General features: G+C 61.4%; 47 protein-coding genes (1 of these 47 running past the window's edge). 21 read left to right on the top strand and 26 right to left on the bottom strand.

All coding sequences use genetic code 11. The features are described 5' to 3' along the window. The 7 genes from gdhA to GT753_RS21490 all read left to right on the top strand — a co-directional run. Positions 1–195: the 3' portion of an NADP-specific glutamate dehydrogenase gene (gene gdhA / locus GT753_RS21520; RefSeq protein ID WP_015379364.1), read on the top strand. 1,149 nt of this gene lie to the left of the window's left edge; 195 of the gene's 1,344 nt are visible here — the last part of the coding sequence; its start codon lies beyond the left edge, outside the window; its stop codon occupies positions 193–195. 329 nt (positions 196–524) lie between these two features. Next, positions 525–1,511: an autoinducer 2 ABC transporter substrate-binding protein gene (locus GT753_RS21515; protein ID WP_031300309.1), complete on the top strand. Its 987-nt coding sequence runs from the start codon at positions 525–527 to the stop codon at positions 1,509–1,511. A gap of 105 nt (positions 1,512–1,616) precedes the next feature. Further along, the gene (locus GT753_RS21510; protein WP_015379366.1) at positions 1,617–3,116 is read left to right on the top strand and encodes a sugar ABC transporter ATP-binding protein; all 1,500 of its coding nucleotides are present in this window, start codon (positions 1,617–1,619) and stop codon (positions 3,114–3,116) included. Continuing rightward, complete coding sequence (locus GT753_RS21505) at positions 3,109–4,098, top strand: ABC transporter permease (protein ID WP_160125937.1); 990 nt, start codon at positions 3,109–3,111, stop codon at positions 4,096–4,098. The genes GT753_RS21510 and GT753_RS21505 overlap by 8 nt, the downstream gene beginning before the upstream one ends. Position 4,099: 1 nt before the next feature. Beyond that, complete coding sequence (locus tag GT753_RS21500; RefSeq protein ID WP_015379368.1) at positions 4,100–5,053, top strand: ABC transporter permease; 954 nt, start codon at positions 4,100–4,102, stop codon at positions 5,051–5,053. 13 nt (positions 5,054–5,066) lie between these two features. Beyond that, positions 5,067–6,704, top strand: a complete 1,638-nt coding sequence (locus GT753_RS21495) for an FGGY-family carbohydrate kinase (protein WP_004931001.1) — start codon at positions 5,067–5,069, stop codon at positions 6,702–6,704. After that, a complete protein-coding gene (locus GT753_RS21490; RefSeq protein ID WP_075685879.1) occupies positions 6,704–7,303 on the top strand; it encodes an SIS domain-containing protein in 600 nt (199 codons plus the stop codon). Before GT753_RS21495 ends, GT753_RS21490 begins: the two co-directional genes overlap by 1 nt. A 28-nt stretch (positions 7,304–7,331) precedes the next feature. On the opposite strand, the gene rsmJ is transcribed toward GT753_RS21490, so the two are convergent. The 4 genes from rsmJ to GT753_RS21470 all read right to left on the bottom strand — a co-directional run bounded on the left by rsmJ (position 7,332) and on the right by GT753_RS21470 (position 11,129). Further along, complete coding sequence (rsmJ, locus tag GT753_RS21485) at positions 7,332–8,078, bottom strand: 16S rRNA (guanine(1516)-N(2))-methyltransferase RsmJ (protein WP_015379370.1); 747 nt, start codon at positions 8,076–8,078, stop codon at positions 7,332–7,334. An 8-nt stretch (positions 8,079–8,086) separates the two neighbouring features. Next, on the bottom strand, positions 8,087–10,129 hold the full coding sequence (gene prlC / locus GT753_RS21480) for an oligopeptidase A (RefSeq protein WP_160125936.1): 2,043 nt from the start codon (positions 10,127–10,129) through the stop codon (positions 8,087–8,089). Positions 10,130–10,246: 117 nt separating this feature from the next. Then, positions 10,247–10,708 carry an HIT family protein gene (locus tag GT753_RS21475; protein ID WP_015379372.1) on the bottom strand — a complete coding sequence of 154 codons (462 nt, stop codon included), beginning with the start codon at positions 10,706–10,708 and terminating at the stop codon, positions 10,247–10,249. Between the two features lie 16 nt (positions 10,709–10,724). Continuing rightward, positions 10,725–11,129: an ASCH domain-containing protein gene (locus GT753_RS21470; protein ID WP_160125935.1), complete on the bottom strand. Its 405-nt coding sequence runs from the start codon at positions 11,127–11,129 to the stop codon at positions 10,725–10,727. Positions 11,130–11,264: 135 nt separating this feature from the next. On the opposite strand from GT753_RS21470, the gene GT753_RS21465 reads away from it, so the two are divergent. Together GT753_RS21465 and gorA are read left to right on the top strand one after the other, a co-directional pair. Continuing rightward, positions 11,265–12,107, top strand: coding sequence for a 23S rRNA (adenine(2030)-N(6))-methyltransferase RlmJ (locus GT753_RS21465; protein ID WP_004931012.1), 843 nt, complete (start codon positions 11,265–11,267; stop codon positions 12,105–12,107). Positions 12,108–12,237: 130 nt separating this feature from the next. After that, positions 12,238–13,590: a glutathione-disulfide reductase gene (gene gorA, locus GT753_RS21460; RefSeq protein WP_021505213.1), complete on the top strand. Its 1,353-nt coding sequence runs from the start codon at positions 12,238–12,240 to the stop codon at positions 13,588–13,590. Positions 13,591–13,667: 77 nt separating this feature from the next. On the opposite strand, the gene GT753_RS21455 is transcribed toward gorA, so the two are convergent. The 3 genes from GT753_RS21455 to GT753_RS21445 form a co-directional block, all read right to left on the bottom strand. Beyond that, positions 13,668–14,186 (bottom strand): DinB family protein, encoded by a 519-nt coding sequence (locus tag GT753_RS21455; protein WP_074469419.1) that lies wholly within the window; start codon positions 14,184–14,186, stop codon positions 13,668–13,670. 67 nt (positions 14,187–14,253) lie between these two features. Further along, positions 14,254–15,087, bottom strand: coding sequence for a PhzF family phenazine biosynthesis protein (locus tag GT753_RS21450; RefSeq protein ID WP_242141594.1), 834 nt, complete (start codon positions 15,085–15,087; stop codon positions 14,254–14,256). Positions 15,088–15,138: 51 nt separating this feature from the next. Next, on the bottom strand, positions 15,139–15,768 hold the full coding sequence (locus tag GT753_RS21445; RefSeq protein ID WP_044030069.1) for a LysE family translocator: 630 nt from the start codon (positions 15,766–15,768) through the stop codon (positions 15,139–15,141). A gap of 139 nt (positions 15,769–15,907) precedes the next feature. Between GT753_RS21445 and GT753_RS21440 the strand changes: the two genes are divergently transcribed. The 3 genes from GT753_RS21440 (at position 15,908) to GT753_RS21430 (ending at position 19,695) form a co-directional block, all read left to right on the top strand. Continuing rightward, positions 15,908–17,257, top strand: a complete 1,350-nt coding sequence (locus GT753_RS21440) for a PLP-dependent aminotransferase family protein (protein WP_160125934.1) — start codon at positions 15,908–15,910, stop codon at positions 17,255–17,257. A 162-nt stretch (positions 17,258–17,419) separates the two neighbouring features. Beyond that, positions 17,420–17,914, top strand: a complete 495-nt coding sequence (locus tag GT753_RS21435) for a molybdopterin-dependent oxidoreductase (RefSeq protein WP_004931017.1) — start codon at positions 17,420–17,422, stop codon at positions 17,912–17,914. Next, positions 17,911–19,695 carry an ATP-binding protein gene (locus GT753_RS21430; RefSeq protein ID WP_015379378.1) on the top strand — a complete coding sequence of 595 codons (1,785 nt, stop codon included), beginning with the start codon at positions 17,911–17,913 and terminating at the stop codon, positions 19,693–19,695. The genes GT753_RS21435 and GT753_RS21430 overlap by 4 nt, the downstream gene beginning before the upstream one ends. Here the strand turns inward: GT753_RS21430 and GT753_RS21425 are convergent. From GT753_RS21425 to GT753_RS21410, 4 genes are all read right to left on the bottom strand, one after another. Next, on the bottom strand, positions 19,685–20,536 hold the full coding sequence (locus GT753_RS21425) for a helix-turn-helix domain-containing protein (RefSeq protein ID WP_015379379.1): 852 nt from the start codon (positions 20,534–20,536) through the stop codon (positions 19,685–19,687). The two genes, GT753_RS21430 and GT753_RS21425, sit on opposite strands and share 11 nt — an antisense overlap. Before the next feature lie 454 nt (positions 20,537–20,990). Then, positions 20,991–24,095, bottom strand: coding sequence for an autotransporter outer membrane beta-barrel domain-containing protein (locus tag GT753_RS21420; RefSeq protein WP_371732197.1), 3,105 nt, complete (start codon positions 24,093–24,095; stop codon positions 20,991–20,993). Between the two features lie 118 nt (positions 24,096–24,213). Further along, positions 24,214–27,237 (bottom strand): autotransporter serine protease, encoded by a 3,024-nt coding sequence (locus GT753_RS21415; protein ID WP_160125933.1) that lies wholly within the window; start codon positions 27,235–27,237, stop codon positions 24,214–24,216. 478 nt (positions 27,238–27,715) lie between these two features. Next, positions 27,716–28,369, bottom strand: a complete 654-nt coding sequence (locus GT753_RS21410) for a TetR/AcrR family transcriptional regulator (protein WP_103086377.1) — start codon at positions 28,367–28,369, stop codon at positions 27,716–27,718. A 249-nt stretch (positions 28,370–28,618) separates the two neighbouring features. Between GT753_RS21410 and GT753_RS21405 the strand changes: the two genes are divergently transcribed. Continuing rightward, positions 28,619–29,836, top strand: coding sequence for a Tm-1-like ATP-binding domain-containing protein (locus tag GT753_RS21405; protein ID WP_075685507.1), 1,218 nt, complete (start codon positions 28,619–28,621; stop codon positions 29,834–29,836). Between the two features lie 92 nt (positions 29,837–29,928). On the opposite strand, the gene spy is transcribed toward GT753_RS21405, so the two are convergent. Next, positions 29,929–30,420, bottom strand: coding sequence for an ATP-independent periplasmic protein-refolding chaperone Spy (gene spy / locus GT753_RS21400; protein ID WP_031300317.1), 492 nt, complete (start codon positions 30,418–30,420; stop codon positions 29,929–29,931). A gap of 532 nt (positions 30,421–30,952) precedes the next feature. On the opposite strand from spy, the gene pdeR reads away from it, so the two are divergent. Next, positions 30,953–32,947, top strand: coding sequence for a cyclic di-GMP phosphodiesterase (gene pdeR, locus GT753_RS21395; protein ID WP_021505223.1), 1,995 nt, complete (start codon positions 30,953–30,955; stop codon positions 32,945–32,947). A 16-nt stretch (positions 32,948–32,963) separates the two neighbouring features. Here the strand turns inward: pdeR and GT753_RS21390 are convergent, their stop codons facing one another. Then, positions 32,964–33,830: a crotonase/enoyl-CoA hydratase family protein gene (locus GT753_RS21390; protein WP_004929989.1), complete on the bottom strand. Its 867-nt coding sequence runs from the start codon at positions 33,828–33,830 to the stop codon at positions 32,964–32,966. A gap of 341 nt (positions 33,831–34,171) precedes the next feature. On the opposite strand from GT753_RS21390, the gene yhjD reads away from it, so the two are divergent. The 3 genes from yhjD (at position 34,172) to GT753_RS21375 (ending at position 37,711) form a co-directional block, all read left to right on the top strand. Further along, positions 34,172–35,191: an inner membrane protein YhjD gene (yhjD, locus tag GT753_RS21385; protein WP_160125932.1), complete on the top strand. Its 1,020-nt coding sequence runs from the start codon at positions 34,172–34,174 to the stop codon at positions 35,189–35,191. 329 nt (positions 35,192–35,520) lie between these two features. Further along, positions 35,521–36,843 (top strand): MFS transporter, encoded by a 1,323-nt coding sequence (locus GT753_RS21380; protein WP_004929985.1) that lies wholly within the window; start codon positions 35,521–35,523, stop codon positions 36,841–36,843. Positions 36,844–36,943: 100 nt separating this feature from the next. Then, entirely contained in the window at positions 36,944–37,711 is a 768-nt protein-coding gene (locus tag GT753_RS21375; RefSeq protein ID WP_004929983.1) for a CDP-diacylglycerol diphosphatase, read from the top strand. Here the strand turns inward: GT753_RS21375 and GT753_RS21370 are convergent, their stop codons facing one another. Both GT753_RS21370 and pdeH read right to left on the bottom strand, forming a co-directional pair. After that, positions 37,712–39,751: an AsmA family protein gene (locus GT753_RS21370; RefSeq protein WP_160125931.1), complete on the bottom strand. Its 2,040-nt coding sequence runs from the start codon at positions 39,749–39,751 to the stop codon at positions 37,712–37,714. It abuts the gene before it with no gap. 91 nt (positions 39,752–39,842) lie between these two features. Then, positions 39,843–40,634, bottom strand: coding sequence for a cyclic-guanylate-specific phosphodiesterase (pdeH, locus tag GT753_RS21365; protein ID WP_021505226.1), 792 nt, complete (start codon positions 40,632–40,634; stop codon positions 39,843–39,845). Positions 40,635–40,872: 238 nt separating this feature from the next. On the opposite strand from pdeH, the gene GT753_RS21360 reads away from it, so the two are divergent. After that, complete coding sequence (locus GT753_RS21360; RefSeq protein WP_099982189.1) at positions 40,873–41,805, top strand: sugar kinase; 933 nt, start codon at positions 40,873–40,875, stop codon at positions 41,803–41,805. A 244-nt stretch (positions 41,806–42,049) separates the two neighbouring features. Then, positions 42,050–42,751 (top strand): LuxR family transcriptional regulator, encoded by a 702-nt coding sequence (locus GT753_RS21355; RefSeq protein ID WP_044030082.1) that lies wholly within the window; start codon positions 42,050–42,052, stop codon positions 42,749–42,751. 46 nt (positions 42,752–42,797) lie between these two features. Here the strand turns inward: GT753_RS21355 and ilvC are convergent, their stop codons facing one another. Beyond that, positions 42,798–44,273, bottom strand: coding sequence for a ketol-acid reductoisomerase (gene ilvC, locus GT753_RS21350; RefSeq protein ID WP_004929973.1), 1,476 nt, complete (start codon positions 44,271–44,273; stop codon positions 42,798–42,800). Between the two features lie 168 nt (positions 44,274–44,441). On the opposite strand from ilvC, the gene ilvY reads away from it, so the two are divergent. After that, on the top strand, positions 44,442–45,332 hold the full coding sequence (ilvY, locus tag GT753_RS21345) for an HTH-type transcriptional activator IlvY (protein WP_004929971.1): 891 nt from the start codon (positions 44,442–44,444) through the stop codon (positions 45,330–45,332). Between the two features lie 8 nt (positions 45,333–45,340). On the opposite strand, the gene GT753_RS21340 is transcribed toward ilvY, so the two are convergent. The 10 genes from GT753_RS21340 to GT753_RS21295 form a co-directional block, all read right to left on the bottom strand. Continuing rightward, complete coding sequence (locus GT753_RS21340; protein ID WP_004929969.1) at positions 45,341–46,042, bottom strand: DUF2461 domain-containing protein; 702 nt, start codon at positions 46,040–46,042, stop codon at positions 45,341–45,343. Between the two features lie 21 nt (positions 46,043–46,063). Then, the gene (locus tag GT753_RS21335; RefSeq protein ID WP_118892640.1) at positions 46,064–46,642 is read right to left on the bottom strand and encodes a hypothetical protein; all 579 of its coding nucleotides are present in this window, start codon (positions 46,640–46,642) and stop codon (positions 46,064–46,066) included. After that, positions 46,642–47,637 (bottom strand): hypothetical protein, encoded by a 996-nt coding sequence (locus GT753_RS21330; protein WP_025304642.1) that lies wholly within the window; start codon positions 47,635–47,637, stop codon positions 46,642–46,644. Before GT753_RS21330 ends, GT753_RS21335 begins: the two co-directional genes overlap by 1 nt. Positions 47,638–47,749: 112 nt before the next feature. After that, entirely contained in the window at positions 47,750–49,294 is a 1,545-nt protein-coding gene (gene ilvA / locus GT753_RS21325; protein ID WP_015379394.1) for a threonine ammonia-lyase, biosynthetic, read from the bottom strand. A 5-nt stretch (positions 49,295–49,299) separates the two neighbouring features. Beyond that, entirely contained in the window at positions 49,300–51,150 is a 1,851-nt protein-coding gene (gene ilvD, locus GT753_RS21320) for a dihydroxy-acid dehydratase (protein ID WP_160125930.1), read from the bottom strand. Positions 51,151–51,226: 76 nt separating this feature from the next. After that, on the bottom strand, positions 51,227–52,153 hold the full coding sequence (locus GT753_RS21315) for a branched-chain amino acid transaminase (RefSeq protein ID WP_004929958.1): 927 nt from the start codon (positions 52,151–52,153) through the stop codon (positions 51,227–51,229). 23 nt (positions 52,154–52,176) lie between these two features. Then, complete coding sequence (gene ilvM, locus GT753_RS21310; protein WP_004929955.1) at positions 52,177–52,434, bottom strand: acetolactate synthase 2 small subunit; 258 nt, start codon at positions 52,432–52,434, stop codon at positions 52,177–52,179. After that, positions 52,431–54,077, bottom strand: a complete 1,647-nt coding sequence (gene ilvG, locus GT753_RS21305; RefSeq protein WP_075685519.1) for an acetolactate synthase 2 catalytic subunit — start codon at positions 54,075–54,077, stop codon at positions 52,431–52,433. Before ilvG ends, ilvM begins: the two co-directional genes overlap by 4 nt. A gap of 142 nt (positions 54,078–54,219) precedes the next feature. Further along, the gene (gene ilvL / locus GT753_RS21300) at positions 54,220–54,318 is read right to left on the bottom strand and encodes an ilv operon leader peptide (protein WP_013814970.1); all 99 of its coding nucleotides are present in this window, start codon (positions 54,316–54,318) and stop codon (positions 54,220–54,222) included. A gap of 133 nt (positions 54,319–54,451) precedes the next feature. Then, positions 54,452–55,684: an MFS transporter gene (locus tag GT753_RS21295; RefSeq protein ID WP_004929950.1), complete on the bottom strand. Its 1,233-nt coding sequence runs from the start codon at positions 55,682–55,684 to the stop codon at positions 54,452–54,454. A 341-nt stretch (positions 55,685–56,025) separates the two neighbouring features. Between GT753_RS21295 and GT753_RS21290 the strand changes: the two genes are divergently transcribed. Continuing rightward, on the top strand, positions 56,026–57,549 hold the full coding sequence (locus GT753_RS21290; RefSeq protein WP_044030088.1) for a YifB family Mg chelatase-like AAA ATPase: 1,524 nt from the start codon (positions 56,026–56,028) through the stop codon (positions 57,547–57,549). Positions 57,550–57,671 lie beyond the last annotated feature (122 nt).

Here is a 57,671-nt window from a genome sequence, read left to right as displayed (position 1 = left end):
ATGGCGCAAAACGCCGCGCGCATCGGCTGGCGGGCGGAAAAAGTGGATGTACGTTTACAACATATCATGGCGGATATTCACCATGCCTGCGTGGAATACGGCGGCGAGGGCAAGCAAACCCACTATGTGCACGGCGCGAATATCGCCGGTTTCGTCAAGGTTGCAGAGGCGATGCTGGCCCAGGGCGTGCTGTAATCGGGCGCAAAGGTGATCTTGTTCACACATCGATTAAATGCTTCAATGCCGGCCTCTGCGCCGGCATTTTTTTCCGCGTCCAAGCCATCAAAATGATGCGCAAACGTTAATTAAAAGTTAATAAAAAGTTATTTACAGCCGTTTAGTTGGTAGTAAATTTACCACCGCCAAATAATTAAACATTTATTTAACACTAAATACGCCAATATTTTACTTAAATGTGCGCAGATCACATTTCGTTAACTTCGGCTACGCCCCCTCTTCCATTCCTTTGTAATCTGCAGCGGTGGAAAAACCGCCACCCCTACAGATAAAAAAAGGTACAGCTAATGAAATTTAACCTCGCATTATTAAATGCATGTGTGGTTTCTGCGTGCATGTTATCGACAACACCTGTGTTCGCCGCTGATAAATATGAGATTGCCGTGGTCGCCAAAGTGACCGGCATTCCGTGGTTCAACCGCATGGAAGTGGGCGTCAACGAAGCGGCGAAAAAACTCGACGTCAACGCCTACCAGACCGGCCCTTCTACGCCGGATCCGGCCGCGCAGGTCAAGGTGATTGAGGATCTGATCGCCAAGAACGTCAACGCCATCATCGTGGTGCCGAACGACGCCAAGGTGCTGGAGCCGGTGCTGAAAAAAGCGCGCGACAAAGGCATCGTGGTGCTGACCCATGAATCCCCGGACCAGCAGATCGGCCAGTGGGACATCGAGACCATCGACAGCGAGAAATACGCGCAGGCCAACGTCGATGAGCTGGCGAAAAACATGGGCGGCAAAGGCGGCTACGCGATCTACGTCGGCTCGCTGACCGTGCCGCTGCACAACGCCTGGGCCGATTCCGCCATCAAGTACCAGAAAGAAAAATACCCGGACATGTTTGAAGTCACCTCGCGCTTGCCGGTGGCGGAAAGCATCGACAAATCCTATGCCACCACGCTGGATCTGATGAAAACCTATCCGCAGATGAAGGGCATCATCGGCTTTGGTTCGCTCGGCCCGATCGGCGCCGGCCAGGCGGTGGCCAAGAAGCGCGCCAAGGACAAAATCGCGGTGGTGGGCATCGCCATGCCGGCGCAGGCCGCCCCTTACCTGATGCGCGGCGACATCAAGAAAGCGCTGCTGTGGGATCCGAAAGACGCCGGTTATGCGCTGGTGACGGTGGCCGATCAGCTGCTGCAGGGCAAGGACGTGAACAAAGACCTGTCGATCGAGGGGTTGGGTAAGGCCGACGTCGATATGGAGCACAAAGTGATTCGGTTTAATAAGATTTTGGAAGTGACCAAAGACAACGCCCAATCGCTCGGATTCTGATTTTTCGCGTAATTTCGCCACACCGGGAAAGTAGTTAAACCCTCGTAGGGGCGCAGCGTTGCTGCGCCCAGGGCTTCGGCCGCTACGCAAGCACAGGTTAACGTTATGACAGCCTCCCCCGCATTTATCACCCTGGAGAATATCAGCAAGCGATTCCCAGGCGTGCTGGCATTAGACCAGATCAACCTGACGCTGAATAAAGGCGAAGTGCACTGCCTGGCCGGGCAAAACGGCTGCGGCAAAAGCACCATTATTAAAATCATCTCCGGCGTCTATCAGCCGGAAAAAGGCGCCAATATTTCGCTGGAAGGCAAACTCTTCCACGCCCTGACGCCGCAGCTGTCCGGTTATTACGGCATACAGGTGATCTACCAGGACCTGTCGCTGTTCCCTAACCTGACGGTGGCGGAAAACATCGCCATCCACCGTTACCTGCCCGGCGGCCACTTCTGGGTGCGCAAGCGGGTGATGCGCCAGACGGCGCTGGACGCCATGGCGCGGGTCGGCGTACACATCGATCCCGATAAAAAAGTAGAAAAACTGTCGATCGCCGATCGGCAGCTGGTGGCGATTTGCCGCGCCATCGCCGCCGAAGCGCGGTTGGTTATCATGGACGAACCGACCGCCTCGCTGACCCGCCAGGAGGTCGACGGCCTGCTGCGGGTGGTCAACGAATTGAAAGCAGCCGGCATCTGCGTGGTGTTCGTCAGCCACCGATTGGATGAAGTGATGGAAGTCGCCGATCGCATCAGCGTGATGCGCGACGGCAAGCTGGTGGGCACCTGGCCGGCCAGCGAACTGGACAGCCATGAACTGGCGTTCCTGATGACCGGCCAACGCTTCCATTACAGCCCGCTGCCCCCGCTGCCGCCGGCCGAACAGGCACCGCTGCTCGAGGTGCGCAACCTCAGCCGCGGCGAAAAATACCGCAACGTCAATCTGGCGCTGCGCGGCGGCGAGATCGTCTCGATCGTCGGCCTGCTCGGCGCCGGCCGCACCGAACTGTGCCTCAGCCTGTTCGGCATGACGCGGCCGGACAGCGGCGAGATCCGCATCGAGGGCCAAGCGGTGCAGCTGCACAACAACCGCGAAGCGGTGCGCCACGGCATCGGTTATGTGTCGGAGGATCGTCTGACGCAGGGATTGATCATGGAGCAATCGATCTACGACAACACCATCGTCACCGTCTTCGATCGGCTGCATACCTCGCTTGGATTGCTGGATCACGCCAAGGCGACCGAGCTGGTCAACCGGCTGATCCGCGATCTGAACATCAAGGTGTCCGACAGCGCATTGCCGGTGAAGACCCTGTCCGGCGGCAACGCCCAGCGCATCGCCATCGCCAAATGGGTCGCAACCCAGCCGAAGATCCTGATCCTCGACTCACCCACCGTCGGCGTCGACATCGCCAACAAAGAGGGGATCTATCAGATCGCCCGCGATCTGGCGCAGCTGGGCATGGCGGTGCTGATGATCTGCGACGAGATCCCGGAAGCCTATTACAACAGCCATCGGGTGATGGTGATGCGCAAGGGCGAGCTGATCGCCGAATTCGCGCCGCACCAGAGTACCGAACAACAGATCGCCGAGGTGGTGAATGGATAAGTCATTATTGGCCCGCCTGGCCGGGCGGCACGAGTTTTATCTCGGCCTGCTGGTGCTGCTGCTGGCGATCGGCCTGAGCGCCGGCACCGATGAGTTTCTGACGCTCGGCAACCTGACCGACGTCGCCACCAGCTACGCCATTCTCGGCATCCTGGCCTGCGGGCTGTTCGTGGTGCTGATCGCCGGCGGCATCGACATTTCGTTCCCGGCGGTCACCGCCATCGCGCAGTATGTGATGGCCAGCTGGGTGATCCAGCACGGCGGCAGCTTCCCGCTGGCGTTCGCCCTGGCGATCGGCGTCGGCCTGCTGCTCGGGTTGGTGAACGGTTTCCTGGTGTATTGGCTCAAGGTGCCGGCGATCATCATCACCATCGCTACCCTTAACCTGTTCTACGGCCTGCTGGTGTACGCCACCAACGGTACCTGGCTGTACGGCTTCCCGGACTGGTTCATGAACGGCATCAACTGGTTCTCGTTCCAGGGCGCCGACGGCTACGACTACGGCCTGACGCTGCCGCTGCTGTGCCTGCTGGCGACCATCGTCGTCACCGGCGTGCTGATGAACCGCACCCGGCTGGGGCGCCAGATCTACGCCATGGGCGGCAATCGCGACGCGGCGTCGCGCCTGGGGTTGAATCTGCTGCGGCTGCATTTTTGCGTCTACGGCTATATGGGCATTCTGGCCGGCATCGCGGCGGTGGTGCAGGCGCAAATCACCCAGTCGGTGGCGCCCAACTCGCTGCTCGGCTTCGAGCTGACGGTATTGGCGGCGGTGGTGCTGGGCGGCACCAGCATGAGCGGCGGCCGCGGATCGTTGACCGGCACCCTGCTCGGCGTGGTGCTGCTGGCCTTCCTGCAAAACGGGCTGACGCTGCTCAGCGTCTCGGCCTATTGGCACCAGGTATTCAGCGGCGCGATCATTTTGATCAGCATCAGCACCACCGCCTGGAACGAAAAACGCAAGCTGCTCAAGGAGATCTGACATGACGCAGTTAACTCGGTTGATCCCAAACGATCGGATCATTCGCCTGCAGGGCGCGATCATCATCGCGGTGGCGCTGCTGTTCGCCGGGCTGCTCGGATCGCGCTTCTTCAGCCTCGGCAACTTCCAGTCGATCGCCTCGCAGCTGCCGATCCTCGGCCTGCTGGCGCTCGGCATGGGCATAACCATGCTGACCGGCGGCATCAACCTGTCGATCATCGCCGGCGCCAACGCCTGTTCGCTGGTGATGGCGGCGATCATCGTCAGCCATCCCGACCAGCCGCTGTTCCTGGCGCTGGCGCTGTTGGCCGGCCTGTTGGTGGCGGTGGCGATCGGCGCGCTGAACGGCGTGCTGGTAGCCTGGATCGGCGTTTCGCCGATCCTCGCCTCGCTCGGCACCATGACGCTGATCACCGGCCTGAATATTCTGCTGTCCAACGGCGCGGTGATCTCCGGCTTCCCGGCGGCGATTCAATTTCTCGGCAACGGCGCTGTGCTCGGCGTACCGGTGGCGCTGATCCTGTTCCTGCTGGTGGCGGTCGGTCTGTGGCTGCTGCTGGAGCACACCACGCTGGGCCGCAGCCTCTACCTGATCGGCTCCAACGAGCAGGCCACCCGCTTTAGCGGCGTGAACACCGCGCGGGTGCAGATCGCGGTGTATATCCTGTCGGCGCTGCTCGGCTGGGGCGCCGCGCTGCTGATGATGGCCAAGTTCAACTCGGCCAAGGCCGGCTACGGCGAATCTTATCTGCTGGTGACCATTCTGGCCTCGGTGCTGGGCGGCATCAACCCGGACGGCGGTTTCGGCCGCATTCTGGGGCTGGTGCTGGCGCTGATCGTGCTGCAAATGTTGGAAAGCGGCCTCAATTTGCTGGGGGTCAGCAGCTACCTGACCATGGCCCTGTGGGGCGGCGTGCTGATCCTGTTTATCGCGTTACAGAATCGAAAAGCTTAGGAGAAAACAGATAATGGCGAGCTATTTTATTGGCGTAGATGTGGGCACCGGAAGCGCGCGCGCAGGCGTATTCGATCTCAATGGGCGCATGGTCGGCCAGGCCAGCCGGGCCATCGATCTGTACCGGCCAAAGGCGGATTTCGTCGAGCAGTCGTCGGATAACATCTGGCAGGCGGTGTGCAATGCGGTGCGCGACGCGGTCAACCAGGCCGACATCAACCCGATCCAGGTCAAGGGGTTGGGCTTCGACGCCACCTGTTCGCTGGTGGTGCTGGATAAAGAGGGCAAACCGCTGACCGTCAGCCCCTCCGGCCGTACCGAGCAGAACATCATCGTGTGGATGGATCACCGGGCGATCGCCCAGGCCGAGCGCATCAACGCCACCAAACATCGGGTGCTGGACTTCGTTGGCGGCATCATTTCGCCGGAGATGCAGACGCCGAAACTGCTGTGGCTGAAGCAACACATGCCCACCACCTGGGCCAACGCCGGTTACCTGTTCGATCTGCCGGACTTCCTCACCTGGCGCGCTACCCAGGACGCCACCCGCTCGCTGTGTTCAACGGTGTGCAAGTGGACCTATCTCGGCCACGAGCAGCGTTGGGACAAGAGCTACTTCCAGCAGATCGGGCTGGAAGACGTGCTGGAACATGACGCGGCCAAGATCGGCAGCGACGTTAAAATGATGGGCGAGCCGCTGGGCCACGGCCTGACTCAGCGCGCCGCCAGCGAGATGGGGCTGATCGCCGGCACGGCAGTGAGCGTATCGATCATCGACGCCCACGCCGGCACCCTTGGCACGCTGGGCGCCACCGGCGTCTCCGGCGAGGTGGCCGACTTCAACCGCCGCGTCGCGCTGATCGGCGGCACCTCCACCGGCCATATGGCGATGTCGCGCACCGCGCGCTTTATCGGCGGCGTCTGGGGGCCGTATTATTCGGCGATCCTGCCGGAATACTGGCTGAACGAAGGCGGCCAGTCCGCCACCGGCGCGCTGATCGACCACGTCATCCAGTCGCACCCGTGCTATCAGGAGCTGCTGGCGCAGGCGAAAACTCAGGGCCAGACCATCTATGAGGTGCTGAACGCCATTCTGCGCCGCATGGCCGGCGAGCCGGAGAACATCGCTTTCCTGACGCAGGACATTCACATGCTGCCGTACTTCCACGGCAACCGCTCGCCGCGCGCCAACCCGACGCTGACCGGCATCCTGACCGGACTGAAGCTGTCGCGCACGCCGGAAGACATGGCGCTGCACTACCTGGCCACCATTCAGGCCATCGCGCTCGGCACCCGCCACATCATCGAAACCATGAACCACAGCGGCTACAGCATCGACACCATCATGGCCAGCGGCGGCGGCACCAAGAATCCGATCTTCGTGCAGGAGCACGCCAACGCCACCGGTTGCGCCATGCTGCTGCCGGAGGAGAGCGAAGCGATGCTGCTGGGCGGCGCGATGATGGGCACCGTGGCGGCCGGCGTGTTCGACACCTTGCCGGAGGCGATGAGCGCCATGAGCCGCATCGGCAAGACGGTGACGCCGCAGACCAACCAGATAAAAAGCTATTACGACCGTAAATACCGGGTGTTCCACGAGCTGTACAACGACCACATGAAATACCGCCGGTTGATGCAGGAGGAGGCGTGATGCAGCAGGAGTGGCGGCAGGCCGTACAGGGCTGGCAAACCTACAGCCAGGAGCTGGCGCAGCTGGGCGAACGCCTCGACGCGCACACCTGGCAGCGGCTGCTGGCGCTGCTGGCCGACTGCCGCGGTAAAATCGCCGTCACCGGCGTCGGCACCTCGGGGATTGCGGCGCGCAAGATAGCCCATATGCTGGCCTGCGTGGAGCGGCCGGCGGTCTATCTCGACGCCACCGGCGCGGCGCACGGCGATCTGGGCTTCCTGCGCGCAGACGATCTGCTGATCCTGATCTCGCGCGGCGGCAATTCCGACGAGCTGACCCGCCTGCTGCCGACGCTGCAGGCCAAGGGAGTGACGCTGATCGCGGTGACGGAAAACCCGCATTCCGCCATCGCACAGGCGGCGCAGCTGACGATCGCTACCGGGGTGCAGAAGGAGATAGATCCGCTGAACATGCTGGCCACCACCTCAATTGTGTTGGTGTTGGCGATCTTCGACGCCGCCTGCGCCTGCCTGATGGCGCGCAGCGGTTACGACAAGAGCGCCTTGCTGGCGGTGCATCCGGCCGGCGGCGTGGGGAAAAGTTTGCGGGAGGGAAACTGAGGGCCCGACACGGCGGGCCCGGCTGACATTACAGCGGCATGTAGATATCGAAACGGTGGCTTTTGGTCAGCGTGGCGGCGTGCGCCGGCACGTCGGCCAGCGGCGGCGCGTAGTCCGGGCGTTTCACCACCACGCGCTTGGTCGCCAAACGGCGCGCCGGTTCCAGCAGGCCGTCGGCGTCATCGTCGCTGCCCACCAGCGATTGGAACACCCGCATCTCTTTCTTCACCAGCGCGCTTTTCTGCTTGTGCGGGAACATCGGATCGAGATACACCACCTCCGGGCGCGGGCTGAGATCCGCCAGCGCCGTCAGGCTGGAGGCGTGCAGCAGCGTCAGGCGCTCGCGCAGCCACGGGCCGATTTCCGCATCCTGATAGCCGCGCTGCAGGCCGTCGTCCAGCAATGCCGCCACCACCGGATTGCGCTCCAGCATCCGCACCCGGCAGCCCAACGCCGCCAGCACGAAGGCGTCGCGCCCCAGCCCGGCGGTGGCGTCCACCACGTCCGGCAGGTAGCTGCCCTTGATGCCGACCGCCTTGGCCACCGCCTCGCCGCGGCCGCCGCCGAAGCGGCGCCGGTGCGCCATGGCGCCGGAGACGAAATCGACGTAGATCCCGCCGAGCTTCGGCTCGTCGCGCTTGCGCAGCTCCAGCCGTTCTGGGGTCAGTACCAGCGCCATCGGCGCGTCATCGTCGGACGTCAGCCGCCAGCGCTGCGCCAAAACAGACAAGGCGCCGGGATCGGCGCCTGCTTCACACAATAAACACACGCTCACGTGTCGGGTTATCCTTTAATGCCGTAATGGCGCAGCATAGCATCCAGCTGCGGCTCGCGGCCACGGAAGCGTTTGAACAGCGCCATCGGCTCTTCCGAACCGCCGCGCGACAGGATGTTGTCGAGGAAGGATTTGCCGGTCTCGGCGTTGAATATCCCCTCTTCTTCGAAGCGCGAGTAGGCGTCGGCCGACAGCACTTCCGCCCACAGGTAGCTGTAGTAACCCGCCGCGTAGCCGCCGGCAAAGATGTGGCTGAAGGTGTGCGGGAAGCGGCCCCAGCTCGGTGAAGGCACCACCGCCACCATTTTCTTCACTTCCGCCAGCGTCGGCAGGATCTGCGCCCCTTTTTCCGGGCTGTATTCGAAGTGCATGCGGAAATCGAACAGGCCGAACTCCAGCTGGCGCAGGATAAACAGCGCCGCCTGGTAATTCTTGGCCGCCAGCAGCTTGTCGAGCATTTCCTTCGGCAGCGGCTCGCCGCTCTGGTAGTGGCCGGAGATAAACGCCAGCGCTTCCGGCTCCCAGCACCAGTTTTCCATAAACTGGCTCGGCAGCTCGACCGCATCCCACGGCACCCCGTTGATGCCGGAGACGCCGGCGGTATCGATCTGCGTCAGCATGTGATGCAGACCGTGGCCGAATTCGTGGAACAGCGTGGTCACTTCGTTATGGGTGAACAGCGCCGGCTGGTCGCCCAACGGGCGGTTGAAGTTGCAAGTCAGGTAAGCGACCGGTTTTTGCAACGTGCCGTCGGCCTTGCGCAGGCTGCCGACACAGTCGTCCATCCAGGCGCCGCCGCGTTTGTTTTCGCGGGCGTACAGATCGAGGTAGAAACTGCCGCGCAGCTCGCCGTCGGCGGCGAACAGATCGAAGAAGCGCACGTCCGGATGCCAGGTTTCCACGTCTTTACGTTCTTTGGCGGTGATGCCGTAGATGCGTTTCACCACTTCGAACAGCCCTTCCACCACCCGCTGCTCCGGGAAGTACGGGCGCAGCTGCTCGTCGCTGATGGAGAACAGGTGCTGTTTCTGTTTTTCGCCGTAATAGGTGATGTCCCAGGCTTCGAGCTCGTCCACGCCATAGTGCTGTTTGGCGAAGGCGCGCAGCTGCGCCAGCTCTTGCTCGGCCTGCGGGCGGGCGCGCTTGGCCAGATCGCTCAGGAAGCCGATCACCTGCTCCGGGCTCTCCGCCATTTTGGTCGCCAGCGACTTGTCGGCGTAGGTATCGAAGCCCAGCAGCTGAGCCAGCTCGTGGCGCAGCGCCAGCGTTTCCGCCATCACTTCGCTGTTGTCCCATTTGCCGGCGTTCGGCCCCTGATCGGAGGCGCGGGTAGCGAAGGCGCGGTACATCTCTTCGCGCAGCGCGCGGTTGTCGGCGTAGGTCAGCACCGGCAGGTAGCTCGGCATGTCCAGCGTCAGCAACCAGCCGTCTTGCTCTTTGGCCTGCGCCATCGCCTGCGCCTGCGCCAGAGCGCTTTCCGGCAGGCCGCTCAGCTCGGCTTCGTCGGTAATCAGTTTGCTCCAGCCCATGGTGGCGTCGAGCACGTTATTGCTGTAGGTGGAACCCAGTTCGGACAGGCGCGCGACGATCTCGCCGTAGCGCTGCTGTTTGTCCGCCGACAGGCCGATGCCCGACAGTTCGAAATCGCGCAGCGCGTTATCCACCGCCTTGCGCTGCGGCACGCTCAACGCCTCGAACGCCGCGCCCTCTTTCAGGCTGCGGTAGGCCTGGTACAGCCCTTCGTGCTGGCCGACCCAGGTGCCGTACTCGGACAGCAGCGGCAGCGCCTGCTCATAGGCGGCGCGCAGCTCCGGGCTGTTTTTCACCGAGTTCAGGTGCCCGATCGGCGACCAGATGCGCGACAGGCGATCGTCCGACTCCGCCAACGGCTGACACAGATTGTCCCAGGTGAACGGGCCCGGCTGCGCGACCACGCGCTCTACCGCAGCGCGGCAGTCCGCCAGCGCGGATTGCACCGCTGGCACGATATCTTCAGGGCGGATCGCCGAGAAAGGCGGCAGGGAAAACGGGGTCAGCAACGGATTTGTCATAGGGCAGTCCTGATTAGCGTTGGGCCCGCCGCACGGGCGAGCCTTAAAATGCGTATGAATCTCTAACATGGAGCCAGACAACAGGAAAATCAATGCCCGGCGTTGATCGTTCGTGCCTTAAACGGCGCTTTGGCGGATGCGGGCGGCCAGCGCCGCCAGCTGTTCGTCGTCGGCGCGCGCGGCGTCGTGGGAGGAGATATAGCCCTCATAACGTTCGAAAAACTTCGGCGAGGTCGATTCGATCGGCCGCCACTGTTCCAGCGATGCGGTGCCGTGCAGCGGGATCAGTTTGGCGTGCACGTGGTCGACGCCGTAGCCCTCGAACACCATGCCGCAGCGGCCGACGTCGTCGAACGCGCGATCCAGCTGCTTCGCCACCCGCTTGGTCGCCAGCATCAACGCGCTCAGCACCTCGTCCGGCAGATCAAACGCGTAGCTCGGGTGGTGCGCCTTGGGGATCACCACGCTGAAACCGTCGGTATTGGGAAAGATGGACAGGAACGCCAGATGGTCGTCGTCTTCCCAGATTTTATGGCACGGCGCCTTGCCCGCCACGATGTCGCAAAAAATGCAGCTCATCCTTTCTCCTTGTGATTCACAGCGTTTCAACCCATTCGAACTCTTCGAACACCAGCCACATGTCCGGCGCAAAAGTGCCCTCGCGGGTAAAGAACTCTTGATGCCCCTGGCGCCAAAACGCCAGGCTTTTGTCGCCTTCACCCTCTTTGGCCGCCATCTCGGCGGTCACCCGATCGTAGCGCACCAGGCACAGCGCCAGGGTTCTGATCACGCAGGCCGGTTCGCCGCGGCCATCGAGAACGATGCTGTAATCGCCGATCCGCGGGGTTTGTTCCCGACGATAGCTCGCATAGGAACTGCAGGTGGCGGTTTTATCCCCGCTCAGCACCAATCCCAGCAGTTCGTCGGCTAACGCGGGGCCGTCGCCGAATGCCCAGCGCGCCGCGTCGGGGTAATTCGCCAAAATCGCCTGTTTGCTCATCGTCCTGTCCCTTTCTGTTAACGTCTGCGGCAACGGAGTCCGGTTTTTCCCGGCCAGACAGTTTATACTGTGCAGATTATAAGCCTTATTGCATTGAATGCTCCGCCTGCGGAGCACAAGGAACCGCCACCCGTCATGTTAAGTTATCGCCACAGTTTCCACGCCGGCAACCACGCCGACGTGCTCAAGCACACCGTTCAGAGCCTGATCATCGAGTCGCTGAAGGAAAAAGAGAAGCCGTTCCTGTATCTGGATACCCACTCGGGCGCGGGCCGTTATCAGCTCAGCGGCGAACACGCCGAGCGCACCGGCGAATACCTGGAAGGCATCGGTTTGCTGTGGCAACGCGACGATCTGCCGGAAGAGCTGGCGGCCTACATGAGCGTGGTGCACAACTTCAACCGTTCCGGCACGCTGCGCTATTATCCCGGCTCGCCGCTGATCGCCCGCCAGCTGCTGCGCCCGCAGGACAAAATCCACCTGACCGAGCTGCACCCGAGCGACTACCCGCTGCTGCGCAGCGAATTCCAGAAAGACGAGCGCGCCAAAGTGCAGCGCGCCGACGGCTATCAGCAGCTGAAATCCCAGCTGCCGCCCCTGTCGCGCCGCGGCCTGATCCTGATGGATCCGCCGTATGAAATGAAGACCGATTACCAGGACGTGGTCAAAGGCATTCAGGAAGGCTACAAGCGTTTCGCCACCGGCACCTACGCGCTGTGGTACCCGGTGGTCATGCGCCAGCAGATCAAACGCATGCTGCGCGATCTGGAAGCCACCGGCATTCGCCGCATCCTGCAGATCGAGCTGGCGGTGAAACCCGACAGCGATCAGCGCGGCATGACCGCCTCCGGCATGATCGTCATCAACCCGCCGTGGAAGCTGGAACAGCAGATGAAGAACGTGCTGCCGTGGCTGCACAAGGTGCTGGTGCCGTCGGGCATCGGTCACCATCTGGTGAACTGGGTGGTACCGGAATAAACCCCATCAGGGCGCGGTTTGCCGCGCCCTGCGTCCACCTATCGCAGCCATCGACGCAATCTTTGCGACAAACCCCGGTCAGGCGTTAAACTCTTACCCTCTTCAAATTCACAACTCATGGAAATCCCAGATGACGAAACATTACGATTATCTAGCAATTGGCGGCGGCAGCGGCGGTATCGCATCGATCAACCGGGCAGCCATGTACGGCCAAAAGTGTGCGCTGATTGAAGCCAAAGAGCTGGGCGGCACCTGTGTAAACGTGGGTTGTGTACCGAAAAAAGTCATGTGGCACGCGGCGCAAATCGCCGAGGCTATCCATCAGTACGGCCCGGACTACGGCTTCGACACCACCGTCAACGCCTTCGACTGGAAAAAGTTGGTCGCCAACCGCACCGCCTATATCGATCGCATCCACAACTCCTACGATAACGTGCTGGGCAAGAACAAGGTCGACGTGATCAAAGGCTTCGCGCGCTTCGTGGATGCGCACACCGTGGAAGTGAACGGCGAGACCATCACCGCCGATCACATCCTGATCGCCACCGGCGGCCGCCCGAGCCATCCGGCTATTCCGGGCGCCGAATACGGCATCGACTCCGACGGCTTCTTTGAGTTGGACGCCATGCCGAAACGCGTCGCCGTGGTGGGCGCCGGCTATATCGCCGTGGAAATCGCCGGCGTGCTGAACGCGCTGGGCGCGGAAACGCACCTGTTCGTGCGCAAGCACGCGCCGCTGCGCAGCTTCGATCCGATGATCGTCGAAACCCTGGTGGAAGTGATGAACACCGAAGGGCCGAGCCTGCACACCGAATCGGTGCCGAAAGCGATCGTCAAGAACGCCGACGGCAGCCTGACGCTGCAGCTGGAAAACGGCAAAGCATTCACCGTCGACTGCCTGATCTGGGCCATCGGCCGCGAACCGGCGACCGACAACCTGAACCTCGGCGTTACCGGGGTGAAAACCAATGAGAAAGGCTACATCGACGTCGATAAGTTCCAGAACACCAACGTCAAAGGCATCTACGCGGTGGGTGACAACACCGGCGCGGTAGAGCTGACCCCGGTCGCCGTGGCCGCCGGCCGCCGTCTGTCCGAGCGCCTGTTCAACAACAAGCCGGACGAACACCTGGACTACAGCAACATCGCCACCGTGGTGTTCAGCCACCCGCCGATCGGCACCGTCGGCCTGACCGAGCCGGAAGCCATCGAGAAGTTCGGCGCGGACAACGTGAAGGTGTACAAATCCTCCTTCACCGCCATGTACAGCGCCGTGACGCAGCACCGCCAGCCGTGCCGCATGAAGCTGGTGTGCGCGGGTAAAGAAGAGAAAATCGTCGGCCTGCACGGCATCGGCTTCGGCATGGACGAGATCCTGCAGGGCTTCGCGGTGGCGGTGAAGATGGGCGCCACCAAGAAGGACTTCGACAACACCGTGGCGATCCACCCGACTGCGGCGGAAGAGTTCGTCACCATGCGCTGAGGCGCAACTTCGCCGGGTTCCGGCGCGTAACAGGCCAGGCGCGAAAGTGTCTGGCTTTTTTATTTATCCCGCTCGCCTCACGGCGCCCGGCGGTAATGATCGCGAAGAAACACCGGCAAATCGTTCGCCGGTGCAGCAAAGGGCACCTGATAGAGCATATCGCCGACAAAACCGCGATGATAGGTCGCGTGGTTGACGACATGCAGCACGATTTCCTGGCGCGTCATGCGGCCTTCCCCCCCGCCGACGAACTCGAAATGCACCACCTGCGCCAGCGCCTCGGGCGACCAGTTGTCCACCTGTTCGATATACCAGCGGTCCATTTCCTCCACCGCACACCGCAGAGAGTCAAGCGCAGGAGTTTGCTCGGTGTTGCGCGCGAGGTAGCCATGCTTGCGGCCTTGCAGATGGTGCCTGAAGATATCGTCCACCACGTACACGTGATTCAAGGTATGCACCATATTGCCGAAACGGGTCGGGCGCGGCCGCAGCGCTTCGCCCTCCGGCAAGGCCGCCACGCAGTCAAAGGTCAAGGCATTCGCCCAGGCTTTGTAACGCACCAACATTTTCAAGGTATCGATGGCCGTTGCAGACATACTGTTCACTCCTTATCGGATGAAAATCGATATTCCGTTCAGCCGCACGCGGGTGCAGCGGCGTGTTCTACGCCGTGCCAATCCCATGCAGCCGACCTTCGACCTGAGTGCGCGTATTGCCCCCCACCCAAATCCGGCCGCTCTCGTCGCGGGTGACATGCACGCGCCCGTTGCGCCCACGGCAGCGGCCCTGAGCGGCGATATAGCCGCCGCTGACCACGCCGCTTGCAAACAGCCACTGAGCCAGCGAGGCATTGAGGCTGCCGGTGACCGGATCTTCGACGATAGCGCCAAGGTGATCGCTCAAAAAAGCGCGCACCTCGAAGGCTGCGTCACCATCGGCATGTGGGCCGACGACGCCAATGTCCACTCTGCGCGGCCAGCTTCTCGCCGGCGTCAGGGAAAGCACCCGCTCGGCGCTGGCCAGCCGGATCCCCAGCCACCCCGGACCGTTATCGATCCAGGCGGCATCGAGCGCCTCCTCAGGCGCGATCCCCAAAAACCGCAGCGCGTCGGCCAACGCCGCTTCTGACGGCGCCCCGGAGCGAATCAACGGCGGCGCGGCAAAACACAGCCGTCCGCCCTCGCGGCGAATGCTCACCAAGCCCGCCCCGCACTCCTGGATGATCTCCGCGTCATTACGCGGCGTACCGCCCGCAGTGAGCCAGGCATGGCAACTGCCGAGCGTCGGGTGCCCGGCAAACGGCATTTCACGATCCAGCGTGAATATTCGCACCCGGTAATCCGCCTGTGAGTGCATAGGCGGCAGTAAAAAGGCCGTTTCCGACAGGTTGAACCAACGCGTCAAGCGCTGCATGTCCTCCGTAGACAACGCTCCGGCGCCCGTAATCACCGCCAACGGATTGCCGGCGAGTGGCCCGGCGCCAAAGACATCCACCATCTGCATGCCAAAAACCATCGCTTCTCTCCTCAGGTTAACGCCGGGCGTTCATTACCCCCGCGATATCAACAGCTCCAGGCCCGCCAAAGCGAACAGCAGCGCAAGCGTTCCTTCAATCCAGCGCCTCACCCGGGTGTAAAACGCGATCATCGGCGACGTTGAGAACAGCAGGGCATACCCCCCGAAAATCGTCACGCCGAGCAGCGCGCAACCGCCAATAATTGCCGGTAAAACCTGCTCAGGCGCGCCTTGCCGCAATCCCAGCGACATGATCGCCATCCAGGACATGATGGCCTTGGGATTGCCGAGATGCATCAGCACGCCCTGCCGATACAACCTCTGATAAGATCGCGCGCTATCCCCTGCCGCTATGCCTGTCGTAACGGGAGACGCCCGTAATGCGGATCGGCCGGCGCGCAGCGCCAGATACAGCATATACACGCCGCCAACGATCTTGATGGTCCACAGCGCCTGCGCATACGTGGCCAACACGGCGGAAAGGCCGGTCGCGGCCAACATCGCCCAGCACAGCGATCCGGTCACCACCCCAGCGGCCAGCACCAACGCGGGCCTGCGGCCGTCACGCATCGCCACGCCCATGATCGCCATGTTGCTGGGGCCGGGGCTGGCAGTTGCGAGGAGATAGGCGCCGTAAACCAACGCAAGCTGACTGACCATCATGGAAAAACTCCGCTGACCCGCCTTACGGCCGAGCCGTAGTTGAAAACGCCGGGACTCCTCACCAACATAGTATGTGTTACACTTTTCGCCTATTTAAATAGTGTCACGTGACACTATATTCTTTCTCCGGAGAGCGAATATGCGGCTTCAATCCCCCTGGCAGCCCCGCCTGGCCAATGTGGAAGCCACTACCGTCGAACGGCTGGTGTTGGCGTTGGCTGACGACATTATCGAGGGCAAGCTGCAAGGGGGCGATCGTTTGCCGGCCCACCGTACGCTCGCCTGGCAATTGGCGATCGGTCTGGGCACGGTGACCAAAGCCTATGCCATCCTGGAGCGGCGTGGGTTGGTGCGCAGCGTGAAAGGCCGCGGGATGTTCGTGGCGATCCGCCGCGCCCGTGAAAAACGCGAAATCGATCTTTCATCCAATGCGCCGCCGGCGATGCTTACCGATCGTTTGCTGGCGCGCACGCTGGCCGGCATTGCGCGGAAAATGGATGTGGACCATCTGAACTTCTATTCCCCTCCGACCGGGCATCTGGAGCACCGGCGTTTGTTGGCCCGCTGGCTGGAAAACGCCGGCGTCACGATCGATCCGTCGCACCTGGCGCTGACCAGCAATGCCCGTCAGGCGATTTCGCTGGCGTTTGACCTGGCCTGCGGGCCACGCGGCACGATACTGACCGAGAGACTCACCTACCCCGGCGCGATCGCGCTGGCCCGACGTAAAGGCCATCGCCTGATCGGCGTGGAGATCGATGCGCAAGGCATAGTGCCGCAGGCGCTGGCGAGCGCGCTCGAGCGAGTCTCCTCCGGCCATACCGCGGTCTATCTGACGCCGACACTGCATAATCCGACAACCGCCACCATGAGCGCCGAGCGCAGGCAGGCTATCGTCGAGATATGCCGGCGGGCGAATGTCTGGATCATCGAGGATGGCGTGTATGCGCTGGGGCATTCAGCGGCGCCTGCGCTCGCGGCTCTGGCGCCCGAGCGGGTGTTCCATGTCAATGGCCTGTCGAAAACGCTCGGCCCGGGATTGCGGATCGGCATGCTGACTCTGCCGCCCGGCATGCAAGCTGCGGCGGAAGAAGCCTTGCAAGATCTTCCTTTCGCACCTTCGCCACTGTCTTGCGCTGTGGTGGAGGAGTGGCTGGCCAGCAGCGCGATCGAGACGATACCGCAAGCGTTGCGCCATGAGGCTCAGCGAAGAGTACATCTGGCCACCTCGATATTCGATGCCGACGAATGCGTATCGCATCCCGACGCTTATCATGTCTGGCTGCCGATGCCGCGCGAAACCGCCGAGTCTGTGGCCGCCGCCGCCGCATTGGCCAACGTAAAGGTGACGCCGCCGGACACCGTGATGGTAGACCGCGACGAACGTGCGACGGGCATTCGCCTGTGCCTGGGTTCCCCCTCGCCGAACGAGCTAACGGCAGGCCTGACGCAGCTGGCGCAGCTGTTGAAAGCGCATCGAAACGGCTGACAAACGGAAGAGAAAGGTTACGCGTACAGGCCGACCGGCCCAGGACTGTTCTTTTTGTGCGGTTTACTATTCCCTTCGCACCCGCCTGCTTTTTCTGCCATTATTCTGCCTGATAAATTAGCGGGACTGATACAAACCTCCCCGCGCCTCTGGAGAACGCCGATGCTGTTCAAACTATGCAAAACCCTTGCGATGGCCTGCGTGGCCCTGATTATCGCCCAGAGCAGCGCGCTCAGCTTTACCCTGGAAGTGGCGGGCAAGATCGACAACGTGACCGACCCGGTCAAAAAAAGCTATCTGTTCACCGATAAGCAGCTGTTGGCGATGCCGGTGCGCAGCATCACCACCTCCACCTCCTGGACGCCGCAGAGAAAATTTGAAGGGATTTCGGTGGCCGATATCCTGGAGCGCGTCGGCGCCAAGGGCGAGACGCTGACTTTCTACGCGCTGAACGATTATTACATCGACGTGCCGCTGTCCGACGTCAAGAAGTACAACATGATCCTGGCCTACAGGATGGACGGGGAAATGCTGAAGCTCAGAAACTTCGGCCCGCTGTTCCTGGTTTACCCGCGCGACGCCGCCGGGCCTGAACTGAACTCGCCGTTGTACAACTCGCGCTTTATCTGGCAAGTCGACAGGATCGTGATCAAATGAAGCTGACGACCTTTAAGAACGGCAGCAGGCTGGCGATCCCGGCCATCTTTGCCGCGCTGTTTTTAGTGGCTTCGACCGTCACGCTCTATTACTACAGCGCCACCCTGTCGAAGAAAGGGCTGTATGCCATCGCCGGCACGCAGGAGAACTACTCCTGGTCGATCGCCAAGTTCTCCATCAAGCTGGCGGAGTTCGACACGTTCGTCGAGCAGCAAAGCCATGCCGCGCAGGTGGACAGCGACAACCTGCGGCTGCGGTTCGAAATTCTCTATTCGCGCTTTTACGTGCTGGAAACCGTCTCCGAATCCACGCAACCGCTGTACGCCGAGCCGGGCTACCCGGAAGTGGTCAAGCAGATGCGCCTGCAGATGGATCGCATCGATAAACTGCTGGATAACCCGAAAATCGACTTCAGCCAGGTTTTCGCGGCCATGAAGGCCATCAAGCCTTACGCCATCGAAATGGCCAACCTGACCGACCACGCCGAGGTGAAGCAGCGCACCGCCGCCTATGAGGACTACATCGAGAAACGGCACATCATTTTCTATGGGCTGGTGATCGTCATGTTCTCGGTGATCGCGCTGATCGCCATCACCCTGATCGTGTTCCGCCAGCAGCGGCTGACCATTCGCCAGCAGGCCAAGGCCATTGAGGCGGAGAAAGCGACACGCACCAAAAACGCCTTCCTCGGCGCCATCGGCCACGAGCTGCGCACCTCATTGCAGAGCGTGATGTCGGCCATCGACGTGCTGGTGAACACCCGGGTGTCGGCGGAGCATGCGGACACTTTCCAGCGGCTGGAGACCGCCGCGCAGCAAATCGAAAGCCAGATGAAGGATCTGACCGACTACGCGCACCTCGACAGCGGCATGATGGAATTGCGCATCGTGCCGTTCGACGCGCAGAAGCTGATCGCGGAAACCGCCAATGAAATCGCCACCCTGACCCGCAAAGAGCAGGTCAAACTGAGCTGCGAAGTGGAGTGCAGCCACCTGTTGGTGCACTCCGATCCGCTGCGCATCCGGCAGATTATCGTTAACCTGCTGACCAACGCCTACAAATACACCGAAAGCGGCAGCATTACGCTGCACAGCTGCCTGCGCCGTCAACCCGGCGGCAGTTCGCTGATTATCGAAGTGACCGACACCGGCATCGGTATCGAAAAAGACCAGCTCGATCAGATCTTCAAACCCTTTACCCAGTTGGATCAGTCGCATACCAAGCAATATGCCGGCGTGGGGATGGGGTTGGCGATCGTACACGGCCTGGTGACGCTGCTCAACGGCACCATCACGGTGTACAGCGAAATCAAGAAGGGCAGCACCTTTATCGTCAGCATTCCGGTGCAGATCAGTGAAGAAGAGCGCGCCGACGAGCCCGCCGCCGCCAATGCCCCCCTGCAGCAAAAGCCGCAGCAGGTGCTGGTGGTGGATGACAACAAGTCGGTGGGTGACGCCTTTGCGGCGTTGCTGGACAAACTGGGTTACCAGCACGAACTGTGCGACTCGCCGGAGCGCGCGTTGCAGAAGCTGCTCAGACGCCCTTACGACGCGCTGTTGCTGGATCTGCAGATGCCGGGCATCGACGGCGCCGCCCTGGCCAGGCAGCTGCGCAATCGTCGCGGCCCCAACCGCCATGTGCCAATCATCGGCATCAGCGCCTATACGCCGGAGCAGCTGACGGCGGATCAGCGCGCCCTGTTCGATAACTACCTGATGAAACCGGTTCGGCTGGATGCGCTGTCGAGCGCACTGGCCGAGGTGTTCCCCGCTAAAGATTAAAACAGCGTTGCAGTGCGGCTTCGATCACATGGAGCCGCACCGGTTTTTCATAAGGACCGAGCACATCGTACTCGCGCATCGCCTGAGCGATCTCCGACTCGCGTCGGTCGGTGCCCAGTTCGCCGGTCAGCACCAGTACCGGCGCGTCCGGGTTGTCGGAGGCGCGGATGGTGGCGATACAGCGATCCGCCGTTTCCTCACCGATCAGCCAGTCCACCACGTAACCGTCGAACAGGCTTTGCTGCAACGCTTGGCAGAAGCTGTCGACATCGTAAAACGCCACTGCGTTGAAACCGCAGCCGCCGAGGTACTTGGCCAGCTCATCGGCCGCCTGATGCGAATCGTCCAATACCGCGATGCTCAACCGCTCGTCATCGCCGTAGCCGGGCCGGATTTCTATCAGTTCGACGCCGTAACGCAGACCTGCCGGCGCCTCTTCGGCGCGATAGATATGCCATTGCCCCTCCACACGCAGCGCCACAAACTCCGCCGGCCGCCCGGCAGAAAGTTCATCGCCAATGTGCCCGACGCAAGGGATCGCCACCCCCGCCACGAAAAAGATGGCATCACGCGCCATGTTTGGCTCGGTCGTCTCGTGTTCGGCGCTCAAATCGGCGATCGCCGCCGGCGTTTCTCCCAACGCGGCCGCGACGCTGTTGATCTGTTCCAGCGTCCAGGGGCTTTGCCCTTTCAATTTGCGGTGCGCATGTGAAAAACTCAGATCCAAGATGCGGCTGAGTTCGCGGGCATGCTGACGTTTTCCAATCCCGTAATGTAAAAACAGCTCCCTGACCCGATTGGCAATCGACTGTGAATCGAATTTTTGATGATTGTTATCCATTTGTTCCTTCGATTTTTTTTACTGATTTATCAGTCGTTTTGATTATTTCTGCTGAAAAAGCCACACCTAAAACTAGCATCCCATGCAATTATGCGTTAAAAACGTTGCTTGACATACCATGTTGTATCGTCAAACATGGTATCAAAAGAGACATACAGCAATACACTATAAAAAATAACACCAGCACGATTTTTAATAATAACCATAGTAACACCAGGGAAAATTTGTTCCGTTGCCGCTACTGAGACGATGCTCACATCGCTTGGACTGCATAAGCAAAACGGGGCTTGAGCCTTTAGCGCTAATCTGTTTTACCCACTTTTAAGCCGGGATCCGTCAGGGTCCCGGTTTTTTATTGCCCTGGAGCCGGCCATCATACGTTCTCACCCCACAGCCGCAAATAAAAACGGAGCCGGCATGCCGGCTCCGTTGACCCTTGTAATGACCGCTTGGCTTAGAAGCGCCAGGTGAAACCGGCGTTGACGCTGTTGTCCTGATGGTTCTGCGACAGCAGCCCGCCGTAGCCCAGCGACAGCGAGGCGTTCTCGTTCACCGCCACTTCCGCCCCCGCCTTCAGCACCATGCCGTCGCGCGACACCGGCACGCTGTCCACCACGAACGGCGCGTTGCCGCCGTTGAACCGCAGCCCGGTGCCGCGCTCCAGCCCGCCGTACTGGTGTTGCCACCCCAGCTCGCTGCGCAGCGCCACCGTCGTGCCCGGGCTCACCTGCCACGCGGTGTCCGCGCGCAGCCCCAGCGTCGACACCGTCGCGTCGGTATGCTGCTTGTCGCCGCGCAGCGCCGCTGCGCCGCCGCTTTCCGCGATGCCGTTGTTTTCAAAGTTCACGTACGCCAGGTTGACGAACGGCTCCAGGTTCAGCCACTCACCCTCCACGCTGTAACCCGCTTCCGCGAACAGCTGCTCGGTGCGCGCGCTGTACTTCGCCGTGTCGCGGTCCGACTGCATCCCGTAGTTCACCGACCGTTTGGTGTCGATACGGTGCCAGGTGTAGCCCGCCCCGCCGCGCAGCGCCAGCGCCCCGAACTGCTTGTCGCCGTACGCCGCCAGGTGGTAGTTGTCGCTGTCCGCCTTCGACCCGTACCCGCCGTGCAGCGAGGTGCGGGTGTAGCCGGTCGCCACCCCCAGCCGCCAGTCGGCCGCCGCCGCCGAGTCCAGCCCCACCAGCACCCCGTAGGTCGAGGCCTGATACCCCGTGGCGTTGGCGTCGCCCGACGCATGGTCCCACGCCCCCAGCAGCTGCGCCCAGGCGCCGTCCTCGTCCGCCTTGATGGCCGACGAGCTCGCCAGCCCTTCCGCCTGACGCAGACGCCCGTTCAGCGCCTCACGCAGGTAGCGGCTGTCGTTCACCAGCGCCGACGCGATGTCCGCATGGATTTGCCCCGACAGCTGGCGGAACGCCTGCCGCGCCTCGCCCGCCGAGCCGCTGTTGAGCAGGCTCTCGTACACCGGGTTGCCCGCCGCCAGCGCATCCGCCGCCGCCGCCACCGCCCGCTCGTTCGGCGTCTGCGCCACGCTGGCGAAGCTCGTGCCGTTACGCCCGACGCTCAGCGTCACCCCGGTCGGCTGGTAGCTCAGCCCGGTGCCGAGGAACAGGTAGTTCGGCGCCACCGCGTCAAACTGCCCGCTCACCCCCTGCTGCGCACTCAGGATGGTGTACTGCTGGCCCAGCAGGCTGCGCACCTCGCTTTGCGTCAGCAGGTTGCTGCTGTTCTCCAGCGTCACCGCCACCTCGCCGCCGCCGATCGTCGCCGCTCCGCTGCTCTGGATCCGATCGCTCTGGCCGTTCGGCCCCACTTCCACCGCGTAGCGCGAACCCGGCTCGAAGCTGACGTTGCCGGCCACGTTCAGGGTGCCGATCGAGTTGCCCGGTGCCACGGTGCCGCCACGGCGGGCGGTCAGCGAACCGACCGTGCCGCTGCCGCCGACGATGCCGCCGTTCTGCACGCTGACGGCCGAGGTGACCGAGCCGTTGATCGCCAGCCGCCCCTGATTGACCAGCGTCGGGCCGGCATAGGTGTTGGCGCCGGTCATGACCAGCGTGCCCATCCCTTCTTTGGTCAGGCCGCCATGGCCGGAGATGTTGTTGGAGTAGACTTCCAGCTCGCAACTGATGTCGTCACACTTTCTGGCGTGCAGCGTGCCGGCATCCACCTCGGCGCCCAGACCCGGAATATTGGCGACAAACTGGGTCGGGCCGTAGGCCACGCCCGTCGGATCCGGAATGCGGAACTCCGCAGGAATATCTTCAACGGTATAGAACATGCCCGGGCCGTTGATGGCCTTGCCCAGGTTGATCATCCCCCAGCCGTAGAGCGCGTCGATGCCCGGCGCGCCCATGTCGGTGGCGGTGGTTTTCAGCACGTCGGCAATCTGCGCCGAGCTCATGTACGGGAAGCGCTGCAGCAACACCGCCACCGCGCCGGTGACGTGCGGCGTCGCCATCGAGGTGCCATTTTTATTGCCGTAGTCCGACACCAGGTTGGCCGGATCGGAACCGTTGGCCACGGTGCTGTAGATTTTGCTGCCCGGCGACGAGACGCAGAAGCTGGCGGTATAGCCGCAACGGGAAGAGAAGCTGCTGATGGTGTAAGGCACGCTGTTGGTCGATGTCGCATCCTGCGCCACGCTGGCGACCGACAGCCAGTTGGGTGCGATGTCCGGCACGAAATAGGCCAGCCCGCTGATCACATCCGGCTGGTTGTAGTTGCCGTCGTTACCAGCGGCGAACAGCACCAGAATATTCTTGCGCGCCGCGTCGATGGCGCCCTGATAGCCTGCGCCGGCCAGGCTGCCGAGCAGCGGTTTGACCTGATCGAACTGTTCCTGCGCATCCTTCAGCTCAAAGTGCAGCGCGTTGGGATCGCGGCCGCCGTCGGACAGGAAATCGGGAATACTGACGCCCCAGCTGTTGTTGATCACCCGCACGCCGCTCTTGATCATCGCCTGCCAGCCGGCATTGGTGACGGCGCCGTCCAGGCCGAGGAATTCGCCGTAGGCCGGGCCGTCGTTGTCGTTATCGACGCTGATCACCTGCGAATCGAAGGCCACGCCGTGCATGCCGACGCCGTCGCGGTTCGCCGCGCTGATGCCCGCGACGTGCACCCCGTGATTGCTCAGCATGCCCTGTGAACCGCTGTAGAAGTGGAAGGTGCCGTCGAAGTAAAAGCGATCGCCGGCGTTAATCCCCGGCCGGTGCGGATCGGTATAGGCGCGATAGCCTTCGGTGACGACGTTGATCAGTTTGCCGTCGCCGGCGAACTCGGGATGGCGGTTAACCGGGGTGTCGAAAATGCCCACCTTTTGCCCTTTGCCGGTGTAGCCGGCGGCGTAGGCCTCATCGGCGTGGATCGCCCCCAGCCCCCAGTTGGCGTTGAATTCGGCGCTGCGCCAGCTGGCCGGATCGCCGGCTTGGCCATTCACCTCGTGCGGCGCCGCCTGCGCATACCCCGCCAGCGCCATGCAGCAGACCAGCGCGTTCAGCCGCCACGGCGAGCGACGAGCGTTTCCTTTGCTGTCAAAACCCATTGTTGTTGTCATTTCCTTACCTTTTGCTTGTTATTGGCCGACGCCCCAGGTGCGCCGGGTTCTCATTAGCAGGATGTGAAAAAGGAACCGCCCGCAGACGGTTCCCGTACAAGGATTGAGTCGATGTTGCTTAGAAGCGCCAGGTGAAACCGGCGTTGACGCTGTTGTCTTGGTGGTTCTGCGACAGCAGCCCGCCGTAGCCCAGCGACAGCGAGGCGTTCTCGTTCACCGCCACTTCCGCCCCCGCCTTCAGCACCATGCCGTCGCGCGACACCGGCACGCTGTCCACCACGAACGGCGCGTTGCCGCCGTTGAACCGCAGCCCGGTGCCACGCTCCAGCCCGCCGTACTGGTGTTGCCACCCCAGCTCGCTGCGCAGCGCCACCGTCGTGCCCGGGCTCACCTGCCACGCGGTGTCCGCGCGCAGTCCCAGCGTCGACACCGTCGCGTCAGTATGCTGCTTGTCGCCGCGCAGCGCCGCTGCGCCGCCGCTTTCCGCGATGCCGTTGTTTTCAAAGTTCACGTACGCCAGGTTGACGAACGGCTCCAGGTTCAGCCACTCACCCTTCACGCTGTAACCCGCTTCCGCGAACAGCTGCTCGGTGCGCGCGCTGTACTTCGCCGTGTCGCGGTCCGACTGCATCCCGTAGTTCACCGACCGTTTGGTGTCGATGCGGTGCCAGGTGTAGCCCGCCCCGCCACGCAGCGCCAGCGCCCCGAACTGCTTGTCGCCGTACGCCGCCAGGTGGTAGTTGTCGCTGTCCGCCTTCGACCCGTACCCGCCGTGCAGCGAGGTGCGGGTGTAGCCGGTCGCCACCCCCAGCCGCCAGTCGGCCGCCGCCGCCGAGTCCAGCCCCACCAGCACCCCGTAGGTCGAGGCCTGATACCCCGTGGCGTTGGCGTCGCCCGACGCATGGTCCCACGCCCCCAGCAGCTGCGCCCAGGCGCCGTCCTCGTCCGCCTTGATGGCCGACGAGCTCGCCAGCCCTTCCGCCTGACGCAGGCGCCCGTTCAGCGCCTCACGCAGGTAGCGGCTGTCGTTCACCAGCGCCGACGCGATGTCCGCATGGATTTGCCCCGACAGCTGGCGGAACGCCTGCCGCGCCTCACCCGCCGTGCCGCTGTTGAGAATGCTCTCGTAGACCGGGTTGCCCGCCGCCAGCGCATCCGCCGCCGCCGCTACCGCCCGCTCGTTCGCCGTCTGCGCCACGCTGGCGAAGCTTGTGCCGTTGCGCCCGACGCTCAGCGTCACCCCATTCGGCTGGTAGCTCAGCCCGGTGCCGAGGAACAGGTAGTTCGGCGCCACCGCGTCAAACTGCCCGCTCACCCCCTGCTGCGCCGTCAGGATGTTGTACTGCTGGCCCAGCAGGCTGCGCACCTCGCTTTGCGTCAGCAGGTTGCTGCTGTTTTCCAGCGTGACCGCCACCTCGCCGCCGCCGATCGTCGCCGAGCCGCTGCTCTGGATCCGATCGCTCTGGCCGTTCGGCCCCACTTCCACCGCGTAGCGCGAACCCGGCTCGAAGCTGACGTTGCTGGCCACGTTCAGGGTGCCGATCGAGTTGCCCGGCGCCACGGTGCCGCCGCGGCGGGCGGTCAGCGAACCGACCGTGCCGCTGCCGCCGACGATGCCGCCGTTCTGCACGCTGACATCCGAGGTGACCGAGCCGTTGATCGCCAGCCGCCCCTGATTAACCAGCGTCGGGCCGGCATAGGTGTTGTTACCGGTCAGTACCAACGTGCCGATACCCTGTTTGGTCAGGCCGCCATGGCCGGAGATGTCGTTGCTCCAGAAATCCAGGCCGCACAGCACATCGCTGCAGACGCGCTCGGTCGGTTTACCCTTGTCCAGCACCGCGCCAACGCCCGGCAGATCCACCACAAACTGGGTCGGGCCGTAGGCCACGCCTGTCGGATCCGGAATACGGAACTCCGCAGGAATATCTTCGGCAGTCACCAACATGCCCGGGCCGTTGATGGCTTTGCCCAGGTTGATCATCCCCCAGCCGTAGAGCGCGTCGATGCCCGGCGCGCCCATATCGGTGGCAGTGGTTTTCAGCACTTCCGCCACCTGCGCACCACTCAGATACGGGAAACGCTCCATCAGCACCGCGACGCTGCCGGCCACGTGCGGCGCCGCCATCGAGGTGCCGCTGTATTTGGCGTAGCCGGTTGTCAGATTCTCTAGGCTGGTGCCTTCGATTACCGAGCTGTATACCCGGGTGCCCGGCGCCGAGACGCAGAAGCTGGCGGTATAACCGCAGCGAGAGGAGAAGGTGCTGATGCTGTAATCGCCGGTATTGGTCGGATCCTGCAAGCTGGCGACCGACAGCCAGTTCGGTGCAATCTCCGGCACGAAATAGGCCAGGCCGGCCATGGCGTCCGGGTTGTTGAGGTTGTAATCGTTACCGGCAGCGAAGATGGTGACCACGCCGCTGCGCGCCGCGTCGATCGCGCCCTGATAGGCGCCGCCGGGCTTGGTGCCCAGGATCTGTTTGATCTGATCGAACTGCTTTTGCGCATCGTCGACGGTGAAATGAGGGTAAGCGGGATTCTTGCCCCCCTTGGCGAATTTATCGGTAATGCCGATACCCCAGCTGTTGTTGATGATGCGCGCGCCGCTGGCCACCAGCGCATCCCAGCCGGCCTGGTACACTGCGCCGTCGTTGCCGAGGATGATGCCGTCCTCCGGGCCGGGATCGCCGTTTTCGGCGCTGATGATCTGCGCGTTGAACGCCACGCCGTGCATGGCGCCGCCGTCGCGGCTGCCGGCGGCGATGCCGCCCACGTGGGTGCCGTGCGAACCGAGCGTGCCATCGGAATCCACGCTCGGCGTGCCGTCATAGCGGAAATCATCACCTTTTTTCACCGGAATATAGGGATCGGTGTATTCACGGATGCCTTTGGTAACCAGATTGATCACCTTATTCTCACCGGCGAACTCCGGGTGCTTGGCGTAAACCGGCTGATCGAAAATGCCAAGTTTGATGCCTTTTCCGGTATAACCGGCGGCGTAGGCCTGGTCAGCGTGGATCGCCCCCAGCCCCCATTCTGCATTGAACTCACTGCTGCGCCAGCTGGCCGGATCGCCCGCCTGGCCGTTCTCTATATAGCTGGAGGCCTGCGCCCCGCCAATCGCCGTCAGGCAGATCAGCATCGCGCTCCATTGTGCGCGATGAACTCCGATTTCAGGCCAGCCGAAGGCCGCCCGAGCGGATTTGACTCCTCTACGTTTCTTCTCCATCCCAGATACCGTCCGTTGTTGTTTGCAAATGTTTTATAAGATTTTTTGTGTAACAGTTTGGTAACACCAAATAAATAAAGCACAACAATCTCAAGTGCGCTTAATGTGTCATCCGGCAGTTCGACGGGAGGAGAGAATGTTTCAGGGGTGAATCAGGCCAGTGCCGATAAGAAATGACAATGACGTTTACCGGTATCGAAACGGCGATAATAAGTGAAGGGATAAATTATAATTTACTGATAAATAAAAATATAATTCAGGGAGACATGAAGAGTGCGGCCATCTGAAAAGTGCTTAACAGGCGTCTTTTATCACTTTTAATTATAAATTTTGCCAATATTCACTCAGTGAATTATGCTGGTTTTTCACTCGGCCATCGGCAAAAATTGGATTATCCTGCTGATGTTTTTTTGCAGTTCGTCGCGTCCTCTTCCGCCTGACGCAGAATGGCTTTGGCCATCCATTGCGTGACGTCCTGAATGCTCTCAAGCTCCAGCCCCCAGATATCTTTCAGCACCAGAAACACCTCCGAGCCGTAAATCAGCGAGAAAGCATGAATCACTCTCTGCAGAGAGTCCGGCGGCAGTTTGCCCTGTAGCGGTTCCACCGCCAGCGCCAACAGGCGCTTGCGGTTGCCGCGCACGAATTTCTCGCCCGGCGTCGCGTGCGCCCACTGTTGCAAAGAGAGCTGCAGCGCCGCGCGCAATGCTCCCTCGTGCCGCTCCATCTGAGGATAGGCGAAAGTCAGCAACTGCTGGATGCGTTTCAGGGCGTCATCGTCTTGCGGGCGCCATTCCAGAATAGGCCCCAGGCTTTCCGCCACCACGGCGCTAATCAGCGCACTCTGGGTCGGAAAATAGCGGTAGGCCGTCGCACGCGATACCTGCGCATGCGCCGCCAGTTCGGTGATCGAAGGAAACGCCCCTTCGTCATACAGCGTCATCGCGCTGGCCAGCAACAAACGGTAGGTTTTTGCCCGGGTGGAAGTCAGTAAAGGATCAAACGGGGTGGGAAAGGCATCTATCGGCACATAAACCTCATGCATCTGCACACGCTTGCGCAACAGAGGATGCGCCTCTGTCGACTGGCTGCCGGCAAAGCGCCGGCCACGTTGAAAAGCTCAAAAATGAGACAGGAGTCCCATTTTGCACTGAGCTGCCCTTGCAAAAATGATACTGCCGTCTCATTATATAAATACATTAATCAATTTAATTTAAACGCCAACACCAGGGCACCCTAAAAAATATAACAAAATGATTTTTAAATAAAAATTAGAAACACCCCAGGAAGATACATGAAAGACACTTCAAATTTTGTCTATATTGCTACCACAGCAGATACGAAAGGACAAGAGCTGGAGTATGTACGCCGGCTGATCGCTGCCCTGAATTTACCCACGCGAACCGTCGATCTTTCCACTCGTCGCTTGCCGTTTGACTCCCCGGCCGATATCGGTCCAGAGGACGTCGCACGCCACCATCCGGCGGGCGCCGACGCGGTCTTCTGCGCCAGTCGCGGCCAGGCGATCGCCGCCATGGCGACCGCTTTCGAACGTTTTATCCTGACGCGCCGCGATATCGCCGCCTTGCTTGGCCTGGGCGGCTCCGGCGGCACCGCCATCATCACGCCGGCCATGCAGCAGCTGCCGATCGGCCTGCCGAAAGTGATGGTCTCGAGCATGGCGGCGGGAGACGTTTCCGCCTATGTCGGCGCCAGCGATATCAACATGCTGTATTCGGTCACCGATCTCGCCGGCCTGAACCGCATCTCGCGACGGGTGCTGAGCAACGCAGCGCGCCAGATAGCCGGCGCAGTGCACTTCGCCGCCGTCGACTATCACGATAACAAACCCGCGATCGGCCTGACGACGTTTGGCGTCACCACGCCCTGCGTTCAGGCATTGGTTGCCGAACTGGGAACACAATGGGATTGTCTGACGTTTCATGCGACCGGCAGCGGCGGCAGATCGTTGGAAAAACTGATCGATAACCGCCAACTGCACGGCGCCATCGATTTAACCACTACCGAAGTGGCCGATTACCTGTTTGGCGGTGTGCTGCCCTGCAATACGGATCGTTTCGGTGCCATTGCGCGTACCGGCATCCCGTGCGTGCTCTCCTGCGGCGCGATAGACATGATCAACTTCGGCGCGCCGAATACGGTGCCGGCTCGCTATGCCAACCGTCTGCGTCACCATCACAACCCGCAAGTGACGCTGGTACGCACCAACGCGCGGGAGAATGCGTTAATGGGGCGTTGGATGGGCGAAAAGATCAACGCCTGCGCGGGCGAAGTGCGTTTCGTTATCCCGGCGGGCGGCGTATCGGCTTTGGATGCGCCCGGTCAACCGTTCTGGGATCCGGCGGCGCTGGCCGCCTTTACGCAAGCGCTGGAGGAGACGGTATACGCCACCGACAAACGCCGGCTGATAAAAACGCCTTATCATATTAACGACCCGCGCTTTGCACAGGCCGTTGCCGAACAGTTCCGGCGCATTGTCGGCGGGGAATGATTATCACTCACTGCAGAACCTGCCGGTGATAACGCCAAATAAAAAGGGCCAGACAAATAGTCTGGCCCTTTATTATTCACCGCGAGCGGATATTACTGACCGGAGGGCATCTGCTCCTTCATTTTATTCATGTGGTCCATCATCTTTTGCTCGCGTTTCTGATAATTCTCATTGTATTGTTTTTTCTGCTCAGGCGTCAGCAGGTTATACATTTTATTTTCCGCTTTGGCGCGTGCCAGCATGCGTTCGGATTGCGCTTTGCCGATCGCGTCAATTTGCGCCTTCGCCTTCGCTTCGTCAAAGCTGTCGGAAGCGACCAGATTGTGCAACGCCTGGCGCTCCTCTTTCATGCCCGGCCCGCGCTTCTGGTGCGACTCTTTCATGATATCGCGCATCTGCTGGCGCTGCTGCTCGGTCAGGTTCAGCCCGGCGAACGGGCCGCCTTTGCCTTCACCCTTGTGATGCATCATTTTCATCGGCGCCGCATCCGCCGCCGGGGCCGTCGCCGTATCGGCGGCGAACGCCACGGAAGCAGAACCCAGAGCCAGCGTGGAAGCAATAAATAAAGCCGTCAATTTACGCATAATCATTTCCTTAAAAATTTTCTTCATCAGGAGCGCTGTACGTTAACAGGCTCATTCGTTGTCGGAGATAATAATAGGCTGATAAATTTCAAGTAATGCGAGGGTGTGTAAACTTTTTAAAACCCGTCTCGGATTTATTCACCAATTATGAGAAAACTATGAAGATGGCGTTTATTTGATGGAAATTTTAATTTCTCGGCAAAAATCCCCCCGGTGGAGTTATTTTTCCGCTTTCCCCTCACCGCTATAATTTACTCACCTGCACGGCAACCTTGTATCAACCGTTTTCCGATAGCAGGGAAAATCACTAAGCATCACACGATCCGATGTTCTCCTACACTTTAAGGCAAGCGGCCGCCGGGCGACGTTTACACCGCAAAACTAATCATTGCTTATATAATAGTTTCCATCACCCGCCCCGCCTGTGAAAACCTGTTATATGATGCACAGATGCGTACGGCGATCGCTTTCGGGCCAACAGGCTGCCCGGCGCTGTGCCGGCCGCCCGCCCGTGCTCTTTTGAGGAATCGTCATGCCCGCAGACCAAGGCCCTGAGCTTCTTAGCGCTCACTTCGGCACCCAAAGCCCCCACTGGCGGCTGGCGTTTGACAGCAATGCCCTGGAGCTGTCCGCTATTAAGGGCAAAGCTCATGTCGCGGTGGCGCTCAGCGCTATGGAAGCGGCGAAAATCCGCCGTCTGACCGGCGTGACCGCCAGCCTTGAGCTGACCATTACGCTAGCCGGTGAACCGCTGCATCTGCATCTGGTCGGGCGCCGCGTCAACAACCTCGAATGGGCGGGCACCGCTTCCGCCTTCAGCGACACCCAATCCGTGGCGCGCGACCTGGTGCACGGCCTCTCCTTCGCCGAACAGGTGGTGTCCGAAGCCAACTCGGTGATCGTGATCGTCGATCAGCACGGCCGCATCCAGCGCTTCAACCGGCTGAGCGAGGAGTACACCGGGCTGCACGAACACGAGGTGATCGGCAAAAACGTTTTCCAACTGTTTATGAGCCCGGAAGAAGCCGCCGCTTCGCGGCGCAACATCGCCGGCTTCTTCCGCAACGGTTCGTCCTATGAGGTGGAACGCTGGGTAAAGACGGTCAAGGGTGAACGGCTGTTCCTGTTTCGCAACAAATTCGTGCACAGCGGCAGCGGAAAAAACGAAGTCTTTCTGATCTGCTCCGGTACCGACATCACCGAAGAACGCCGCGCGCAAGAGCGGCTACGGGTGCTGGCCAACACCGATCTCATCACCGGCCTGCCGAACCGTAACGCCATACAGGACAAGATCAATCACGCCATCGCCACGCGCGGTGAAGAGAGTTTCGGCCTGGTGTACCTCGATCTCGACAACTTCAAAAAGGTCAACGACGCCTACGGCCATATGTTCGGCGATCGGCTCCTGGTCGAGGTCGCTCTGGCGATCCTCGGCTGCCTGAGCCCGGATCAAGTGCTCGCCCGCCTCGGCGGCGACGAATTCTTGGTGCTGGCGCCACAAAGCGATCGCGAGCGCCTGCAAACGCTGGCGCAGCGCATTATCGACAGGCTGAAGACCCCTTTTCGCATCGGCCTGATTGAGGTGTATACCGGCTGTTCGATCGGCATCGCACTCTGCCCTGAGCACGGCAACGATCTCGACAGCCTGATCCGCAGCGCCGATACCGCCATGTACGTCGCCAAGGAGCACGGAAAACGCACCTATACCGTCTTCTCGCCGGAGATGAACAAACGCGTCGCCGAGTACATGTGGCTGGACACCAATCTGCGCAAAGGGTTGGAGCAAAATCAGCTGGTGCTGTATTACCAGCCTAAAATCGACGCGCACAGCGGTGAAGTGCACAGCGTGGAAGCGTTGGTGCGCTGGGATTCGCCGGAGCGCGGCCTGATCCCGCCGCTGCAGTTCATCTCCTACGCCGAGGAGTCCGGTCTGATCGGCCCGTTGGGCCAATGGGTGCTGCAAACCGCCGCCGGGCAGGCGGCGCAGTGGCAAGAGCGGGGATTGAATCTGCGGGTGGCGGTCAACCTCTCTGCCCGTCAGCTGGCCGATGACAGCATCGTCAACGACCTGCTCGGGGTGCTGCACCGTCACCGCATGGCCCCCTGTCTGCTGGACTTCGAGTTGACCGAAAGCAGCCTGATTGAAGACGAGAATCGCGCGCGCGCGCTGATCACCCGGCTGCGCGAACTGGGCGCGCAGGTGCATCTTGACGACTTTGGCACCGGCTATTCGTCGTTGGCGCAGCTGGCACGCATTCCTCTGGACGCCATCAAGCTGGATAAAAGCTTCGTGCGCGGGGTGAATTTCAATCCGGTATCGCAATCGCTGGTACGCGCGATCGTCGCGGCGGCGGAGGCGTTGGCCTTCCGCGTGATCGCCGAAGGGGTGGAGACCGAGAGCGAAAACCACTTCCTCGACGAAGTCGGCGTGGACGAAAAACAGGGCTTTCTGTTCGCGCGGCCAATGCTCCCGGAACAGCTGGAGCATTGGCTGCAGTCCTATCGCCCGCGCTCACCCTCCGCATGAGGCGGGCGCGTTAACGTTAGCCGGCACGACGCAGGTTCAGGGTATGGCGATCCTGCAACATCACCAGTCGCTCGATGTAGGCACGGTCTTTTTCCTCAATGGTAAAGGCCGAGTGCACCCAATCTTCGGTAATGTCCATCAGCTCGGAACGCGTCAGCTGCAACACGCGCTGACGCGCCCGCAGCATGGCGCGCATGCCGTTGAGCTTCGGCCGGATGGTATCGATAAAGGTGCGCGTCGCCAGGTAAGCGTCGCCGGGCTGGAACAGCTGGTCTACCAGCCCGCGGCTCTCGAACCACTCTGCGGTGTGCGACTCGCCGCCCCAAATCAGCTCCTCAGCCAAGCGCATGCCCGCCTTGCGCGCCACCAGCGAGTACCCCCCCATGCCGGGAAACAGGTTGAACGCAATCTCCGGGAACCCCATGCGCGCATTGTTTTGCGCCAATACGAAATGGTGCGCCAGCGCCGCTTCAAAACCGCCCCCCAGCGCACTGCCTTCAACCATCGCAATGCTGACCGCGCCGGTGTCGAAACCGCGCGCCGCCGCATGCACGCAGTCGATGCAGGCGCGCGCGTAGGCCATCATCGCCTCGCGCTTGCGGTTTTTGATCGCTTCGGCGAAGAACTGCAGATCGCCGCCGACGTTGAACATGTTCGGCACCAGCGAGCCGGTGACCCAGAAGTCGAACCGCAGCGAAGACTCCTTCGCCGCCTGCGCCAGCGTCATGATGTCTTCAATCAATGCCTGGTTGAAGCAGGGGCGTGGCGCAGCGCGCAGCAGCATCCACATGATGTGCCGCCCCTCTTCATAGTAGGCGGAGATCTGCGACAGATTGCCCGCTTCGGTAAACGGACGACAGGTGGGGTGATTAAGCAATTTCATAAGACCTTCCAGTTTTTCTGTTGATGACGGATGAGACCGTTCCAGCCCCTACGGCTGCAGCGGAGCGGCGAGCGGCAAAGCGCGACGCCACATCATGAGTAAACGCTTTCTCGCCGACGAAACAGATAAAAATTGGAGGTAGAGAAGTGAAAAAAACCGAGGCGCCACGGGGTTTTCATAGGAATTTTACCTATCGCGCCATCCCCGGCATTTCATGCCGGGCGCTAACGCGTTAAGCTCGGGAATTGACCGTTTGCCGCCCCGGCGCTCAAAACGCCGCAGGGCTTTGGCTATAATCAACGCTGATACATGCCGTTTAACGTTAAGGAAATCGTGAAGTAATGCCTACAGGACCAGACCAGGAACGCCGCCAGCCCGCACAAGACACGCCGCCGAAGCCGCTTATCGCCATCAAGACCGGCCATGAGACGCTCGACCGCCGCATTAGCGGTTTTTCACGTCTGATTGAACGCATCAAAGCCTGGCCGAGCGTGGCGCACCTGCTGCGCGCCGCCGAACGCTTTAACGATCGGCTGGGCAGCCAGTTCGGCGCCGCCATCACCTATTTTTCATTCCTCTCGCTGATCCCGATCCTGATGGTGTCGTTCGCCGCCGCCGGTTTCGTGCTGGCTTCCAACCCGGATCTGCTGGCCCGCTTGATCAACCGGATCGTCGGCAGCATCAGCGATCCGACGCTGGCCAGCACGCTGAAGAACACCGTCAATACCGCCATTCAGCAGCGCACCACCGTGGGGTTGACCGGCCTGGCGCTGGCGCTCTATTCCGGCATCAGTTGGATGGGCAACCTGCGCGAAGCGATCCGCGCGCAGTCGCGTGACGTCTGGGAGCGCAATCCGCAGGATCAGGAGAAAATCTATTTCAAGTACACCCGCGACTTCATCTCGCTGACCGGCCTGGTGGTCGCGCTGATCATCACGCTGTCGCTGACCTCGGTCGCCGGCTCGGCGCAGGCGGCGATCGTCAACGCGCTGGGGCTGGACGGCATCGAATGGCTGCGGCCGGCGCTGACGACGATCGCACTGTCGATCTCGATCTTCGCCAACTATCTGCTGTTCCTGTGGATTTTCTGGATGCTGCCGCGCCACAAACCGAAGAAAAAAGCGCTGCTGCGCGGCACCTTGCTTGCGGCTATCGGCTTTGAGGTGATCAAGTTCGTGATGACGATGACGCTGCCGCAGGTGGCGAAATCGCCTTCCGGCGCGGCCTTCGGCTCGGTGATCGGGCTGATGGCGTTCTTCTACTTCTTCGCCCGCCTGACGCTGTTTTGCGCCGCCTGGATCGCCACCGCCGACTACCAAGGCGACAAAGCCGTGCCGGAACGCGAGCCGCCGGCGCGCTGAAGCCATGCGATCGTGCCGGTGTTATCGCACACACCGGCACTTTCCTCTGGATATCAGCCAGAAAACCAGTCAATACATCTAAATAACGCGGCACGCGATCCGAAAAACCAGCATAACAGACTACCCAATCACTTTTCTTTGCCGCTTTTACAGCCATTCCCTCTGTACGAAAGCCCTTTCTCAACGTTTAACGCTGCAGAAAACAAGCCAGATAAAACATTAGTCTTTTTAACCGGTTAGCGGGGTCATTGCCCAAAGTTCCCGCGTTGAAAAGGCCGAATGCTGTCACTAAGATGGATTTTTACCCCCTCCAACAATAAGAAATAGATATGCAAGCCACCATCGCACCCCCACTCGACGCCGACGACGCGTCCACACCGGTGAACTCCCGCGGGAAAGTCATCGTCGCCTCGCTGGTCGGCACCGCCATCGAGTTTTTCGACTTCTACATCTACGCCACCGCCGCGGTGATCGTGTTCCCGCACATCTTCTTCCCGCAGGGCGACCCGACCACCGCGACGCTGCAGTCGCTGGCCACCTTCGCCGTCGCCTTTGTCGCGCGCCCTATCGGCTCTGCGCTGTTCGGCCACTTCGGCGATCGCGTGGGGCGCAAGGTGACGCTGGTCGCCTCGCTGCTGACCATGGGGATTTCCACCGTGCTGATCGGCCTGCTGCCGAGCTATGAAACCATCGGCATCTTCGCCCCGATCCTGCTGGCGCTGGCGCGCTTTGGGCAGGGGCTGGGGCTGGGCGGCGAATGGGGCGGCGCAGCCCTGCTGGCGACGGAGAACGCGCCGGCCAAAAAGCGCGCGCTGTACGGCTCCTTCCCCCAGTTAGGGGCGCCTATCGGTTTCTTCTTCGCCAACGGCACCTTCCTGCTGCTCTCATGGCTGCTGAGCGACCAGCAGTTTATGGAATGGGGCTGGCGCGTGCCGTTCATCCTCTCCGCGGCGCTGGTGCTGATTGGCCTGTACGTGCGGGTATCGCTGCATGAAACGCCGGTGTTCGCCAAAGTGGCCAAGGCCGGCAAACAGGTGAAAGTGCCGCTCGGCACGCTGCTGAGCAAGCATCTGAAAGCCACCATCCTCGGCACCTTCATCATGCTGGCGACCTACACGCTGTTTTATCTGATGACGGTGTATTCGATGACCTACGGCACCGCGCCGCAGCCGCTCGGGCTCGGTTACTCCCGCAACAGCTTCCTGTGGATGCTGATGGTGGCGGTGATCGGTTTCGGCGTGATGGTGCCGATCGCCGGTCTGCTGGCGGACGCGTTCGGCCGCCGCAAGACCATGATCGCCATTACCCTGCTGATGATCGGCTTCGCGTTCCTGTTCCCGACCCTGCTGGGTTCCGGCAACCAGGCGCTGGTGATGGGCTTCCTGCTGTGCGGCCTGAGCATCATGGGGCTGACCTTTGGCCCGATGGGCGCGCTGCTGCCGGAGCTGTTCCCTACCGAAGTGCGCTATACCGGCGCATCGTTCTCCTACAACGTCGCGTCGATCCTCGGCGCGTCCGTGGCGCCTTATATCGCCACCTGGCTGGCGGCCCACTACGGACTGTTCTACGTCGGCATGTACCTGGCGGCGATGGCCGGGCTGACGCTGCTGGCCCTGCTGCTGATGAAAGAAACCCGCCATCAGTCGCTGTGATCCCCTACGGCCCCCTCACTGCGGGGGCCGCACGCGGTGTTCGTTTCCTGTCATAAAACCGGGCTATGCTGAATGTTTCTCTCGGTAACAGGATCGGCCGATGTCTCTGCGTCGTGGGGTATTTGTCTGCGTGGCGCTGCTGGCGGCTCTCGCCATCGCGCTCTTTTACGGGTTGAAACCCGACCATCCCGATGCGCTGTGGCGTATCGTCAGCCAGCAATGTCTGCCCAATCAGCAGGCGCACGACAACCCGGCGCCCTGCGCGCAGGTGGATGTGCAGGCCGGTTTCGTGGTGTTTAAAGATCGCAACGGGCCGCTGCAATACCTGCTGATGCCCAGCGCCAAAATCACCGGTATCGAAAGCCCGGCGGTGCTGGACGCCGCCACGCCGAATTTCTTCGCGCAGGCCTGGCGCGCGCGCCACGTGATGGCGGAACGCTATGGCAAACCGATCGACGACGGCGATATTTCCCTGGCGATCAATTCGGAATATGGCCGCACGCAAAACCAGCTGCACATCCATATCTCCTGCCTGCTGCCGGCGGTAAAACAGCGGCTGGCGCAAATCGGCCCCCATTTCATCAAGCAATGGCAACCGCTGCCCGGCGGCCTGTTGGGGCATGACTATCTGGGGCGGCGGGTGACCGCCGCTGAACTGGAACAACAGGGCGCCTTCCGCCTGCTGGCCTCCGGCCTGCCGCGCGCCGACGGGCGCATGGGCAGCTTCGGCCTGGCGATGACCGCGCTGCCGGACGGCGATTTCCTGCTGCTGGCAACCGAGCGCAGCCTGCTGCCGTTCACCCTGGCCTCGGCGGAAGAGATCCAGGATCACGACTGCCGGCTGCTCACGCCGCCGCCGCGCGCCTGATTATTTTTTGCCTTTCATCTCCCGCAGGATCTGCCCGCACGGGTTCTCCTCGCCGCCTTCACTGGGCGAGACCAGCGCCAGCAGCGCCGCCGCAGGCGTCAGCACTGCCCCTAACGCCACCGCCGCCGCGCCGCGCGCGATCAGCGGCCCGGCTTTGACCCCGGCGTCGGGGTGCTTGAAGGTGCCTTTCACGTACAGCGGCGAACGCAGAGTCAGCACGCGCATACCCTTGCTTTCCGGATCGATGGACAAATCCAGCCGTTCGGTGGCGAGGTTGGTGTTGCCGGTGATGTTGATCACCGCGTTTTCGGTGTCGAACACAAACAGTCGCGGCGCGGCGACGCCGCTGCGGATGCCGACGTCCGCCGCCGCGCAGTTGATGCCCACCACGTCGTCACCGAACAGCTGCGCCACCAGATAGTTGCCGACGTTCAGACCGAGGATCTCCATCAGGCTACGGCTGATCACCCCGTTATTGATCAGCAGGCGCAGGTCGCCGTTGCTGGTCGCCAGCAGCTCGGCCACCGAATTGCCGCTGCCCGTCAACCTGGCGTCGCCGTTCATCTGCCCGAGGCTGCGCTTCATCGCCTCCACGTTCGGCAACAGCTGTTTAAGCTGAAGTTTGCGTGCATGCATATCCACCTGCCCGCGCATCGGCTTTTTGCCGCCGTCGAGGCGCACGACGGCGTTCAGGCTGCCGCCCGCCATGCCGAAGCGCAGCGGATCCAGGCGCAGTTCGCCATTGTTCAGCTTCAGGTGCGTGGCCAGATCGCTCAGCGGCAAATCGCTGCCGCGTTCAATGCGCGCGGCGGCAAACTTCACGTCCGCATCCATCTTGCTCCAGCTTTGCGTATCGAACTGTTCGACCGGCAGCACCTTATCCGCCGGCTGACGGCTTTTCTCGCCGCGCCCGGCTTTGGCGGCGTTGGAGTCCGCGCCGATCAGCGGCGCCAGATCCGCCAACCTCAGCTGCCGGGAGTTCACCGCGCCGCTCAACGTGGGCCGCGGTTTACCGGCAACGTACTTCAAGCTGCCGTGAATGTCGCTGTCGCCGATTTTTCCGTCGAATTTCTGGTACTCGAACACCGCGCCGCCGGGCTGATGCAGGCGGGCGGTCAGATGGCCATCGGTCGCATACGGCGGGGTATTCGGCAACAACACGCCGGTCAGGCCATAGAGGTTGCTCAGGCTTTCACCGGAAAATTTCAGCTGTACATCCAGGCCGCCGAGGTTCAGCGGATCGGACAAGGTGCCCGCGACCACCACCCGGGTGCTGCCGGAGCGCACATCGGCCTGCAGCGGGAAGGGCAAATCGGCGCTCTGCAGCGACAGCATGCCGCCAATCTTGCCGCTGCCGCTCAACGGCTCGCCGTTATATTTGCCCTTCACCTGCCAGCCGAAAACGTAATCGGGGGTGGCGGCCTTGTCGCCGCCCTGTTTGCCGGTCACTTCACTGAACGGCAACGGTTTGCCGAGCGGATCGATGACGGCGCGGAAATCCGCCTTCAGCGTGGCGTCTTTAAAGGCGATCTGCCCCTTGTCGAATACGATGTCATGAACGGTGAACGACCAGTCGGAAGGCGGCTGCTTGGGATCCTGGCCGGCGGCCAGGTCAAACGTCCAGTTGTTGTCGCCGTTGGCCAGGCGTTGCAACCAAGCATTCGGCTGCTTCAGCCAGATACGCGGGATCAGCAGCTCTTTACCCAGCAGCGCCAGCGGCGCAATGCTGGCGTCGACGCGCTGCAGCGTCACCATGCTGTCGCCGGGCATGTTTTTCGGATTACCCAGCCACACGTCTTCGGCGTGAATATGCGGCCAGGGCACCCAGGCGCGCCAACCGCCCTCATCCGGATTGCGCGACCAGTCGACGCCCAGATCGCCGCGAATGGCAAACGGTCGCCGCAGTTCGGCCGACACTTTGTCGTTGATGGTGGGCTTGAGTCGATTCCAGTCGAAGGTCGCGATGAAGATCGCCAGCGCGACGATCAGCAGCAGCACAATGCCGCCCAGCCAGCTGAAAACCTTTCCTGTTCTTGTCATAGCGGCTCCCTCAGCGCATAAATCGGGCTGCCGAATGAAAGGAAAAGGAGTTAGCAGCCCCGTTTAAGCCTAGCTGAGGATAGGCCGGAGTTCACGCCGGCGCGCCGGGCGCGGCGAACAGCGTCGGCACGCTGTGCAGCGTTTCAAAGCACGCCGGGCGGGAAAGGTAGTAGCCCTGGGCGGCCAACGCGCCGGAGCGCTGCACCAGCCGCCACTCTTGTTCGGTTTCCACACCCTCGACGATCACCCCGTCGCTGTGCTGGTTCATCATCTTGATCAGGGTGCCGAGCAGCTGGACGCCCTCTTCCGACTGTTTGAGCAAGGTAAACAATTCACGCGCCACCTTGATGTATTGATAGCGCCAGGCGCCGACGGCGGAGAAGTTGGCCAGCCCGCTGCCGAAATCGTCCAGCCACAGCCGCTCGCCGCCGACAATCTGCTGCAGCGGGCGGCTTGATGCCGTTGCGGCGTGCTCCACCAGCTCGAAGCGCAGATAGGGCATCTCGGCGATCTGCCGTTGCAAGGCGCTATGACGCTGTAATGCTTGCAGCGCGATGCCGTCGATATTGACCGATACCATCACCGCATGGCGGGTGAACAACGCCTGCCAGCGCTGCAACAACGCCAGCTGTTCCTGAACCACCCGCAAACGCTGGGCGACGCCGAGCGAGGCAAAATAGTGTTCCGGGGATTGCCGCTTGTCCGGCTCATTCGGGTGATATACCGCCGTCAGCAGTTCCACCGCCAACAGCGCGCCGCTGGTGCGATAAATCGGCTGGAAGGTATACAAGCGCCGGCATTGCCGCCAGTAGCGCCGCGATTTGGCGCAGGCATAGAGGGCAAAACAGGGTGCCAGCAGACCCGAGATCAGATTGGTTATCATCGGTACTATCGCCGTGGCGGGGAAGTGAGAGCGCTGCCGCTGTTTCTTTACCCAACTTATCGGCCACGCCGCGTAAAACTTTAAGCACGAATTGCCGCACGCTTTCCTCTTCACCCTGTTGGCGTTGGCCGATCGCGATCATAAAAAATTAAAACACTGTTTTAATTTATTGACTCCCTTACCGCCTTGCGTGGAGACTGGTGGCTGATGCTTCTTCTTTAGCCAGGGCTTATTGACGATGACTATCCGAAACCTCGCCGTGATCGGCGAATGCATGATCGAGCTGTCGCAGCAGGGCGCACAGCTGACGCGCGGCTTTGGCGGCGATACCCTCAACACCGCCGTCTACCTCGCCCGCCAAATGCCGAAACAGACGTTGCAGGTGCATTACGTCACTGCGCTCGGCACCGACAGCTTCAGCGGCGAGATGCTGCAGGCCTGGCGGCAGGAGAAGATCGAGACCGGGTTGATTCAGCAATTCGACAACAAGCTGCCGGGCCTGTACGTGATCGAAACCGACGCCGCCGGCGAACGCACTTTCTACTATTGGCGCAATGACGCCGCCGCCCGCTATTGGCTTGCCGGACCGCAGGCCGACGCACTGTGCGCGCGGCTGGCGCAGTTCGATTACCTGTACCTCAGCGGCATTAGCCTGGCGATCCTCGCGCCTGCCGACCGCACGAAGCTGCTGGCGTTACTGCGCCGCTGTCGCGCCAACGGCGGCAAGGTGATCTTCGACAATAACTACCGCCCGCGCCTGTGGCCAAGCCGTGAGGAAACGCAGCAGGCCTACCGCGAGGTGCTGGCCTGCACCGACATCGCCTTTTTGACGCTGGATGACGAAGAATTGCTGTGGGGAGCGCAGCCGGTTGAACAGATAGTGACGCGCACGCAGGCGCTCGGCGTCGGCGAGATCGTCATCAAACGCGGCGCGCACGCCTGTCTGGTGTTCAGTATGGCAGGGGAGAAGCTTGAGGTGCCGGCGATCGCGCTGCCGCCGGAGCGCGTGGTGGATACCACCGCGGCGGGCGACTCTTTCAGCGCCGGCTACCTGGCGGTGCGCCTGAACGGTGGCGGTGCCCAGCAGGCGGCGCAGCGCGGCCACCAGCTTGCTGCGACGGTGATCCAACATCGCGGCGCCATCATTCCCGCAGCGGCGATGCCCGCATAATCAATAAGGCGGCGGCGAAGTCACCCCCGCCGCCCACGCAATGGATCCCAGAAGCATTGATCAGAGGATGATTGAAAGAATTTCCCTGGCGTTGGCTTATTTCCGCCCAGAGCTGCTAAGCTCGGGTCTTGGCATTGCCGTCTTTTTGAATTTATTAGCCGAGTATAAATTTCAATCCGCCGCACTGACTAGCTGGACTTTGGTGCAGGTCGGGCTGAGCCGCCGAACGACAGGGAGGTTACCGATGGCCGCCACATTCGCCAACGCCGTCGCCGCAAGACTGCATCTTGACGGCCGGCTACAGGCCTTCAGCCAATTCAAATACGCTTACCTGACCTTCAACAAACACCATCCCGATCGCCATCTGCTGGTATCGAACTACCCGCAAGAATGGCTGGACATCTACAGTACCAATCGCTATCAGCACATCGATCCCGTCGTGCGCGCCGCCCATAGCCGCTGTGCGCCCTTTATGTGGCACGACACCGCCCTCACCACCGAGGATCGGCATTACCGGAAGATCTTCAGCCAGGCGCGGGAGTACGACATCGTGCACGGTTGCAGCTTTGTTTTGCACGATCACGACAACAACCTGGCGATCTTGTCGATCAGCGCGACGGCGGCCGATGACGCCGAACTGCGGCAGCTAATGGCGGAAGAAAGGGCCAGCCTGCAGATGGTCTTGGTCGATACCCACCAGCACGCGTTTGCGTTGGCCAGCGCCGAGGCTGGCCGAAAGGATCGGCTCTCGCCGCGCGAAGGGGAAATTCTCTATTGGGCCAGCCAGGGCAAAACCTATAACGAGATCGCGCTGATCCTGGGGATCAAAACCGGCACGGTGAAGTTTCACATCGGCAATGCGGTGCGTAAGCTGGGGGTCGCCAACGCCAAACACGCGATCCGGCGCGGCCTTGAACGGCAACTGATCGCGCCGCCGCAGGCATAAAAAAGCCGGCATTGCAGCCGGCTTTTGTTTTTTATCTTGCGGAAAATCAGCCCGCAACGGCGATACGTTTCATGTCGGTCATGTAGCCACGCAGTTTGCGGCCGACGGTTTCGATTGGGTGGCTGCGCACCGCTTCGTTCACGTCGCGCAGCTGCGCGTTGTCCACCGCCGTACCCGCCACGGCTTTGCCCAAATCGCCCGCCTGCAGGGTGGTCATGAAGTCCTTCAGCAACGGCACCGCTGCGTTGGCGAACAGGTAGTTGCCGTACTCCGCGGTATCGGAGATGACCACGTTCATTTCATACAGACGCTTACGCGCAATGGTGTTGGCGATCAACGGCAGCTCGTGCAGCGACTCGTAGTAAGCCGACTCTTCAATGATGCCGGCATCGACCATGGTTTCGAACGCCAGCTCAACGCCCGCTTTCACCATCGCCACCATCAGCACGCCATGATCGAAGTACTCTTGCTCGCTGATCTTGCCTTCAAACTGCGGCGCATTCTCGAACGCGGTTTTGCCGGTCTCTTCGCGCCAGGTCAGCAGTTTCACGTCGTCTTCCGCCCAGTCGGCCATCATGCCGCTGGAGAAGGCGCCGGAAATGATGTCGTCCATGTGCTTCTGGAACAGCGGCGCCATGATGGTTTTCAGCTGTTCGGACAGCGCATAGGCACGCAGCTTGGCCGGGTTGGACAGGCGATCCATCATCAGGGTGATGCCACCCTGCTTCAGCGCTTCGGTGATGGTTTCCCAGCCGAACTGAATCAGTTTCTCGGCGTAAGCCGGATCGGCGCCTTCAGCAACCAGCTTGTCGAAGCACAGCAGCGAACCCGCCTGCAGCATGCCGCACAGAATGGTCTGCTCACCCATCAGGTCAGATTTCACTTCAGCGACGAAGGAGGATTCCAGCACGCCGGCGCGGTGGCCGCCGGTCGCCGCCGCCCAGGCTTTGGCGATCGCCATGCCTTCGCCTTTCGGATCGTTTTCCGGGTGAACCGCAATCAGGGTCGGCACGCCGAAGCCGCGCTTGTACTCTTCGCGCACTTCGGTGCCCGGGCACTTCGGCGCGACCATCACCACGGTGATGTCTTTGCGCACCTGCTCGCCCACTTCAACGATGTTGAAGCCGTGGGAATACCCCAGCGCCGCGCCGTCTTTCATCAGCGGCTGCACCGCACGCACCACGGAAGAGTGCTGCTTGTCCGGGGTCAGGTTAACCACCAGATCCGCCTGCGGGATCAAATCTTCGTAGGTGCCGACCTTAAAGCCGTTTTCGGTCGCCTTGCGCCAGGAAGCGCGCTTTTCGTCGATCGCTTCTTTACGCAGGGCATAGGCGACATCCAGGCCGGAGTCACGCATGTTCAGCCCCTGGTTCAGGCCCTGGGCGCCACAGCCGACAATCACCACTTTTTTACCTTTCAGGTAGCCGGCTTCGTCAGCAAATTCGTCGCGCGCCATAAAGCGGCATTTACCCAATTGCGCCAGCTGCTGACGCAGGTTCAATGTGTTGAAATAGTTAGCCATGGTGGTACTCCGGTTTGATGTTGTCTTGCATTGTTATTTTCATTCCCCGCCCTGTCTGTGCGGAGATTCGTTAAACTCAATGTATAACAGGAAATGCGTTGCTTAAATTGATATATTGAGAACGTGATATTGCAATTTTTGCAACACTCTCACTGCGAGCGTATCGATATGGATTTACGTGATTTAAAGCTGTTCCTGCATCTGGCCGAAAGCCATCACTTCGGGCGCACCGCCAAGGCGATGCACGTCAGCCCGTCGACGCTCTCTCGCCAGATCCAGCGGCTGGAAGAGATCCTCGGGCAGCCGCTGTTCCTGCGCGATAACCGCACCGTGCAGCTCACCGACGCCGGCGAACAGCTGAAAGAATTCGCCCAGCAAACGCTGCTGCAATATCAGCAGCTGAAGCACTCGCTCGGCCAGCACGGCCCTTCGCTGAGCGGCGAACTGCGGCTGTTCTGCTCGGTGACCGCGGCGTACAGCCACCTGCCGCCGATCCTCGATCGCTTCCGCGCGCAGCACCCGCTGGTAGAAATTAAGCTGACCACCGGCGACGCCGCCGACGCGGTCGACAAGGTGCAGTCCAACGAGGCCGATCTCGGCATCGCCGGCCGGCCGGAAACGCTGCCCGCCAGCGTGGCGTTCACCAAAATCGGTGAAATCCCGCTGGTGCTGATCGCACCGGCGCTGCCCTGCGCGGTACGCAGCCAGGCGTTTGCCGACAAGCCCGACTGGGCCGAGATCCCGTTCATCCTGCCGGAACACGGCCCTTCGCGAAAACGCATCGAGCTGTGGTTCCGCCGCCACCGCATCAGCAATCCGCTGATTTACGCCACCGTCGGCGGCCACGAAGCGATCGTGTCGATGGTCGCTTTGGGCTGCGGCATCGCGCTGATCCCGAGCGTGGTGGTGGATAACAGCCCGGAGCCGGTGCGCAACCGCATCTCGCAGCTGGATAACATCTCGATGGTCGAACCCTTCGAGCTGGGGGTCTGCGTCCAGAAAAAGCGCCTCAGCGATCCGCTGATCGACGCCTTTTGGCGGTTGCTGCATCCCCGCTGACGCGAGGTTTACAGATCCGCCGGATCGATCTGCTTCATCGTCTCTACCTGCATCAGCCAGTGGTAGAGCGGCTCAAGCTGCAAAAATGCCCCGGCCAGCCGCGGCGCCAGATCGGCGCTGAACAGCTTTTCCACTTCGCTGTCGGTCACCATCACCGCAAACGACTTGCGGTTATACCAGGTGGCGATCTCCGCCGCCTGCTCCTTCACCAGCGGGCGCTTGTAGCTTTCGCCCACCAGCTCGAACGGCGGCCGGCAGCAGGCGGCCACCTCAAGGAAAGGCTGCGGCCGCTGCCTCAGCGTATGGCGGAACAGATCCATGGTCGGCTTGTTGGCGCTGTAGTAGCCGAGCCCATAGCGCAACATGTCTGGCCCCAGTTCAAAAAAATACACCGGCGCATCTTTCCAGTCTTTGCTCGGGCGCTTGAACGTCAGCCACATGCGGCTGCGGTAGCGCGATTTATCATGAGAAAAGCGCGTATCGCGATGAATGCGCGACAGCGTTTTGCCGATCGCCGGGCGAGTCTCGAACTGCGGATCGATCGCCAGCATGCCGGGAGCCAGCTGCTCCACCAGCGCGCGAAACGGCGCCAGCAGCTCGCGATCGTAGATGTCGCGGTTGCCGTCGAACCACGCCTTATCATTCTCGATCCGCACCTGCTGCAGGAAATTCAGGCCCTGCTGACTAAAGCCGGAGAAAGGTTGCGTCATAAGCTTTTCCGTTCTGACGATTTATCGGGTGTTGCGCAGATCTTCCCTCTGCCAACGGCGTTTGATAAACACGCGCCGACGCGTGCGAAAATAAGCGACATAGAGGTAGAACGCCGCCCGATTGCTGAATAGCGCACCACCCACTGCACCCCCCAGCAACATGGCGACGGTGGCGATGCCGGTCACGCCCGTCGCCCACGCTACTGCGGCGCCAAGGCAACACAGACCAAGCATGCCAAGGTAATATTGCAGCAATACCACCCCGCTGTTTTTCCCCTGCACCAGTTGGAACAGGATCAGCGTCATCCACACCGCCACGATCGCGCCGCTGCCCATGAGAACGGCGGCGGAAGTCCTGCCGCTCCAGGCGGCCGCCACGTCCGTGGCCAGGCCCATCACGCCCGCCAGCCCCAGCGTCAGGCATACCATCAGCAACATGACATTGCCGACGCCCGGCGGTGACAGCCGCTGGCCCGGCGTCAGGAAATGCTGCTCAAGCTGCGCATCCACGCCGGCGAAAAGCGCGCGATCGCGCGCCGCGATTTGGCTTTCCATCTCCCGGCCCTGCGCGATCAGGCGTTTAATCATCCAGTCCGCCATTACCTCACCATCTGCGGCAATTTCTGCATAATGCCCACAAAATACTGCCCGGTGGTTTTCACATTCACCGGCGCAGACAGGGTGCCGCTGATGCCGCTGCCCACGAACGTTAACGCGTTATTGAGCGCCGAATGCAATTGCTGACGCAGCCCGTTTTGGATCGCTTCCGTCGGGTAACGCTTCGGGTATAAGCCGTTCTTCACCATTTCTTTCAAGACGTTATTGGAAATCCCCGGATTTTCCGCTCGAATGATGTTTTCGGTCAGCCGCTTCCTTTCGCTGCGGGGCATGCTTTTCAGCCATTCCGTCGCCTTGCGCGCCGAAATGCGGCGCATGGCGCGGTAGGTCATCGTCGCTTCCTTCAGGGCGGCCCCCGCGCTGGCCAGCGAGATCACATCGAGTACGGTGCTGGTGGCGATATACCACTGCTCAGAGTCGAGCTGCGCCAATTCATCGCCTTTCCCGTCATAAAGCTTGTTGACGCGGTATAGCCCATTGCCGCACTGCAGCGCGCTGGCGGCCATGCCGGCATAGCCCAGATAAGCCACCGCAGAGCTGGTGCCGCCGGTGAACGGCACGGCGACGCTGCCCGACGCCAGTAAAAATACCGATACCAGCAGCGTTCCGCACGACAGCGCGGCCGAGGCCAACTCTTTGCTGACGCTGGGTTTACTCAACGCTTCCGACAGCGTATTGGTCGCGGCAACGCGCGAGGTATGAGCCACCGTTTTGCTGATGACCACGTGGGTGACCTGCGAAGCGTTCGAATAACCGGTGTGCTGCGTCGGGCGGACTAAAAATGAGTTTTGCCCGTCGGAAAAAATAATTCCCACGCCATGAAAGGCGAGGCTGCAGTCCAGCGAGTCCTGCAAGGCTTGCAGATTAATATCGCGATAGAATTCTTGTACGCCGGTATTGCCCAACAGGCGGGCAAACTCGGCGTTGGTCAAATCGTCTTCGGGAGAACCGAACGGCGTAGAAAAAGCGGTTTTCATTGTCGTGCATCCCTATACGTCAGAAGTCTTGGCAGTATAAAAATGCACGACAAAATCACAACCGCGCAACCCATAAACTGACTAATGCGTCACGGTTGCTTATCAATCCGGCTCACCCCTGCAAAAAGAAGCGGAACGCCGGGTTGTCGGTTTCGTCGTGGCAATCGTAGCCCAGCGCCTGCAGGTGCCGCTCGAATTCCGGCTCGCTTTGCGCCAGCTCGAAGGCCGCCAGCACCCGGCCGAAGTCGGTGCCGTGGCTGCGATAGTGGAACAGCGAGATGTTCCAGTGCGTGCCCAGCGTCTGCAGGAACTTCAGCAGCGCGCCCGGCGACTCCGGAAACTCAAAGCTGTACAGCCGTTCGCGCAGCGGCTTCGACGGACGCCCACCCACCATGTAGCGCACGTGCAGTTTAGCCATCTCGTCGTCCGACAGATCCACCACCTGGTAACCGTCGGCGTTGAGTTCGTCGATGATCTCCCGCCGTTCGGCGTGGCCGCGCGTCAGCCGCACGCCGACGAAAATGCAGGCGTTGTCGGCATCGGCGTAGCGGTAGTTGAATTCGGTCACCGAGCGCCCGCCCAGCAGTTGGCAGAACTTGAGGAAGCTGCCCTGCTGTTCCGGAATTGTCACCGCCAGCAGCGCTTCGCGCTGTTCGCCCAGTTCGCAGCGCTCGGAAACGTAGCGCAGCCCGTGGAAGTTGAGATTGGCGCCGGACAGCACGTGCGCGAGACGCTCGCCCTGAATGTTGTGCTGCTGGACGTACTTTTTCAGCCCCGCCAGCGCCAGCGCGCCGGAAGGTTCGGCAATGGCGCGCACGTCCTCGAACAGATCTTTGACCGCCGCGCAGATAGCGTCGCTGTCCACGGTGATCACGTCGTCCAGATACTCACGGCACAGGCGGAACGTTTCGTCGCCGATGCGCTTCACCGCCACGCCTTCGGCGAACAGCCCGACGCGTGCCAGATCCACCGGATGGCCGGCATCCAGCGCCGCGCGCAGACAGGCGGAGTCTTCCGCTTCGACGCCGATCACTTTGATCTGCGGCATCAGCTGTTTGATCAGCACCGCCACCCCGGCGGCCAGGCCGCCGCCGCCGACCGGCACGAAAACCCGATCCAGATGCGCGTCTTGCTGCAGCAGCTCCATCGCCAGCGTGCCCTGCCCGGCGATCACCGTCGGGTGATCGAACGGCGGCACGAAGGTCATGCCCTGCTGTTGGGAAAGTTCAATCGCCTTCGCCTTGGCCTCGTCGAAATTGGCGCCGTGCAGCAACACTTCGCCGCCGAAACCGCGCACCGCATCCACCTTGATGTCCGCGGTGGACACCGGCATCACGATCAGCGTTTTGATGCCCAGCCGTTTACCGGAGAAGGCGACGCCCTGCGCGTGGTTACCGGCCGAAGCCGTCACGACGCCGCGCGCCTTCTGCTCTTCGTCCAGACCGGCGATCATCGCATAGGCCCCACGCAGCTTGAAGCTGTGCACCGGCTGGCGATCTTCGCGCTTCACCAAAATGGTGTTGCCGAGGCGCGAAGAGATTTTGCTCATGGCCTGCAACGGGGTGACTTGCGCCACCTCGTAAACCGGCGAGCGCAGTACCGCTCGCAGATATTCCGCGCCGCAGGGGGCGCTGGGTAGGGGTTGAGAGACCGCCATGCTGCTTATCCCCCCAGTTTGCTCTTGTCGCGCACCGCGCCTTTATCGGCGCTGGTGGCCAACGAGGCGTAGGCGCGCAGCGCGAAGGACACCTGACGCTCACGATTTTTCGGCGTCCAGGCCGCGTCGCCGCGCGCCAGTTCCGCCTCATGCCGCGCCGCCAGCTCCTGCTCGCTGACATCCAGTTGGATGCAGCGATGAGGAATGTCGATCGCGATCATGTCGCCGTCCTGCACCAGGGCGATCAGGCCGCCGTTGGCCGCTTCCGGCGAAGCGTGGCCGATGGACAACCCGGAGGTGCCGCCGGAGAAACGCCCGTCGGTGATCAGCGCGCACGCCTTGCCCAGCCCCATCGATTTCAGGTAGGTGGTTGGGTAAAGCATTTCCTGCATGCCCGGGCCGCCTTTCGGCCCTTCGTAGCGAATCACCACTACGTCGCCCGCCACCACTTTGCCACCGAGGATCGCTTCTACCGCGTCGTCCTGGCTTTCATACACTTTGGCCGGGCCGCGGAAGGTGAGGATTTCCTTGTCGACGCCGGCGGTTTTGACGATGCAGCCGTTTTCCGCCAGGTTGCCGTACAGCACCGCCAACCCGCCGTCCTGACTGTAGGCGTGCTCACGGGTGCGGATGCAGCCTTCCTTGCGGTCGGTGTCCAGCGAATCCCAGCGGCAGTCCTGAGAGAATGCCTGCGTGGTGCGGATACCGGCCGGCCCGGCGGAGTACATTTTCTTGACGCTTTCGTCGCGGGTCAGCATCACGTCGTAGGCCTCCAGCGTCTGCGGCAGGGTCAGCCCCAATACGTTGTTCACCTCGCGGTTCAGCAAGCCGGCGCGATCCAGCTCGCCGAGGATGCCGATCACGCCACCGGCGCGGTGCACGTCTTCCATGTGATATTTCTGCGTGCTCGGCGCCACCTTGCACAGGTGCGGCACTTTGCGCGACAGGCGATCGATGTCTTCCATGGTGAAGTCCACCTCGCCTTCCTGCGCCGAAGCCAACAGGTGCAGCACGGTATTGGTCGAACCGCCCATGGCGATGTCCAGCGTCATGGCGTTTTCAAATGCCGCCTTGTTGGCGATATTGCGCGGCAGCGCGCTCTCGTCGTCCTGCTCGTAATAGCGTTTGGTCAGCTCGACGATGCGCTTGCCGGCGTTGAGGAACAGTTCCTTGCGATCGGCGTGGGTGGCCAGCAGCGAACCGTTGCCCGGCTGCGACAGGCCCAGCGCTTCGGTCAGGCAGTTCATCGAGTTGGCGGTGAACATGCCGGAGCAAGAGCCGCAGGTCGGGCAGGCGGAACGCTCGATCTGCTCGCTGTCGGCGTCGCTGACGTTCGGGTTCGCGCCCTGGATCATCGCGTCCACCAGATCCAGCTTGATGATCTGGTTGGAGAGTTTGGTTTTGCCGGCTTCCATCGGGCCGCCGGAGACGAAGATCACCGGAATGTTCAGGCGCAACGCCGCCATCAGCATGCCCGGAGTGATCTTGTCGCAGTTGGAGATGCACACCATCGCGTCGGCGCAGTGGGCGTTCACCATGTATTCGACCGAGTCGGCGATCAGCTCGCGCGACGGCAGGGAATAGAGCATGCCGCCGTGGCCCATGGCGATGCCGTCATCCACCGCGATGGTGTTGAACTCTTTGGCCACGCCGCCGGAGGCTTCAATCTGTTCGGCGACCAGTTTGCCCAGATCGCGCAGATGCACGTGGCCAGGCACGAACTGGGTAAAGGAGTTGACCACGGCAATGATCGGCTTGCCGAAATCGGCGTCGGTCATCCCGGTCGCGCGCCACAATGCGCGGGCACCCGCCATATTGCGGCCGTGGGTGGTGGTGGCGGAACGGTACTTAGGCATGCTCTTTTCACTCCAAATGTATTTATGACAGGCGGCGAACGAACCGCCTGGATATTTTTATCTGTCTGTCTTGTCGTTACGGGTTTACCGGATCCAGCCAACCGTACTTGTCTTCTGTCTTGCCGGTGAACAGGCCGAAGAACGCCTGTTGGATCTGTTTGGTCACCGGGCCACGTTTACCGATACCGACCTGAATGCCGTCCACGCTGCGCACCGGCGTGATCTCCGCCGCAGTGCCGGACATGAACACCTCATCGGCCAGGTACAGCGATTCGCGCGACAACACCTGCTCGCGCACCTCGAAGCCCATGTCTTTCGCCAGCTTGATGATCGCGTCGCGGGTGATGCCCGGCAGCGCCGACGAGGTGAACGGCGGGGTGTAAATCACGCCGTCTTTCACCTGGAACAGGTTCTCGCCCGCCCCTTCGGAAATGTAGCCGTGCACGTCGAGCGCGATGCCTTCCTGATAGCCGTGGCGGCGCGCTTCGCTGCCCACCAGCAGAGAGGAAAGATAGTTGCCGCCGGCTTTGGCCGCGGTCGGGATGGTGTTCGGCGCGGCGCGGTGCCAGGAGGAGACCATCGCATCGATGCCTTGCTCCAGCGCCTCTTCACCCAGGTAAGCGCCCCAAGGAAACGCCGCGATAATCACGTCCGTTTTATAACCGGCCGGCGGGTTGACGCCCATGCCGACATCACCGACGAACACCAGCGGGCGAATGTAGGCGCTGACCAGATTGTTCTTGCGCAGCGTGGCGCGGCAGGCTTCCATCAGTTCGTCGACGCTTTGCGAAACCGGCATGCGGTAGATTTTCGCCGAGTCATGCAGGCGCTGCATATGCTCGCGATGGCGGAACACCACCGGCCCCAAGTGCGAGTCGTAGCAGCGCACCCCTTCAAATACCGACGTGCCGTAATGCAACGCGTGCGACATCACGTGCACTTTGGCCTCGGCCCAAGGAACCATCTCACCATTGAACCAAATGTAATCGGCTTTCTTAGTCATTGTTATTTATCCTTCTCGGCGCCTCAGGCGCGTATTTGTTGTGATGTTGGCTGCTGGATCTCGACGCAGGAGACGTCCATCAGTTTACTTAATTGAGATGACAACAGGGCAACCGGGCGCGGGCTGGCAACGGTCAATTCGATATTGATGCTGTCGGCGTTGGCCGGGGAAACCATATTCATAGCACAAACCTGAAAGCCGCGATGACGCACGACCCGCAATACGCGCTCTAACATTTCGGGGCGAAAACGCGCCTGGATCGAGAGTTGATGCTGCATCATGATATTTCCTCCAACATGGTTTCGTTGCCGGCGCCCGGCGGCACCAGCGGCCAGACGTTTTCGAGTTCGTCGATAGAGACCTGCAGCAGATACGGGCCTTCGGTGTTGAACAGCGCCTCGAGGGCGCCCTCCACCTGATCCTTGCGGCTGATGCGCTGGCCGGGAATGCCGAAGGCGGCGGCCAACATCAGGAAGTCGGGGTTATCGGACAGGTTGGTTTCGCTGTAGCGGCCGTCGAAGAACAGCTGCTGCCATTGACGCACCATCCCAAGGCGCTGGTTGTCCAGCAGCACGATTTTGAGCGGCAGCTGCTTGCGCTTGATGGTGCCCAGTTCCTGCACGTTCATCATGAAGGAGCCATCGCCCGAGACGCAGATCACCGTATCTTGCGGGCGGGCAATCTGAGCGCCTACCGCGGCCGGCACGCCGAATCCCATGGTGCCGAGGCCGCTGGAGGTGATGAAATTCTCCGGACGCTCGAACGTCATGTGCTGCGCGCTCCACATCTGGTGCTGACCGACGTCGGTGGTCACCACGCTGTTGGCAGGCTTGCGGTCAGACAGCTGGCGCAAGAACAGCGGCGCGTAGATCGGCTGGCCAGGGTGATCATAGCGGCAGGCGTGCTCGGCTTTCAGCGCCGTCACCTGCTGCTGCCAGGCGGCGATGTCCAGCGGGCGCTGCAACGCCGGCAGCAACGTTTTCAAATCACCCTGCAGGGCCACATGCGCCTGGCGCAGCTTGCTCATTTCCGCCGGGTCGATATCCATGTGAATCACTTTGGCGTGCGGCGCGAAGGCGTTCAGTTTGCCGGTCACTCGATCATCGAAACGCGCGCCGACGGCGATCAGCAGATCGCACTCCTGCACCGCCAGGTTGGCAGCCTTGGCGCCATGCATGCCCAACATGCCGAGATACAGCGGGTCTTGCGCGTCCGGCGCGCCCAGCCCCTTCAGGGTGGCGACGTTCGGCATGCGGGTCACGGCGATAAATTCACGCAGCGCCGGCACCGCCTGCGCCATGCCCACGCCGCCGCCGACGTACAGCATCGGTTTGTGCGCCTGCGCCAGCAGCGCGGCCGCCTCGGCCAACGCCGCCGCCGGGAACGCCGGCGCTTCGTCAACCGGCATCAGATGCGGGTGCAAGTCCCCCTGCGCCAGCTGGATGTCTTTCGGGATATCGATCAGCACCGGGCCGGGACGGCCGCCTGCGGCGATGGCAAAAGCTTCCGCCATGATGCCCGGCAAGGCGTCCAGCGACTCCACCAGGAAGCTGTGCTTGGTGCAGGCCAGAGACAGGCCGAGAACATCGATCTCCTGAAAGGCATCGGTGCCGATCAGCGCGGAACCCACCTGGCCGGTGATGGCGACAACGGGAACAGAATCGAGCAGCGCATCAGCCAGGCCAGTGATCAGGTTGGTGGCGCCGGGGCCGGAAGTGGCGATGCAAACGCCGACCTTGCCGGTGGCGCGGGCGTAGCCGATGGCGGCCATGGCGGCGCCCTGTTCATGGCGGCACAGCAGGTGTTCCACGCCGCCGTCATACAACGCATCGTACACCGGCATGATTGCCCCGCCCGGATAGCCGAATACGGTATCCACACCCTGCGCACGCAACGCTTGAACTACCCACTGAGCGCCATTCATGGTTATTTCCCCGCCTTTCTTCGACAACTGCAGGATTTTGTTCTGTTTTTCATGCTCTGCCCCTTGCTCCACTTTTCTCTTGCCAATAAAAAACCCCCGGACCTGACGGTGCGGGGGTTCTCTTGCGATTCCGGCTTGTTTGCTAAGCCTTTCTTCGTCCAAGTGCAGCCCCGCACGGTGGGATAATAATCACCACCACGCTAATCACGACTAGGCTAATCACTTGGGCAAAGGCTTTCATAATGGGTTTGTTCACTGTGCTCATTCAGAACTAATGCTTACAGAGGTACCACAGCCGCGCGCGACATGACAACACTTTTTTTGCGTTATTATTCGGCGCAATCTGGTCATACCTCACGCGAATCGCCCCTCTTTCACACGTTGGCGCGCATACCCGGATTTTCTACCGCGTCGGTGATCGCCTTGCCGCGCGTATCCTTGCCGAAGAACACCAACAGGGCGATCGCCACCGCCACCGTACCGGCGACGATCGCCATCGCCAGACCGTAATTATGCCCATGATGCTCGGCGATGGTGGCTTGCAGCGTGGCGTTGACCGAGGCGATCAGGTTACCCAGCTGGTACACGAACCCCGGCAGCACCGCGCGGGTGTTGGCCGGCACCAGCTCGGTCAGATAGGTCGGCACCACGCCCCAGGCGCCCTGCACCATGAACTGCATCAGGAAAGCGCCGATCCCCAACATCAGCGAACCGCTGGAAAACGCCCACAGCGGGATCACCGGCAGCGCCAACAGCGCGGCAATGATGATCGCTTTTTTGCGGCCGATCTTTTCTGACAACGAACCGAAGAAAACACCGCCGATAATTGACGCGATATTGTAGCTAATGGCGATGATACTGACGGTTTTAGGGTCGAAACCGTGCTGAACTTTCAGAAACACCGGATACAGATCCTGCGTACCGTGGGAGAAGAAATTGAACGCCGCCATCAGCAGCACCAGATAGCAGCACAGCTTCCAGTGGCTCTTCAACACCGGCAGCAAGGCGGTGCTCTCTTTGCGTTCACGCGCCGCCAGCCATACCGGCGACTCCTGCACGCAATAATAAATAAACGGCAGCAGCAGGATCGGCGCCGCGCCGATGACGAACATGCCGCGCCAGCCGACCGTTTCGAACAGCAGGCCGTACACCACCGCCGCCAGCAGATAACCAAACGGATAGCCGGCCTGGAAAATACCCGACATCAGGCCGCGTGAGCGGTCCGGTATGGTTTCCATCGCCAACGATGACGCCACGCCCCAAATGCCGCCCATCGCAACACCGTACAACACCCGCAACAGCAAGAAGACCGTCAGCGAGGGCGCGGCGGCAGAGAGCAACTCAAACACCGAGAAAAAGACGATATTCAACATCAGGATCGGCTTGCGGCCATATTTTTCCGCCGCACGCCCGAAGATCAGCGCGCCAATCGGGCGCACCGCCAGCGTGAGCAGAATCGCCAACGTGACCTGTTCCAGACCGACGTGAAAGGACTGCGCGATGTCGCTGAGTAAGAATACCAGCACGAAAAAATCGAAAGCGTCGAGCGTCCAGCTTGAAAAGCTGGCGATTGCCGCGTTGCGTTGCAGCGGGGTCCAACCAAACATAGTGTTATCCCTACCGTAGAGTACGAAGTCAGGAGGTTTAGCGGCTGCCGGGCAGAATGCGGCGGCGGTCGGGGCTTGTTAAAGAAGTGATTTTTCTTTTAATCAATTGTTAAATACACCCGTTAACCCTATGATTGCAATGTGTATGGGCCACTAATGTGTTGCAGCCTTCAGCGAATTGTTAATGGGTATTGCCGCAGGATGCGAGGCGGCTCGCACAATCTCATTTACTTCGATGAAAATGACCAATTACGCTGCGAACCCCCTAGAAAAACCACCAATAACGCCGCGCAATGCCAGAATGAATCACGCATCATGTCGTCCTCAGCAAGGAGAGCGATATGTCACTGGCGTTAATCTATAGCCGCGCCATCATCGGCGTTCAGGCCCCTTCCGTGACGGTGGAGGTGCATATCAGCAATGGCCTGCCCGGCCTGACGCTGGTCGGCCTGCCGGAAACCACGGTAAAAGAGGCGCGCGATCGGGTGCGCAGCGCCCTGATCAACAACGGTTTCACCTTTCCCGCCCGGCGCATCACCGTCAATTTAGCCCCCGCCGATCTGCCGAAAGAAGGCGGGCGTTACGATCTGCCGATAGCGCTGGCGATCCTCGCCGCCTCCGAGCAGTTACCCCTCGCACCGTTGGCACGCTACGAGTTTCTTGGCGAGCTCGCGCTGTCCGGCTCACTGCGCGCGGTCAGGGGAGCGATCCCGGCGGCGCTGGCGGCGGCTGATGCCGGGCGGCAACTGATCCTCTCGACGGACAACGCCGCCGAAGTCGGCCTGATCGCGCAGTCGCACTCCCATACTGCCCAACACCTGCTGGAAGTCTGCGCTTTTCTGCTCGGCCAAGGCGAACTGCCGGTGGCGGCCGCGCCCCCCGATGCAGACAACGCGTGCGAAAACGCCGACCTGCGCGACATCATCGGCCAGGAACAGGCCAAGCGGGCATTAGAGATCGCCGCCGCCGGCGGGCATAACCTACTGTTGATTGGGCCACCGGGCACCGGTAAAACCATGCTGGCCAGCCGTCTCACGGGCTTACTGCCGCCGCTGACGGAGACTGAGGCGCTGGAAAGCCTGGCGGTCGCCAGCTTGCAGCATCATATTCCCGCCGCTCTACCATGGCGTCAGAGGCCGTTCCGCGCACCGCACCACAGCGCCTCGATGGCGGCATTGGTCGGCGGCGGCTCACTGCCGCGACCGGGTGAGATCTCGATGGCGCATAACGGCGTGCTGTTTCTGGATGAACTGCCGGAATTCGAGCGTAAGGTACTGGATGCGCTGCGTGAGCCGTTGGAATCCGGCGAGATCGTGATTTCACGTGCCAACGCCAAGGTCTGTTTCCCCGCCAGGGTGCAACTGATCGCGGCAATGAACCCCAGCCCGACAGGGCATTATCAGGGATTGCACAATCGCGCCTCACCGCAGCAGGTGTTGCGCTATCTGGCCCGGCTGTCAGGGCCTTTTCTCGACCGTTTCGATCTGTCTATAGAAGTACCGTTGTTGCCGCCGGGTACGCTCAGTCATCGGAAAACCCAGGGAGAAAGCAGCGAACAAGTACGGAAAAGGGTGCAGCAGGCACGCGCCCGGCAGCTCGAACGCGCCGGTAAAGTCAACGCGTTGTTGAGCAACCGCGAAGTGGAACGAGATTGCGTTTTACAGGCGGCTGACGCCGAGTTTTTGGAAGCAACATTAAACACGCTGGGGTTATCGGTTCGCGCCTGGCAGCGCATCTTGAAAGTGGCGCGCACGCTGGCGGATTTGGCGGGAGATGCTGAACTCGACAGGCACCACCTCAGCGAAGCACTGGGCTATCGCAGTATGGACCGTCTGCTGTTACAACTGCATCGCAGTCTGGAGTAAAAGACCACCTCCTGAGGAGGTGGCTTTACACGACGCCCCCTAAAAGGGGGCAATTTTCGAGTTAATCCTGCAACAGCTCCATCTGCTGCTCGATCTCTTGGTCCTTCTTATCCTGATGCTTC

It is taken from the genome of Serratia sp. Z4 (assembly GCF_009900725.1).
Classification (GTDB): domain Bacteria; phylum Pseudomonadota; class Gammaproteobacteria; order Enterobacterales; family Enterobacteriaceae; genus Serratia; species Serratia nematodiphila.
Note: the sequence above shows the minus strand (reverse complement) of the source record. Positions and strands in the feature narration are given on the sequence as shown.

Excerpts from the sequence above, each read along its gene's own strand:
- GT753_RS21515 (WP_031300309.1), top strand. The coding sequence starts at position 525 with ATGAAATTTAACCTCGCATTATTAAATGCATGTGTGGTTTCTGCGTGC.
- GT753_RS21510 (WP_015379366.1), top strand. The coding sequence starts at position 1,617 with ATGACAGCCTCCCCCGCATTTATCACCCTGGAGAATATCAGCAAGCGA.
- GT753_RS21505 (WP_160125937.1), top strand. The coding sequence starts at position 3,109 with ATGGATAAGTCATTATTGGCCCGCCTGGCCGGGCGGCACGAGTTTTAT.
- GT753_RS21500 (WP_015379368.1), top strand. The coding sequence starts at position 4,100 with ATGACGCAGTTAACTCGGTTGATCCCAAACGATCGGATCATTCGCCTG.
- GT753_RS21495 (WP_004931001.1), top strand. The coding sequence starts at position 5,067 with ATGGCGAGCTATTTTATTGGCGTAGATGTGGGCACCGGAAGCGCGCGC.
- GT753_RS21490 (WP_075685879.1), top strand. The coding sequence starts at position 6,704 with ATGCAGCAGGAGTGGCGGCAGGCCGTACAGGGCTGGCAAACCTACAGC.
- prlC (WP_160125936.1), bottom strand. The coding sequence starts at position 10,129 with ATGACAAATCCGTTGCTGACCCCGTTTTCCCTGCCGCCTTTCTCGGCG.
- GT753_RS21475 (WP_015379372.1), bottom strand. The coding sequence starts at position 10,708 with ATGAGCTGCATTTTTTGCGACATCGTGGCGGGCAAGGCGCCGTGCCAT.
- GT753_RS21470 (WP_160125935.1), bottom strand. The coding sequence starts at position 11,129 with ATGAGCAAACAGGCGATTTTGGCGAATTACCCCGACGCGGCGCGCTGG.
- GT753_RS21465 (WP_004931012.1), top strand. The coding sequence starts at position 11,265 with ATGTTAAGTTATCGCCACAGTTTCCACGCCGGCAACCACGCCGACGTG.
- gorA (WP_021505213.1), top strand. The coding sequence starts at position 12,238 with ATGACGAAACATTACGATTATCTAGCAATTGGCGGCGGCAGCGGCGGT.
- GT753_RS21455 (WP_074469419.1), bottom strand. The coding sequence starts at position 14,186 with ATGTCTGCAACGGCCATCGATACCTTGAAAATGTTGGTGCGTTACAAA.
- GT753_RS21450 (WP_242141594.1), bottom strand. The coding sequence starts at position 15,087 with ATGGTGGATGTCTTTGGCGCCGGGCCACTCGCCGGCAATCCGTTGGCG.
- GT753_RS21445 (WP_044030069.1), bottom strand. The coding sequence starts at position 15,768 with ATGATGGTCAGTCAGCTTGCGTTGGTTTACGGCGCCTATCTCCTCGCA.
- GT753_RS21440 (WP_160125934.1), top strand. The coding sequence starts at position 15,908 with ATGCGGCTTCAATCCCCCTGGCAGCCCCGCCTGGCCAATGTGGAAGCC.
- GT753_RS21435 (WP_004931017.1), top strand. The coding sequence starts at position 17,420 with ATGCTGTTCAAACTATGCAAAACCCTTGCGATGGCCTGCGTGGCCCTG.
- GT753_RS21430 (WP_015379378.1), top strand. The coding sequence starts at position 17,911 with ATGAAGCTGACGACCTTTAAGAACGGCAGCAGGCTGGCGATCCCGGCC.
- GT753_RS21425 (WP_015379379.1), bottom strand. The coding sequence starts at position 20,536 with ATGGATAACAATCATCAAAAATTCGATTCACAGTCGATTGCCAATCGG.
- GT753_RS21420 (WP_371732197.1), bottom strand. The coding sequence starts at position 24,095 with ATGACAACAACAATGGGTTTTGACAGCAAAGGAAACGCTCGTCGCTCG.
- GT753_RS21415 (WP_160125933.1), bottom strand. The coding sequence starts at position 27,237 with ATGCTGATCTGCCTGACGGCGATTGGCGGGGCGCAGGCCTCCAGCTAT.
- GT753_RS21410 (WP_103086377.1), bottom strand. The coding sequence starts at position 28,369 with ATGCATGAGGTTTATGTGCCGATAGATGCCTTTCCCACCCCGTTTGAT.
- GT753_RS21405 (WP_075685507.1), top strand. The coding sequence starts at position 28,619 with ATGAAAGACACTTCAAATTTTGTCTATATTGCTACCACAGCAGATACG.
- spy (WP_031300317.1), bottom strand. The coding sequence starts at position 30,420 with ATGCGTAAATTGACGGCTTTATTTATTGCTTCCACGCTGGCTCTGGGT.
- pdeR (WP_021505223.1), top strand. The coding sequence starts at position 30,953 with ATGCCCGCAGACCAAGGCCCTGAGCTTCTTAGCGCTCACTTCGGCACC.
- GT753_RS21390 (WP_004929989.1), bottom strand. The coding sequence starts at position 33,830 with ATGAAATTGCTTAATCACCCCACCTGTCGTCCGTTTACCGAAGCGGGC.
- yhjD (WP_160125932.1), top strand. The coding sequence starts at position 34,172 with ATGCCTACAGGACCAGACCAGGAACGCCGCCAGCCCGCACAAGACACG.
- GT753_RS21380 (WP_004929985.1), top strand. The coding sequence starts at position 35,521 with ATGCAAGCCACCATCGCACCCCCACTCGACGCCGACGACGCGTCCACA.
- GT753_RS21375 (WP_004929983.1), top strand. The coding sequence starts at position 36,944 with ATGTCTCTGCGTCGTGGGGTATTTGTCTGCGTGGCGCTGCTGGCGGCT.
- GT753_RS21370 (WP_160125931.1), bottom strand. The coding sequence starts at position 39,751 with ATGACAAGAACAGGAAAGGTTTTCAGCTGGCTGGGCGGCATTGTGCTG.
- pdeH (WP_021505226.1), bottom strand. The coding sequence starts at position 40,634 with ATGATAACCAATCTGATCTCGGGTCTGCTGGCACCCTGTTTTGCCCTC.
- GT753_RS21360 (WP_099982189.1), top strand. The coding sequence starts at position 40,873 with ATGACTATCCGAAACCTCGCCGTGATCGGCGAATGCATGATCGAGCTG.
- GT753_RS21355 (WP_044030082.1), top strand. The coding sequence starts at position 42,050 with ATGGCCGCCACATTCGCCAACGCCGTCGCCGCAAGACTGCATCTTGAC.
- ilvC (WP_004929973.1), bottom strand. The coding sequence starts at position 44,273 with ATGGCTAACTATTTCAACACATTGAACCTGCGTCAGCAGCTGGCGCAA.
- ilvY (WP_004929971.1), top strand. The coding sequence starts at position 44,442 with ATGGATTTACGTGATTTAAAGCTGTTCCTGCATCTGGCCGAAAGCCAT.
- GT753_RS21340 (WP_004929969.1), bottom strand. The coding sequence starts at position 46,042 with ATGACGCAACCTTTCTCCGGCTTTAGTCAGCAGGGCCTGAATTTCCTG.
- GT753_RS21335 (WP_118892640.1), bottom strand. The coding sequence starts at position 46,642 with ATGGCGGACTGGATGATTAAACGCCTGATCGCGCAGGGCCGGGAGATG.
- GT753_RS21330 (WP_025304642.1), bottom strand. The coding sequence starts at position 47,637 with ATGAAAACCGCTTTTTCTACGCCGTTCGGTTCTCCCGAAGACGATTTG.
- ilvA (WP_015379394.1), bottom strand. The coding sequence starts at position 49,294 with ATGGCGGTCTCTCAACCCCTACCCAGCGCCCCCTGCGGCGCGGAATAT.
- ilvD (WP_160125930.1), bottom strand. The coding sequence starts at position 51,150 with ATGCCTAAGTACCGTTCCGCCACCACCACCCACGGCCGCAATATGGCG.
- GT753_RS21315 (WP_004929958.1), bottom strand. The coding sequence starts at position 52,153 with ATGACTAAGAAAGCCGATTACATTTGGTTCAATGGTGAGATGGTTCCT.
- ilvM (WP_004929955.1), bottom strand. The coding sequence starts at position 52,434 with ATGATGCAGCATCAACTCTCGATCCAGGCGCGTTTTCGCCCCGAAATG.
- ilvG (WP_075685519.1), bottom strand. The coding sequence starts at position 54,077 with ATGAATGGCGCTCAGTGGGTAGTTCAAGCGTTGCGTGCGCAGGGTGTG.
- ilvL (WP_013814970.1), bottom strand. The coding sequence starts at position 54,318 with ATGAAAGCCTTTGCCCAAGTGATTAGCCTAGTCGTGATTAGCGTGGTG.
- GT753_RS21295 (WP_004929950.1), bottom strand. The coding sequence starts at position 55,684 with ATGTTTGGTTGGACCCCGCTGCAACGCAACGCGGCAATCGCCAGCTTT.
- GT753_RS21290 (WP_044030088.1), top strand. The coding sequence starts at position 56,026 with ATGTCACTGGCGTTAATCTATAGCCGCGCCATCATCGGCGTTCAGGCC.